This window comes from Bifidobacterium jacchi (genome assembly GCF_009078285.1).
In the GTDB taxonomy this organism is placed as follows: Bacteria; Actinomycetota; Actinomycetes; order Actinomycetales; family Bifidobacteriaceae; genus Bifidobacterium; species Bifidobacterium jacchi.
The window spans coordinates 1-42,920 of record NZ_RQSP01000023.1; the positions used below are offsets into that span (position 1 = coordinate 1).

The following is a 42,920-nucleotide window of genomic DNA, read 5'->3' on the forward strand; positions in this document are numbered from 1 at the left end:
ATGGTTCGAACCAGGCTGAAGCCGGTTCGCAGCTGGTTCGCGTGTCACGAGACGTGAAAACCGGGCAAAATCGCGTCGCGTGACAAATCAGTCTGTCACGCGACGACGAAACCACCGGAAATCGCGTCGCGTGACAGATTTTGGTGCTTGCGAAGCGGTGCTTGTCGAGATCAACGGAAGACCTTTCAGCGTTGTATTGTGCCCCGCGGAGACGTGATCGTGTGCGGCGGGATGAAGTGCCTTACACTTGTGTCCAGCTCGCCCGTTTGCCATTGTGCGCATGGATTGTATTTGGGAAATCGATCGTGTGCATGGAACGTATATGGGAAGACCACTACAGCCCTCTTCACGTACGTTCCATGCACACGATCGTGCTCGTATACGTTGTATACACACGAATTAGTCGTGCTTATGTCCGTCCTATGCACACGATCCTTGGTAAGTGGCTCATTCTGCTCGGGCGCTGCTGCGTGCGGGTTGCTATGGGCGGGTATTGCTCCTGTGACACTGTACTGGCGATGATTCTGATGAAGATGCTGATGACGGTGATGTCGGCTTATGACATTACTGATGGGGGTGTTCGCCGCTGATGGCCTGATATCCTTCCGGCTCCAGCTGGAAGGTGGTGTGTGGCACGGATACGGGGAAATGCTGCTGTAGGCATTCCTGTAGTTGTTCGAGAATCTGTGCGCCCTGTTCCATGGTGAGACCCTTGTCCACGACGACGTGGGCCATGAGCACGGGCATTCCCGTGGAGACGGTGCTCGCGTGCAGATCGTGTACGGCGATGACATGCGGCACATGCTCCATATGCTCCCGTACCGTATCGAGATCAAGCCCCTTCGGGGTTTCCTCCAACAGCACTCGTACTGCATTGCGCAGCAGAATGAGTGCTCTCGGGATCATCAGTAAGGCGATGATGCCGCCTGCAACGGCATCGAATCCGTCCCATCCTGTTGACATCATGACCAGAGCGGACACCACGACAGCCACTGATCCGAGAGCGTCATTCATCACCTCAAGGAATGCGGCTTTCATGTTCATGTTGTCAGCTCGGCGGGACGCGAGGATCGCAATGGAACCGACGTTTGCCGATAGGCCGAGAATTCCGAAAAAGAGCAGAAGCCCGAAATCCTGCACCACGTCCGAACGCCCCGCGAATAGGCGCATTCCCGCCTCGACCAGTGCGTAGATGCCGACGAACAGCAGGACGAGTGCTCCTGCGGCGGCGGTGATCACTTCAAGTCGCGCCCAGCCCCATGTTCGGTTCTTGTTCGGCTTGCGTCGCATGAGCATTGCAGTGACGGTGGAGGCCACGAGCACCGACATGTCGGTCAGCATGTGTCCTGCATCAACAAGGAGCGCCAGCGAGCCGGTGATGATGGCACCGACGACCTCGGCGATGAACACCGTCGAAGTCAGCGTCAGCGTCAGCATCAGCCGGCGCTGGTGCGATGCGTTTGCAGCTTGATCCATTGATGAGGCGGCTGTTCCGTGCGTTTCGACGGTCCCGTGCATGTGCGGCATTGCGCTCGGTTCCTTTCTCTGATGTGATGCATCATCCTGTCATGCATGATGCCCGATCGAATGAGATCGCTTCCTACAACCATTTTCAATAGCCTGAAAACAGCGAAAGCCCCGGTTCAATCCGGGGCTTTCCATGTGATTGCCACACTACCCGCAGGCTGGTCGATGCGCAAGTGCCATGCCGTGGAGGCGCGGCACGGAGGCTGTTTCACGGAGTGGTGCCGCAGGAGTCTGCAATAGAGCTTGCACCGTGCATATTCATGCCGGCAGATGCAGGCTGCTGCCAGTTTGACCTTGATTGCCCTGACGGAATGACGCGGCGCGGTTTTTACGTTGTTGACAATGCAAGGATGTCGACTGCCAAGCGGGAAGACGCTCAGATCTTGCGTAGCACCGTCACGATTTTGCCCATGATCTGCGCATGCGTTCCATCGATGGGGGAGTATGCCGGATTATGGGGAATGAGCCACACGTGACCGTGATCCTTGCGGAATGTCTTGACCGTGGCCTCGCCGTCAAGTAGTGCGGCGACGATGTCGCCATTGACGGCTGAATGCTGCTCTCTGACCACGACGAAGTCTCCATCGCAGATCGCCGCATCGACCATGGAATCACCGTGGACCTCAAGCATGAACAGATTGCCGGTGCCGGTGAGACGTTCCGGAAGACGCATGACATCGTCGACATGCTGTTCGGCGGTAATGGGCACGCCGGCGGCAATGCGCCCCACCAGCGGGATGTCATGCGACTGCTGGATGGGATCGATGTCTGTGAACGCGGGGAACCGGATGATCACCGCCTGATTGTTCGATTCGACGATTGGCCGTCGCTCTTCGCCGACAAGCTCAATGGCGCGCCCTTTATTCGCATTCATGCGTATAAAGCCTTTGCTGGCGAGCATCTGAAGCTGATGTTTGACGGAGGACGGGCTTTTCAGCCCGGCAGCTTCGCCGATTTCTCGAAATGACGGGGCGAATCCGCAATCGTTGATATGGGTGCGGATGGCGTCGAGGACCTGGCGTTGCCGCTCCGTGAGCGTCGATGGATCGGGCGTGACCGGTGTCTGTGCATCTACTGCGGCAGATGCGGACCGTTGCGTTGGCGTATTGGGGAGCTCGGCATTATTCGCCATTCGCCTAGTTGAAGTCGTACTCATGTTCTGCTCCTTCTGTGATAGTGGCAAGCATACAGGAACCGCGCACAAAAATCAAACATCTGTTCGACACGCCGTGTTGCCTCGATCGAACGCCTGTGCAACAATGGGAACAAGCGTGCGATAGTACGCATGTTCGAGAATGGTGGTTGCGATGAATGGTCAATACATGGATTCGATGTCTGCAAATGCAGTGGCCGTGATTTCCGGGCACAACTGTGCAAGTCGGAAGGGAACACGGTGGCGTGAAATGACACGGTATCAGCTGGTGACTGTGCCTCGTCATGCAATGCCGAGGGAGGGTCTTGATCGGCATCACATGAATGGGGCCCGCATCATGACTGTGCTATGTGCGCTGGCGTTGGCACTGGTTCTCGCCGGCATTGCGATGTGGAGTAACGGAAGTGTGGCTGTGAGCTCCACGGTGAACTCCAGTGCCGGCTCCGCAGGGGCAACTACGACCTATATCGTCAGACCCGGGGACACCCTATGGGGCTATGCCAGTCAGGTGACGCCGCGTGGAGGTGATATTCGGCAGACAGTGAGCGAACTGATCGAGCTCAATGATCTGGAGACGGCATCCCTGACCGCTGGCCAGAGCATCGTGGTACCTGTGCGCTGAGTGCGTGGGTACCATATGCCGCATGTCACGCGAGGCTACGCACATTCTGGATTTCCGCGAAAGGAGCCGGCTGATGTCGCTGCATTCTGTTTCGCCATCTCGGGTCGTTTCGTATGATGTGAGTCGAGGCGTCGGCACACGCCAATCATGGCGTGTTCGTCCCCGTACGGGTTATTCTAAGGACATGCATTGTCCTTTTTGCCAGTACCCGGATACCAAGGTCATCGATACGCGTATCAGCGATGACGGATACTCGATTCGACGCAGACGCGTGTGTGCGAAATGTTCACGTCGATTCACCACGGTCGAGTCGGCCATGCTGTTGGTGCTGAAACGTTCCGGCAACATCGAGCCATTCGACAGAGACAAGGTCATCAACGGCGTTCGCAAAGCCTGCCAAGGTCGTCCCATCAGGGAGGAGGATCTCAAGGCGCTCGGGCAGCGCGTAGAGGAGGATCTTCGTTCACGAGGGCTTGCCCAGGTTCGATCGGAGGATGTCGGCAAAGCGATTCTCGCACCGCTCAAGCAGCTTGATGAAGTCGCATACCTTCGCTTTGCCAGTGTGTACCAGAACTTCGAAGGTCTTGAGGACTTCCAAAGAGCCATCGACGAACTGCGCGTCGAAAAGCAGGAATGACCTTGTCGGTATGAGTATTGTGCAGTGTGGTGAACTCTGCATTGTGGGGCGCATCCATTGCATACGTCATCATTCATGACATGAATGTGGGCCCTCCGGATTTCTCCGAAGGGCCCACATTGTTACACGGTTATACCTGCAACCATCCGCATCGTGCTGTGCAAGCAAGCAACGTCAAATCACTTATGTCAAGCTCTTGCACGGCACAGCGATGGACACTCGCCTATCAGATGTGGTAGTACAGTTCGTACTCCAGCGGGGTCGGAGCCAGACGAGCCTGATCGATCTCGCCACGCTTGAGATCAATCCAGGTCTCGATGAGGTCCGTGGTGAACACATCGCCAGCGGTGAGGAAGTCATTGTCCTCCTCAAGGGCATCGAGAGCCTCGCCGAGCGAGCTCGGCACCTGCTTGATGTTGGCATGCTCTTCCGGAGGCAGCTCGTAGAGATCCTTGTCGACCGGTGCCGGAGGCTCGATGTGGTTCAGGATACCGTCGAGGCCGGCCATCATCTGGGCGGAGAAGGCGAGGAACGGGTTGCAGGACGGGTCCGGAGCGCGGAACTCGATGCGCTTGGAAGCCGGGGAGGTGCCAGCCAGCGGGATACGGATGGCTGCGGAACGGTTACGAGCGGAGTAGACCAGCGAAACCGGAGCCTCGAAGCCAGGAACCAGACGATGGAAGGAGTTCAGCGACGGGTTCGTGAACGCGACCACAGCCGAAGAGTGCTTGATCAGACCGCCGATGTACCAGCGGGCGATGTCGGACAGTCCGCCATAGCCCTGCTCGTCGTAGAACAGCGGCTTGCCGTCCTTCCACAGCGACTGGTGGCAGTGCATGCCGGTGCCGTTGTCGCCTGCGATCGGCTTCGGCATGAAGGTCACGGACTTGCCGGCAAGGGCTGCGGTCTCGTGAACGATGTACTTGTACTTCATCAGATCATCGCCGGCGTGCTGCAGCGTGTTGAATCGGTAGTTGATCTCCTGCTGGCCGGCACCCGCCACCTCATGGTGGGAGCGCTCAAGCTGCAGGCCGACCTTCTGCAGGTTGGCGACCATATCGTCGCGCAGATCCTGATTGTGATCGATCGGAGGAACCGGGAAGTAACCGCGCTTGATGCGGTTCTTGAAGCCGATGTTCGGCGTGCCGTCCTCTTCGGTGTCCACACCGGAGTTCCACGGAGCCTCGATCGAATCGACCTCATAGAAGGAACGCTGCATGGAGTTCTCGTAGCGAACCTTGTCGAAGATGAAGAACTCGGCTTCCGGAGCGAAGGATGCGGTGTCGGCGACACCGGTGGACTTCAGATACGCCTCAGCCTTGCCGGCGACCTGACGAGGGTCGCGCGAATACGGCTCATCCGTGAGCGGGTCGACGATGGAGAAGGCGACATCCAGCGTCTTGTGCTTGCGGAACGGGTCAATGAAGGCCGTGGTCACATCCGGGACCAGCTTCATGTCGGACTCGTTGATCGCCTGGAAGCCCTGAACGGAAGAACCATCAAACGGCATGCCCTCGGTGAACGCGTTGTCCAGGAACTCGCTGACCGGCACCGTGAAGTGTTGCTGCACGCCGATCAGGTCGGTGAAGCGCACGGAGACGTATTCGACGCCTTCCTTGTTGATGAGTGCCTCGGCCTCTTCCGGCGTATGGGCGAAGATCTTGTTGCCTGCCACGATTGCTCCTTTTCGAGTTTTGGCTAGAAAACTTACAAGCTCATAGTGTATGGATGCGGATTTCGCAACCTCGCCACTTCGGTTACGAATATGTTTCCAAATCGGCAATGGCATGTTTACCGGCGATGGAACGCCGATGCACATCGATACACGCTGAACGAGTGTCGCCTGCCATGTGCAGCGCCAGCCGGTCACATTCATCCCCCCCGACGTATCGGCGCCGCATGCATATGGCAGTCATGGCAATCACATGGCACACTGACATGTAAATGGCCGGTGTTCCATGTAAATGGCCGGTGTTCGCGGTCAAAAACACCGCGAACACCGGCCATTTACATGCCTACTATCGTGTGTGCCGCTCGCTGCTCAGCAGATGGACAAGACAACTGCATTGCCGGACAGATGAGCAGCGAGTCGGCAAGCGATCACCTGCCGCGCAGCGCGCGTCGACTCACACGCTGACGTCGCATCGGATCGATGCCCTTGGGAATACCGTATCCGGATTTGCTCTGCAGCGTGTTCAGACGCTCGTTGAGCGTCGCAAGTTCGGTCTTGGTCAGCACGAAACGGCTGCGGGAATGCAGCTTCTTCATGATCGGGTTCTTGTGCGAAGTGGGACGATACGCCTTCTTCTTCATCACCGTCTTGCGCAGATCACGAAGACGAACCTGCTCCGGACCGTTGCCGACGCAGATGCGATAGACGGGAATGGAGGAGCCGGCGGTCACCGACTTGATGCTGCGCTCCTGATTGTCCATCGCCTTGCTCACACGGGCGTAGTTGCCCTCGCCGAGCAGATAGATGCCGTTGTAACCGGTGCCTCGCCATACGGCATCCTTGGTCTTCGGATCCACCCAGATCGGCTGTTCGGGGAACTGGTATCCGGCCTTGCTGATACCGCGGATCACGGCGATGGCCGCGCCGCTGCGACCTTCCATCTTGCGATAGCCCACCGCATCGGCGCGGCGGGTGAGCACGACCACGGACAGGAGCAGGCCGACCATGATGGCGAGGATCATGAGCATGACCCAGCTGACCGGGGACCAGTGCAGCAGCAGACCGAGTACGACGAACAGCACCACCGGCCCGAGGAAGGTCGCAGCCATGATCGCAGGCAGCGCCTTGTCGTCGGCATGAGTGAACTTGTAGACCTCAATGACCTGCTTGATCGTGCTTTTCTTCTTCTTGGCCGCCTTCTTGGCCGCCTTTTCGGCCTTACGCGCGGCCTTGGCCTCCAGCTTATCGTCGTTCTGTGCCATCGACTCCTCGCTTCACTTGTAAACGGAAACACACTAGCCGACCAGTCTAGCAGTAGTCCCGCCCCAAAACATGAGTCAACGCGTCAGTCACACGGCGAACCACACGGCAAGTCGCGCAACAGGTCGCGCAATAAGGCGCATACGCAAGGTGCATGCGCCCAATCACGTATCCGCCATGCGCCTATCGCGTATGCAGCGGCCTGTCGTCGGCTTTGAGCAGCGCCTCGCCGAAGCACTCGGCGAACGTGGGATGAGGATGGATGAATCGAGCCGCATCATGCAGCGGCACCTGATTGCCGACGAGCTGCTCGGCTTCGGCGATGATGTCCGAGGCGACGGGGGAGACGATGTGAACGCCCAGAACGACAGGCGTTCCGGGATTCGAGGACATTTCGCCGCTGACGATCGACATCGACCCGCCCATGCCGCTCATCAGCATGCGCGCGTTCGACATCATGGGGAAGGCCGTCTCCTTCACTTCGGTCAGATCGTCGCGGCTTTGCGCCTGATCGAGCGTCAGCCCCACGCTGGCGGCCTCCGGACAGGAGAAGACGACCTGGGGCACGGTCGCGTCGTTCACGGCGGGCGGATTCATGCCGGCGATCGACTCCGCCACGCAGATGCCCTGCTCGAACGCCCGGTGCGCAAGGGCAGGGCCTTCGGTGATGTCCCCCACGGCCCACACATGAGGCACGCAGGTGCGCCCGTGATCGTCGGTGATGACGAAGCCGGATTCGTCCCTGCTCACACCGGCCTCATCGAACCATGGCGCGTTGGTCAGCGGATAGCGTCCGATGGCCGCCAGCACGATCTCCGCGGCGATCGTCTGCTCGCCGTCGTCGCCCTGATGCGAATAGTGCACAAGTGCACCAAGATTCGCGCCGGTCTCGACTCGATTGACATGCGTGCGTGTGCGAATGTCGATGCCGCGGCGTTTGAGCTCGCGTGTCAGCGTCACCGATGCGCGCCGGTCCCATCCGCTGAGCACGCGATCCTTGCGAATCAGCATCGTCACCGAACAGCCGGCGGCGCGCCACATCGACGCGAATTCCACCGCCACCGCACCGGCGCCGATGATGATCGCATTATGCGGAAACTCGTCGAGTTCCAGCGCGGCGGTCGAATCGATCAGGCCGCCGCGGAACGCCTCACCGGGCAGCTGGCGTGGAGCCGCCCCCGTGGCGAGCACGACATCGCGGGCGACAAGGAGGGCATGATCGCCGACCTCGGTCGGCTCGCCCGCATTGACGAATCGAAGCACTGCCGCCAGACCGGGGGAGGGCGTGACGGCCACGACATGTCGGCTCGCATCGCCGCCATCGGCGTTGCCTGTGGCGTCGGCCGCGGATGCGGCATTGGCGAGGGCAGCGCCGGTGGCTGCTCTGGTGGTTGCCTCGGCGGCGGCAGCGTCGGTGCCGGCGGCGGAATCATCCAGCGCGGCGGTTCCACGGAACACCGTGATGCCGCGATGCGCTACAAGGCCGGCCAGTCCCTTGGTCATCGTGTCGACGACACGCAGCCGGTAGTCGTGCAGCGCGCCGAAATCAATGCCGTCCAGATGCGCGTTGACGCCCACTTCGGCGCTGCGCCGCACCAGATCGATCGTATGCGTGGACGTGATGAGCGCCTTTGACGGGATGCATCCGCGATTGAGGCAGGTGCCTCCCAGCGTGGCATCCCGTTCGACCAGCGCAACGCTGCGCCCAAGCTGCGCCGCGCGCAACGCCGTCGAATAGCCGCCGGGACCGGCTCCGATCACGACGACGTCGAACTGCTCGACCGGCTCGCCGCCGCCCGCATTGCCAAGCCGGACTCCAGCCACGTTGTCGTGCCGCGTGTCGGCTGATCGCCCTACGTCACCCATGTCGTCTCCTTCAACGATGCCTGATAATCTGCAATAAGCAGTACTCAGTGATGCCGCACTGCACAACAGCAGTGCAAAAACAGCCATACACAATACAAATAATGGCTCCCAACAATGGGAGCCATGAACAACGTCACTTCGGCCAGTTGCCGCGCTTGGGGCTGCGAGGCTTGGGAAGCCGCCAGCGGCGAACCTGAATGGCGCGGCTCCACGCGTACGAGCCGGAGCGGGAGCCCTTCGCCACGGATGCCTCGCCGTACTTGGCGATGAGCTTCTTCTTCAGCCCACGCCACATGATCGCCACGTCAATGACCACGGCGATCAGGTAGACGTACATCAGCACGAGCATCGGCAGCGACAGCGCCGGCATGACGGTGGTCACCAGCACCGAGCCGATCAGAATGACCACGGCGACCGGGATGAAGAACTCTCCCAGATTGCGGCGAGCGTCGACATAGTCGCGAATATAGACGCGCCACGGCAGACGCTCGGCCTTCGGCATGCGGTTGATGTCGCCGGTGCGCATCGCCTCGTATTCCTCGTCCTCCTTCTTGCGAAGACGGGCCTTGGCCTCCTTCGAGCTTGCCTTGCGATCCGTGGGTACCAGAGGACGCAGATTGCGCGCCTGCGCCTCCTTCATCTTCGGTGTGGGACGATCCTTGCCGGTGCTCGACGGACGCGTCTTGGACGGCTCCTTCACCGGCTCGCTCGCCTTATCCTTCTTGAAAGGGTTCCATGTCATAGGCATTCACAGTACGATCATGCCTCGACGCGGGCACCCGGCCGCACGGCCGCTACAATGGGCCAGATAGGTGCATCGCACATAGAAACGACAAGGAGCATCATGGCCGAAACCTCACTCGAACAGATCCGATCCCGCGTCGACGCGGACTGGAATCGCATCGTCGAACTGCTCAAGAGCAAGATCGCGCTCAGATCGGTGTCCGCCGAAGGCATCACCGGAGACCATATGAAGAGATCAGCGCAGTTCGTCGCCGACGAGCTGCGCAAGGTCGGCGTCGACGCGAAGGTCGTGCAGTCCGCCAACCCCGACGGCACTCCCGGTGCATGGGAGGTCATCGGATCGCGCATCGTCGCTCCGGGCGCGCCCACCGTGCTGCTCTACGCCCATCACGACGTGCAGCCAGTGCCGGACCCGACCGCATGGAACACCGACCCGTTCGTCGGCACCGAAATCGACGGTCGCCTCTACGGACGCGGCTCGGCTGACGACGGCGGCGGCATCGCCATCCACTCGGGCGCGCTTGCCGCGCTCGGCGATGAGCTCAACGTCAATGTCAAGGTGTTCATCGAAGGCGAGGAGGAAATGGGCTCTCCCAGTTTCATCCCGTTCATCGAGGCGCACCGCGACGAATTCAAGTCCGATGTGATCATCGTCGCCGACTCCGGCAACTGGTCCGCCGACATCCCCTCGCTGACGACCAGTCTCAGAGGCAACACCTGCGTCGACGTCCACGTCAAGGTGCTGGATCATCCGGTGCACTCCGGCCAGTATGGCGGCCCGATCCTCGATGCGAACACCATCGCCGCGATGCTCATCTCCTCCCTGTACGACGCCAACGGCGATCTGGCGGTGCCCGGCATCGAATCCCAGGAGCCGGTCGGCGGTCTGCAGCGCGATCTCGACGAATCGACCGTCCGAGCCGATGCCGGCGTGATCGACTCGTATACGCTCGCCGGAACCGGTTCGCTCGCCGCACGCATGTGGACCAAGCCAAGTCTTACGGTCATCGGCTTCGATGCGCACCCGGTCGAGGGATCGTTCAACGTCATCTCGCCCGAGACCACGTTCAGGCTCTCCCTGCGCACCGCTCCCGGTCAGCGACCGGAACAGGCGCAGGAGGCGCTCGCAGGCTTCCTTGAATCGCACGCCCCGTTCGGCGCGCAGGTGCGCGTGGACCGTCTCGAGAACGGCATGGGCTGGGCGATGGACCCGAACGCGGTCGCCACGAAGGATGCTCTGGAGGCCATGCGCGAGGCGTTCGGCATCGAGCCGATCAACAAGGGCGAGGGCGGTTCGATTCCGTTCATCCCCGAGCTGCAGCGGCTGTTCCCCGACGCGCAGGTGCTCGTCACCGGTCCGGAGGATCCGAAGGCCAACGCCCACAGCCCCAATGAGTCGATCTCGCTGTCCGGTCTGCGGCACAACGTCGAGACCGAGGCGCTTCTGCTCGCCAAGCTCGGCCGCTGACGTCGCCTATATCGCTGACGTCGCTTATCGCTTATGTTGGTGATGTTGGTGATGTCGCTGGCGCGCTGCGGAGGGCGTTTGCATGCACCTCTTGCGCATGGCGTTGCCGTGCCCTACACTCGAGGCAATGACACGGGAGCTGCCGTAGGGCGGCTGAGAGGAGATCGTGCGATCTCGACCGATGGAACGTGCCCGGGCAATGCCGGGCACGGATTTGTCGCTCTTCCCGTGCTCGTCAAAGCGCTGTCCGTCGTGTGCTCGCGCGGCGAACGCGCGCAGCCACAGGAGAGATCGGAAGAGAAAGGCATTGTGACATGGCTGAGAACATGGATGACATCATCACTGAGAAGACCGCGGCGACCAAACACTCCAACCGCTGGCGAGTCGTCGACATCGTCGTGGCCGCCATCATCGCCGTCGCCTCCGGCGTGATTTTCTGGGGCTGGGACGTGGTCTGCGAGGTTCCGCTCAATGCGTTCCGTGCGCTCACCCCTGGCTTTGAAGGCCTGCTCAACGGATTCTGGCTGTTCGCCGCTCCGCTCGCCGCGATCATCGTGCGCAAGCCGGGAGCGGCGCTGTTCGCCGAGACGCTCGCCGCGTTCCTTGAACTGACGCTGGGCAACCAGTGGGGTGTCGGAGGCTCGCTGCTCATCGGCATCATGCAGGGTCTCGGCGCCGAAATCGCGTTCGCGATCTTCATGTATCGCAAGTGGAACATCCCGGTCACCATGCTTGCCGGATCGCTCGCCGGCGTTGCCTGCGCGATCTACTACTGGCTCACCAACCCGGCATGGGGTCCGCTTCAGGTGAGCATCTATTTCATCACGTCGATCATCTCCGGTGCCGTCTTCGCGGTCGTGTGCTGCCTGCTGCAGCGCGCACTCGCCGCGACCGGCGTTCTCGATCGCTTCGAGTCCGGTCGCGCCCGCGAGCTGGTCTGATTGTCCGGTCGCGTGCCCTCGTTCGGTCTCGTGCCCTGTTGAGCGAACCATAGGGCACGCGGTGCCGCTTCGGCATGTGATGCCGTTTCATAGGTGAGGTTTACTCTGAATATGCCCGATGTCTTTGATGCTGCCGCCAGTTCTGCCACAGCCGATGCCGAGTCGGCCGGAGCTAGGCCGGTGTCCGTGCGCGCCCGCGATTGGGGTTGGCGGCACAGCACGCGCCGCGACTTCGCGCTTCGGCACATCGATTTCGACATTCGCCCCGGCGAACGGGTGCTGTTGCTCGGTGCATCCGGTGCCGGCAAATCCACGCTGATGGCCGGTCTTGCCGGCGTGCTCGGCGGCGATGACGAGGGCGAGGAGGAGGGCGGCCTGACCTTGGACGGCGTGCCGGCGCGCGATGCGCGGGGCCGTGCCGGCCTGGTGCTGCAGGACCCGGATTCGCAGATCATCCTTGAGCGCGTCGGCGACGATACGGCGTTCGGCTGCGAGAATCTGGCCGTGCCGCGCGAGGAGACATGGCGGCGCGTGCGCGAATCGCTCGCTTTGGTCGGATTGGACGAGCTTGACCAGTCGCGTTCGACCTCGCATCTGTCGGGCGGGCAGCGGCAGCGTCTTGCGCTGGCCGGCGTGCTGGCGATGCGTCCCGGCCTGCTGCTGCTCGACGAGCCGACCGCCAACCTCGACCCGGAGGGCGTGCACGAGGTGCATGATGCGGTGGCCGATGTGCTCAGACGGACCGGCGAGACGATGATCGTCGTCGAACACCATATCGACGTGTGGCTGGATCTGATCGACCGGGTCATCGTGCTCGGTCGGCCGAAGCCCGGCGAACATACCGCGGGCGTGATCGCGGACGGTAGTCCCGATCGGGTGTTTCGCGAGATGTCGGATGTGCTGGCCGCGGGCGGCGCGTGGGTGCCGGGTCGCAGGATTCCGACCGAGTACCGCCGACTCGGCTCGACGCTCGATACCGCGTCGGCGGTTTCCGCTGAGTCGGCTGCCATCGCTGCGTCCACTGCCAACGCCGGGTCGGCTCCAACAGCTGGGTCTGCGATGTCCGACATGTCGGTTCACACGACTGCGCAGACGGATCGCAGTCGTGGGAAGGCTCAATCCAGTGAGCCGCTGTTGTTCACGCAGGATCTGTCGTTCGGACGCGGCACGCCTCTCGGCGAGCATGTCGATCTTGCATTCCACGGTGGTACCGTGTATGCGCTCATGGGCCCGAACGGCGCGGGAAAATCAACGTTGGCGCTGACGCTTGCCGGTCTGCTCAAACCATTGGACGGTCATGTGCGCGTGTGCGACGCGATCGCGCCGAAGAACCCGAAGTCAGGCGATGAGCCGTTTGGCTGGCGCAGTCGCGAGCTGCTGGGACGCGTGGGCATGGTGTTTCAGGAGCCGGAACACCAGTTCGCGGCCAACACCGTGCGCGACGAGGTGGCTCTGGGACCCAAGGGCATGGGTCGCGACGACGAGGAGGCGTATCGCATCGCCGATCGCATGCTGGAACGGCTCGGTCTGGCCCGCTTCGCCCGCGCCAACCCGTACACGCTGTCGGGAGGGGAGAAGCGGCGGCTTTCGGTCGCCTCGATGCTGGCCGCCGCCCCCAGGGTGCTCATCATGGACGAGCCGACCTTCGGTCAGGATTTCGCCACATGGACCGAGATGGTCCGTCTGATCGCCATCGCGCGTGACGAGGGTTCGGCAGTCGTCATGGTCACCCACGATGAGGCGCTGGTCGAGGCGCTGGATGCGACGCGCATCGAGTTTCGCGAGGATGGCATCGTCGGCGAATCAGTCGCATCCGTCGAGAAATCATTTGCATCCGCTGAGAAATCCGCGGAAATCGAAAAGCCAGCCGCCCAGTCCACTGCCGAATCCGCTGCCGAATCAGCCGTCGAACCGGCCGCATTCGGCGCCGCCGACGCCGCCCACGTCAACCAAAGGACCGCCGATCATTCGCATGCCAGCGGCGATCGCATCGTCCACGTCTCGCCGCCGTCGCAGCGCCACGAGCCGGCCAAGCCGGCCTCGCCGTCATGGTTCGTCGCCCGCATCAACCCGGTGAGCCGCTTCATCATGGGACTCGTGCTGTGCATCCCCATGTTCTTCAGTCTTGATGTGGTCAGCGCCTCCGTGGCGCTGGGCTTGGAGCTGGCGCTGCTGTGGATCGGCGGCATCGCGCCGTGGACCGTGTGCCGCCGCACCTGGCCGGTATGGATCGCCGCATGCGGCGGGTTCCTTTCGGTGGCGCTCTACGGCAAGGCGTTCGGAGCCGTGTATTTCGATTTCGGCGTGATTCACGTCACGCAGGGGTCGGTGTATTTCGCCACGGCGACGTTCCTGCGCGTGCTGGCGATCGCCACGCCGTCCGTGGTGCTGGCGTTCGGTCTCGATCCGACCGATCTGGCCGACGGGCTCGTGCAGATTCTCCGTCTGTCGCCGCGATTCGTCTACGGCGGCTTGGCCGGCGTGCGCATGTTCACGCTCCTGACCGAGGATTGGCGCGCGCTTGGCCTGTCGCGGCGATCACGCGGTCTTGGCGACGAGAACGCGGTCCGGCGCGCGTTCTCGCAGGCGTTCGGTCTGCTGGTGCTTTCGATTCGTCGCGCCACGCGCCTCGCCACGGCGATGGAGGCGCGCGGATTCGGCGGCGACGGGCCGCGCACGAACGCGAGAATCTCGCGTCTGCACGCGGCCGACTGGGTGTCGTATGCGATCGCCGTGATCATTCCGACCGCCGCGCTGACCGCCGCCGCGCTGACCGGCTACTGGAATCAGCCGCTGTTCGCTGCGTAAAAATGGCCGGCGATGCCAGCCGATGCCAGCCGATGCCAGCCAATGCAAGGCCGAGGCGCGGCCGGAACCATCACTTGGCGCGCCGTTCGGCGTGCCGGTGTGATTCAGCCGCGCATTACCGGCGATTGCGCCGCAGCGGCGCCAGTTCGAACACCTCGTCGGAGGCTGCCGCCACCTCGGGGCTGTGCGTCACGATGATCACGCAGCGGTTCTGCTCATGGGCGAGGGAGCGGAAGATCGACATGATGTCCTCCTGCGTGGCGATGTCGAGATTGCCGGTCGGCTCGTCGGCGACGATGATGCGCGGATCGTAGCCGAGCGCCCGCGCGATCGCCACACGCTGCTGCTCGCCGCCCGACAGATGCAGGATGCGCTCGTTCGCATAGTCGGCCGGCAGATGCACCTCGGCGAGCAGATCGCTGGCGATCTGCTTCTTCGGCTTGTCGAATCGCTTGCCTGAGGCGTCCATCGACAAGGTGATGTTCTCCGCGACCGTCAGCGCGGGCAGCAGATTGAAGCTTTGAAAGATCACGCCGATGTCGTGGCTGCGGTAGCGGTAGCGATCCTGCCTGGCGAGATCGTTGCCGTCGTAGAGCACTCGCCCCTCGGTGGGCTTCGCCAGCCCGCAGATCAGCGACAGCAGCGTGGTCTTGCCCGCGCCGGACGGTCCGGTGATCGAATACACCTTGCCCGTCTCGAACGTATGGCTGATGCCGTGCAGCACCTTCTTGCCGCCTTTCGCGTAGGCGTAGCTGACGTTGTCGAGCTCAAGTATCGGCGCCGTCGCGCTGTGGGCTGCGCTGTGGGGTGCGCTGTTGGCTGCGCTGTTGGTTGACGTGTCGTTTCCTGCCGACTGAGTGGTTGGCTGTTCGGTCGGACTCTCGGTCGGACGCACGGTGTCGTCCGCAGCCGTCGTATTCGCTGTTGCCTGTGTCATGATGATCCTTTGTTGTTGCTGTTGTTCTGATTCCCGGTTGCGATTGCGATTTGCGATTATTCGCGCATTGCTCGCGATGATGGGCTGCCGCTGGTTGCAATCGGTGCCGATTGATGGCTGTGTCGTCTGCTACGAGCGGTCGGCGAGGATCTGCAGCGGCTCGTATCGCATCACGAACACGACCGCGACGAGCGCCGCCACGAGCGTCAATCCCAATCCGATGAGCAGCAGCTGGCCGACGACCTTGAGATTGACCGTCGCGTTGACCGTGGAGACGTAGTCCACGGCGCGGGTCATCATGCCGCCAGGTCCACCCTGCTGCCGCCCGTTCGCCGGTGTCTGGGCGCCGCCGTTTGCGGCATTGCCGGTGTTGCCGTCGCTGTTGGAATCGGAATTCGACGTGTCCGCCGAATCGCTGGAGGAGTCGTTCGACGATGCGCCTCCCGGTGCGCCGGGCCCCTGCATGTCGCGGCCGAACTGCGCATTCTGGCTCGATGCCTGCGATTCCTGCTGGGCGACCTGCGCCGACAGCAGCTGGTTCGACACCGGCACCGATGCGGCCGCACCGCCGGCCACGCCGATCGCAAGGCCGATCATCGTCACGACGAGCAGCTCGAATGTGAACTGGGCCGCCACCTTGACCTTCTTCACGCCGATCGCGGTGAGCACGCCGACCTCGTATTTGCGTTCGCGCACGTTGAACAGCGTGATGACCACGATCACGACCGCGCCCACGCCCAGCACGATGAGCAGCAGCGTCAATGCGAACTGCGAGAGGTTGTCGAGCGGCACGAGGCTTGACTCGTACTGTTCGACGTCGGTGGACGAGACGGTGTAGTCGTCGCTCAGTCCCGCCTTGGCCACGTCCTTGACGAACGTCTCATAGTCGTCCTTGCCGGAGAACACGTAGGTGTAGCTCAGCTGCGCCGCGGCGCGCTCGGTGGTGTCGCCGTTGGAGTCGGTCGTCTCCAGGGTCGAGTCGGAGTCGAGGCCGAGCTTGGCGAGCGTGGAGACGGACGTGTAGATGGCATTCGCCGGGTCCGACGAGGTCGATCGCATCGGGCCGCCCATCTGACCGGTCGAATCCGACGTGTTCTCGTAGATGCCGACGATGGTGAGCGTGTAGGTGGTGTCCTCGTCGGAGACGTTCTCGACGGTGAATGTGTCGCCGACCTTGAGTCCGTTGAAGTCGGCGAGCTCCTTGGAGATGATCACGTCACCGTCCGAGTCGGAGTCGTATCCGAACACCTCGCCGCTGCTCATTGTGAACGTGCCGTTGGCCGCGTTGGCGACCGCCTCGTCGGAGGAGAATCCGATCAGCGAGAAGTCGCCGCTGGACTGCATCATGCCGCCCATGCCGCCGCGGCCGCCCGCCTGATCGCCGCCCATGTCGCCACCGGGCTGCTGGCCGCCGTCGTTCGGCTGGGCGGTGTTGGAGTTGGTGTCGGTGCTGCTGGAATCGCTGTCGCTTGACGACGTTGCAGCCGACGAGCTGGAGTCCTCGACCGGCTGGAAGTCGTCGGTTTCGTTGACCGACGAGGTCTGCGTGTAGTAGGTCGATTTCACGGCCGACGACGCCTTGGCGTACTTTTCGTAGTCGGCCAGCGTCAGCTGTTTGCCCTCCAATGACTCGCGCATGGCGTCGAAGTCGGGCCGCCCGCTCGAATCGGAGTCGGATGAGCTGGAGTCGGATGTCTGGCTGCTGATCTCGCTGATCGCCTTGCTGCGGTCGAAGCTGATCTGCGCGGTGATGGTCGAGTTCTCCAGGCCGGTTTCGCGGGCGTTGTCCGCCGCCTGGCGGATGGCGAGTCCGATGGTCGCCGCCGCCGCGATGATGGCGACGATGATGGCGACGAGAATATTGCGCCCTTTGTTGCGTATGACGTTGCGCCATGCGTTCTTCACTACGAACATTGATGGTCCTTTGATGATTCGTATCGTTGTCTGACCGCTGAGACCGGTCCGATACCGTTCATGGAACCGCGGGTTCGTGGCAGGGCGCTGGGGTGACGCTTGGATGCGTCTGGTTAGGTGATGCGATGATCGTGGATAAATGCTGAATGAAAGCTTGACGTCGCACTGTGGTGGGGCGTTGTGATGGAGGGTGCTGTGCTGGGGTGCGGCTACTGCGCGATGCCGAGGGCCTTCATCAGTGAGGCGACGTGTCCTTTGGCGCGCACGTTGTAGCGGGCCAGCACGATGCGTCCATCCGGATCGATCACCATGGTCGATCGGATCGCGCCGACGTGCGTCTTGCCGTACAGCTTGCGTTCGCCCCATGCCGCATAGGCGCGATGCACGGTGAAATCCGGATCGCTCAGCAGCGGGAAGGTCAGCTGGTCGCGCTCGGCGAACCTGCGCAGCTTGTCCAGCGGGTCCTTCGATACGCCGATCACCTGGTATCCGTAGGCGGTGAGTCGTGCAAGATTGTCGCGGAAGTCGCACGCCTCGGTCGTGCATCCCGGCGTCATCGCGGCCGGATAGAAGTACAGCACGATGCGCTTGCCCTGTGACAGCGCGGTGTCCAGATCGATCGTGATCTCGCCGCCGTCGGGTGCGATGCCCGGCAGTGAGAATCGCGGTGCCACGTCGCCGATCTCCAGTCGCTTCGGCATGGGCGCGTCGTTCTGCGGTGCGTTATTGTTCGGCGTGTCGTTCTGTGCCGCATTGCTTGATGCCGCATTGCTTGATGCCGCATTGCCTGATGGTTGAATCATGCCTCCATAGTAGAGGCTTGTGTCGCCCCGGCGCAGCCACGCTGCGCATTGTGACCGATAACACCGAATCGCGTGGCTGTACTCGGGCGTTCAACACAACGGCCAGAACAAGCCCGATCAGTCCACGTCCGGAAACGGGGCGAACGATGCGCATGATACCGGTGCCGATGCTGCGGCCGGTGACACGGCACGCAGACTCTCGTCCACGGGATCATCGTCCAGCGCAGTCGCATTGATGATGGCGCTCGCGCTGCTGGCCGCCGCCGGTGCGGTCGCGGCCGTGCGTCACACGGCGCGGGGTCGTGGTGTGTCGCAGCACTTCGACTGATACGGTGGATTGCAGGGTCGCGCGTGCGGCCATGCACCGGAGGCTCCGGTGCCGACTCGCTTGAGGTGCGCATGATGCGCGTATGCATGCATGGTGTGCGCCTCAAGCGGGTGAACCGACGGTGAAACGGGGGATTGGCATGGCACTCAAGCTTGACGGATTGGCGTTTCTGCGGGATTTGCGCGCATTCAAAGCCACGTTCCAGATGGCCGTTTCGGGGAACGCCCCCGATTGGAACGAGCTGACCGATGACGGGCACGGTCAGGCGGTCACCTTCGACATGGCTGCGTTCTCGCAATGCCGAAAGGTGTTCGGAGACGGAGGCTTCACCGATGCGCTGATGCAGGCGATGATCGGTGGCGACGAGGCTTTCGTCGAGCGTTGCGCCGACCTGCTCGAGGCGGTCCGTGAGGCGGTGCGCGAATCCGGTCTGCTCGGCTGGATCGTCGCCGCGCTCATGGACGCCGATCGTTCGCTGAACTCGGGCACGGCATCGGCGTTCATGATCGACAGCGACTTCACGCCCAACGACGACTATGATGCGCTTGACGATGACGAAGCCGACGCGATGCTGAACGACATGCTTGACTTCAGCGACCAGATTCGCAGATTGGCGGCGCATCTGGTGCTTGTCTATGGCACCGACGCGGAGGACGACATCGAAACGGCCCGATTGCTGCTTGCCGACGACGATGCCGCGGGCATCCGGCGTCTGGTCGATGCGCAGGCGCGTGTGGACCAGCTCACCGACGAGACCGTGGGCAAGATCTACGATCTGTTCGGCATCGATCCCAAGGCCTGCGACAGTCAGGCGGCGCTTACGCGTGACGGTGACCGACGTGCGAACTCGGAGCGTGAGCAGGATCCCGCATATCGCATGCCGCTTGACGAGCGGGTCGTCATTGCGGGCGGCCTCGGCGACGAGGATCTGCTGGACATGCTTCCCTCGCTCGCCTTGGATGCTGGCAAGCCGGTCGAATTCGAGGATGTCGATCGTCGCTACCTGTACGATGCGCAGAAGGCGGCAGCCTCGTTGCAGGCCATCTTCGATTCCGATGATCCTGATGAGGATTTCGAGAACGGCCTGATCGACGACGATGACATCGATCCCGATTCGATCTGGGCGAATCGCGCCTATGTGTGGCATCGCGTCGAGTCGATGTTCGGACCGATGATCGCAGTGTCGATGGACAACGCCGTGCTCGACGACGATGAGGACGCGTTCTCCCGCTATCTTGCCAACATGCAGTTCGCCGTCGATCTGGTGCAGCGCGTCGGTCTGCCGATGATGCCGGTCGTGCTGCTGTCGGCGGTGTCGGGCGCCGTGGACACCGAAGACATGGAGGGCGACGAGCTGCGCTCGCATATGCAGTATTGCCGCCGTCTGGGGGCGTCGCTCGCCGTGGTGGTGCTCGAATACGTCGAGGATCCTGCTCTGGCGGCGCCGCTCGCCTGCGCGCTGATCGATGCGAATCTGAATGAATGCTCGCGGCTGCTGGCGCCGTGGTATGGCGATGACGACGACTTCGACCTTGCCGATGCCGATGATGCCGGCATCGCCGAGGCCTTTGAGGGCGACGACATCGATGCCGAGTGACGACGCCGGCCGACGCCGACCGACGCCGGCCCGAGTAAGGGGGCCGACGTCGGCAGCGGCGGCCGGCGGCTCAGCAGTGCTCGCGCATCCATTCGAGGCATAGACGCGTCTGCTGCGCGTCGGACAGAGCCCGATGCTCCTCGACGTCGGCGATGTCGAATCGCACGATGAGGTCGGCGAGCCGGTGACGTCGCTCCCCGGGGAACAGCTGGCGGCTGAGCTTCAGCGTGTCAAGTACCGGATTCGGCACGTCGTGATGCAGCAGCAGCATCGATGACGAGCGGATGAACTGCATGTCGAACGCGGCGATGTTGTGTCCGACCAGCACATCGTCGCCGCACCAGTCCAGAAACTCGGGCAGCGCCCGATCGAGCGTCGGCTCATCCGCGAGCATCGCCGGCGTGATGCCGGTCAGGCGCGTGATGAACGCACTGACCGGACGGGCCGGGTCGACCAGTTGCTGGAACGTCGCCACCGGTTTGCGATTGCGCACGCGCACCGCTCCGAATTCGATGATCGTGTCGCGCTGCCAGCTGACGCCGGTGGTCTCCAGATCGAGCGTGACATAGTCATCCGGCAGGCTCAGGGTCATCGGTCAGCTCCGTTTCCGCTATGGTTTCCTATGGTTTCCTATGGTTTCCTATGGTTTTCCGCTATGGTAGGGTCGCGAGCGCGGCCCGCGCTCGTGCGCATGCCCACGTTTACGCCTGGTGGTGCGCCTGGAATCACGCATTGGCATCACGTATGACGGCGCGCTTGGATCAGCGGTATATCATCATAGCGGCATGCCATGATGGATGCGGGCGAAGGATGCCGGCGACTGGGTGCGGATGCCGGACGCGAAACGGAACGGAGGACCATGGGTCATATCGTCGCAGGACTTGTCGCACATGTCGATGCGGGCAAGACCACGCTGTCCGAGGCGCTGCTGTATGCCACCGGAACGATACGCAGACTCGGCCGCGTCGATCACGGCGACGCGTTCCTCGATACGGATGCGATGGAACGTGCGCGCGGCATCACCATCTTCAGCGAGCCGGCCATCATCCGTGTCGGCGATCTTGACGTGACGCTGCTGGACACGCCCGGACATGTCGATTTCGCCGCCGAGACCGAACGCACGCTGAGCGTGCTCGATTACGCGATCCTGGTCGTCTCCGCCGCGGATGGCGTGCAGGGTCACACGGCGACGCTATGGCGGCTGCTGGCGCGCTACCAGGTGCCCACGTTCCTGTTCGTCAACAAGATGGATGCCCCCGGCGCCGATCGCGCGTCGTTGCTCGCCCAGCTGAGGCGGCGCTTCGGCGACGGCGTGGTCGATTTCGAGAATGCCGACATGACGCCCGAACGCTGCGAGGACATCGCGATGCAGGATGAGGCCGCGATGGATGCGCTGCTTGCCGACGGCATGATGCCGGACGACATCATCCGGCGGCTGATCGCGCAGCGGCGCGTATTCCCCTGCTACTGGGGGTCCGCGCTCTCCATGGACGGCGTGGACGCGCTGCTTGCAGGGTTTGAACGATTCGCGCGCACGCCGCAATACGATGACGCCGGCGCATTCGGCGCGCGCGTGTACAAGATTTCGCATGACGCGCAGGGCAACCGGCTGACGTGGCTCAAGGTCACCTCGGGCAGGCTGCGCGCCAAGATGATGCTGACGAATCGCCGCGACGCCGCTGACGACGGTGACGACGGTGGCATCGGTGGCGACGGTGGTCGTGCGGAACGGCGCATGCTCGGCTTCGATCAGGAGCCGAATGCGCAGCCGTGGAGCGAGAAGGCCGATCAGGTGCGCCTGTATTCCGGCGCGCGATTCGCCGTGGCGGAGGAGGCCGCCGCCGGTACGATAGCGGCGGTGACGGGACTTACGCACACGTTCCCCGGTGAGGGGCTCGGCAGCGAGGCCGATGCCGGGCAGCCGAGCCTGCAGCCGGTGCTGTCGTATACCGTGCTGACGAACGGCAACGACGTGCATCGATGCCTGACCGCACTGCGTGAGCTGGATGACGAGGACCCGCTGCTGCATGTGGAATGGGTGTCGCGTCTCGGCGAGATCCGCGTTCAGCTGATGGGCGAGGTGCAGCTGGAGATCATCCGTCAGATCCTGCATGACCGGTTCTCGCTGGACATCGGGTTCGGGCCCGGCGGCATCCTCTACCGTGAAACGGTCACGCAGGCGGTCGAGGGCGTCGGACATTTCGAGCCGCTGCGGCACTATGCCGAGGCGCATGTGCTCATCGAGCCGGGGGAGCCGGGCAGTGGCGTGCACATCGCCAGCGCGTGCGGCGAGGATGTGCTCGCGCGCGCATGGCAGCATCTGGTGCTGACCCATTTGGGCGAGCGCGAGCATCTGGGCGTGCTGATCGGCGCTCCGCTGACCGATGTGCGGCTCACGCTCGTGACCGGGCGCGGCCACGAGAAGCACACCGAGGGCGGCGATTTTCGGCAGGCGACCTATCGCGCCGTCCGACAGGGGCTGATGATGGCGCGCGCGGCCGGCGACGTCTCGCGATTCGACTCCGATTCGGACGATAATGATGGCGCGCGTGCGACCGACGTATCCGCGGATGCGCAGGAAGCCGACGCGCGCGGCGGCGGCGCAAGTGGGTTTGGCGCGCGCGGCGGCGGTGATTCGGATGCGAACGCTGCCTCCGGTGAGGGCTTCGGCCTGTTCGCCGCAGCCGATCGGGGCTGGTGCGTGCTGCTTGAACCGTGGTATCGGTTCCGATTGGAGATTCCCAGCGGCATGGTCGGACGCGCCATGTCGGACGTGCAGCGGATGAGCGGCACCTTCGAGCCGGCGCTGATCGACGGCGATGATGCGGTGCTCGTCGGGGATTGCCCGGTGTCGAGCATGCGCGACTATGCGATGGACGTCAACGCCTATACGCATGGGCTCGGGCGGCTCTCATGCTCGTTCGGCGGCTACCGGCCATGTCATGACGCCGACGAGGTGATACGTCGTGAGGCGTACGATCCGCAATCCGATCTGGACAATACGCCCGATTCGGTCTTCTGCGCCCACGGAGCCGGCTACCCGGTCAAGTGGTACCGGGTGCCCGACTTCATGCACATGCCCTACGCCACCGACTGGAACGCGCGGTGATGATCGCGCCCGCGCGCGATCGCCACATCAGGAGAGCGCGATGCGATCGATGTCGGCGAGCTCCTCGTCGCTGAACTCGGTGTTGCGCAGCGCGCCGATGTTGTCGAGGATCTGCTGGGGCTTCGACGCGCCGGCGAGCACGCTGGTCACCGCATCGTCGTGCAGCAGCCAGGCAAGGCTCATCTCGGCGAGCGTCTGACCGCGGCGCCTGGCGATCTCGTTGAGCGCGACGATTTTGCCGTGCACGCGTTCGACATCCGACTCATGCAGGAACCGAGGGTCGTGGGCGACGCGCGAGTCCGCCGGAATGCCATCCAGATAGCGGTCGGTCAGCAGTCCCTGCGCCAGCGGGCAGAACGTGATGAGTCCCTTGCCGAGCCGCTTGGCGGTGTCCTTCAGCCCGTTGCGTTCCACCGTGCGGTCGAGGATGTTGTACTTGTTCTGGTTGATGACGAACGGCACGTGCAGTTCATCGAGAATGGCCGATGCCTGCTCCAGCCGTTCGCCGTCATAGTTGGAAAGACCCACATACAGCGCCTTGCCGCTGGTCACCGCCTGCGCAAGCGCTCCCATCGTCTCCTGAAGCGGGGTTTCGGGGTCGGGACGGTGATGGTAGAACACGTCCACGTAGTCGAGTCCGAGACGGCTCAGGCTCTGGTCGAGCGAGGCGAGCAGATACTTGCGGCTTCCATGATCGCCGTAGGGGCCCGCCCACATCTCGTATCCGGCCTTGGTCGAGATGACCAGCTCGTCGCGGTGCGCGGCGAAATAGCGGTGGATGAGACGACCGGCGTTGCGTTCCGCGGCACCCGGTTCGGGACCGTAGTTGTTGGCCAGATCGAAGTGGGTGATGCCGTGGTCGAACGCGGTGAAGGCGAGCGCCTTCATCTGCTCGAATGGTGTGATGTCGCCGAAGTTGTGCCAGAAGCCAAGCGAGATCGCCGGCAGCTTCAGTCCGCTTGTGCCGCATCGGTTGTACCGCATGCCGTCGTATCGGTCCGCTGCCGGCTCATAGTGGGATGTCGCCTCGAACATGGTCGCTCCAATCCTGTGTGCCTTGCGTATCCTGTGTCTGAATGCCCGGTGCGCCGCACGGACTGCCTGCGGTGCACGCTGCCTTCGTCGCGGTCGGTTCGTTCCGGCCGACGCCGATGGCCGCCACACGTTGCCGTGCCGCGCATGATTGCGTTGCCAATGCCATCCTACGCCATGTTGGCATCATCGCGCTGCGCCCCGGGAAGTCGCGTGATTCGTCTGGCGGATGCGGCGATCGCATCGAGCGCGCCGAGCAGCGTCATCAGCGCCAACGGATAGAGATAGCGATGCTGCATGCCGTCGGCCACGTCCATCCAATCCGGCGTGTACTGAAGCCACAACGCCAGATACATCGCGGCGATGGTGGCGGCCGCCGCCGCGAACGACGCCCACCAGAACACGGCGAGCCGTCCGGTGATCGCACGCGTGGTCGTGGCGAGCGCCAGCATGATCAGCGATGCGGCGAACACGATCAGGCACATGCCGATGAGTCGCGAATCGGATGCCCGATCGAGATTCGCCCGTGCCGTCACGATCGCGCGCGCCACGTATCCGATCACCCGCATGCCAAGCCCGGGATCGGTCAGCAATGCGTGCTTGCGCGCCGTCATATGCGCATAGGTCACATTGACCGGCATCGTCGTATACCAGTCGTTGAGCCGCATCCATACGGCGAGCAGCGTCAGCGGCGCCACGGTGCCGACCGCGGCGAGCGCCGCCAGCCGGCACCGGCGCTGCCGCAGCAGCCGCACACGTCGCCATGTCGGGTTTTCCTCGAGATGCAACGCGGATTGCCGCGCGCAATCCCGCGGCTGCGTCGGCTTGCGATCGGTCGCCGACGGGCGCGGCATCGCCATCCGCGACTGCGTCCAGACTGCCAGCGGCACCATAAGGATCAGCGGCGCGTAGATGAACTTGCAGCATGCCAGCAGCATGGCGACACCGCCAAGCCCGGCGACGAAACGCAGCCGCACCGGCCGAGTGGCGACCCGCAGCAGCATCGCGGTGAGCAGTGTCACCGTGCACTGGGTGAGCGAGTCGGCGGAGATCGCGAACGCGCTGTTCGACGCCGCCGTCACCGCGGTCAGCAGCAGTGTTGCGGGAATGCGCCACCGGGGCAGCGCCGCCACCGCAAGACCGGTCATCAGCGCATAGACCGCCAGCATCAGCGTCTGCGCGAGCCGATACGTGACGGCGGTCGGCAGACCAAGCGCACGACCGGCCGCGAATCCGGCCAGTTGGGGAAGATAGGCGACGGGCGTGTAGACGGCCGTGTTGTTGTACGGTAGATCGACGGTGCGCGCATCCGAACGCGTGATCGTGTCCGGCCACGCCACCGCCGGATCATGATGATCGTATTCGCGTATCGAATAGTCAAGCCATGAACGGTCCACCGCACCCCCCACATTGCCGTGGACCATCGGATGAAGCTCGCTGCGCGAGGAGACCGGTCGGGCGATCACATCGCCGTTGAGGATGCCGCTGATGCGATAGGTGTGCGCCCAGACGTCCGACGTGTGCCCGGGCGCGGTGGAGAGCATGACCATGCCGCCGGCGAGCAGCGCGCATAGGGCCGCGATGATCGGCATCAGGCGGAGTGCGGCCGCGATCAGGCGGCTGCGGCGAGTGGCTGAGAGGATCACGACACCATTGTAGGCATCGGCGTGTCGCCATGTTTCGCGGCTGTGCGCAGTCGGCTTGCGCATGTCGGCAAACCGTGGTTTTGCAACGGTTGAGAGCGGTCTATAAGAAACGGGTATGCCGCTCGGCTTGCATAGGCGCGGCAGCGGGCGATAGCGTCGTATCAGACGCGGACTCCACCGGGGAATCCGCCCGAAACGATCCCAGGGGGTGCTTATGACGAGGTTCAATACCCAGCTGGTCCACGGACTGCCGGTCGGCGACAACACGACCGGAGCCGTGAACCCGCCTATCTACAACTCATCCACGTATGCTTTCGAATCGGTCGAGTCCATGCCCCGCTGGGACTACGCTCGCAGCGGCAACCCCACGAGGGAGTTCCTCGAACGCCAGATCGCGCAGCTCGAACACGGCACGCGCGGCTTCGCCTTCGCGTCGGGGCTCGCCGCCATCCATGCGACGCTGTCGATCTTCCGTCCCGGCGACCGGATCGTCGTCGGCCGCAACATCTACGGCGGCACGTATTCGCTGTTCAACGAGTACTTCGCCGACCGCGGGCTTCTGTTCGACGCCGTGGACACCGCCGATCCCGAGGCGCTCGACGCGGCAGTGTCCGGAAGCGGGCGCGGCAGTGGCGGCGCGGACGTGCCGCCGGCGAAGGCGGTGTACTTCGAGACGCTCACCAATCCGCTCATCGAGGTCAACAACGTGCGGGCCATCAGCGCGATCGCGCACCGTTACGGGGCGCTCTCGATCGTCGACAACACGTTCGTCACGCCGTACCTTCAGCGTCCGCTCGATCTGGGTGCCGACGTGGTCATCCATTCCGCCACCAAGTATCTCGCCGGCCACTCCGAAGTGAACGCCGGGCTGGTGGTCGTGCTGTCCGAGGACGTGGGCCGCGGCATCTACTTCGCGCAGAACCGCTTCGGCGGCGTGCTTGCGCCGACGGAGTGCAATGACGTCCGCCGCGGCATCCAGACGCTGGCGCTGCGCATGGACCGTCAGCAGTCGAACGCGCAGTCGATCGCCGAATACCTGCTGGTTCATCCGCTGGTCAGAACGGTGCACTATCCGGGCATCCGAGCCGATCGCAACCGGCTGCTCGCCGAGAACGGGCTCAAGGGCTTCGGCGGCGTGCTCTCGTTCGAGGTGGTTCCGGGCGTCGATCCGGCGGTCGTGCTCGACAATCTGCATGTGTTCCGACTCGCGGTGAGTCTGGGCGCGGTGGAGAGTCTTGCCGAGCTGCCGTGTCGCATGACGCATTTCGAGCTTCCGCGCGCCGAACGGCTCAAGGTCGGCATCACCGATCAGCTCATCCGACTTGCCATCGGCATCGAGGATGTGGTGGATCTGATCGAGGATCTCGGTCAGGCCTTCGACAAGGCGTATGATGCGCTGGATGCGGATGCGTTGCAGGCGGATGCGGATGCGCGCGATATCCGCGAGATGGCGGCCGGTCTGGTCGCCTGAATCATCGTGCGTGCACCATCTCGTGCGCATCATGGTGAATCTGCATCATCGCAATCATGTGAATCATGTGAATCATGCAAATCATGTAAATCTGCGTTATCGCGCAATCATCGATAGGGAAGAGTGATATGGCGGGATTCGGCACACAGGCCATCCATGCGGGCTACGATGCGAAGGGCAATGACGACGCGGTGAGCGTGCCGATCTACGCCTCGGCGGCGTTCGACTTGGAGAACGCGGTGCGAGGCCGCGATCTGGCCGCCGGCATCGAGAACGGCTTCGAATACTCCCGTGTGGCCAATCCCACGGTGGACGCCTTGGAACGTCGCATCGCCGCTTTGGAGGGAGGCGTTGGCGCGGTGGCGGTGTCCAGCGGCATGGCGGCGGTGACGTATGCGCTGATGTGCGCGGGGGAGGGCGGCGGCCGCATCGTCGCCTCGCGTGATCTCTATGGCGCCTCGGTCGATGCGCTGGGCGATTTTCTGCCCCAGTTCGGCATCCATTGCGATTTTGTGGACGACATCAACGATCTTGATGAGGTCGGCGCGCTCATCGGCCCGGATACGCGGGCGATCTTCGCCGAAACCGTCGCCAATCCCAGCACCCGCATCACCGACATCGAGCCGTTGGCGGCGCTCGCCCATCGCCACGGCGTCGCCCTGATCGTCGACAACACGATTCCAACGCCCTATCTGCTGCGGCCGATCGAATTCGGCGCGGACATCGTCGTGCATTCCACGACGAAGGGCATCACCGGGCACGGCAATGCGATCGGCGGCGTCATCGTCGATGCGGGTCGCTTCGACTGGGCGAACGGTCGTTTCGCGCAGTTCACCACGCCGCAGCAGGTCATCGCCGACGAGACGGGCAGGTCGGTCAGCTTCGCCGCGCGATTCGCAGATCAGGCGTTTCTTCGCCGCATCCGCATCAAGTATCTGCGTACGTTCGGCGCGGTCGCCAGCCCGTTCAACGCCTATCTGACGCTGCTCGGCCTGGAGACGCTTCCCCAGCGCGTCGCACGTCAGGTCGAGACCGCCACGCGCGTGGCGCGTCATCTGACCCGCGTCGCGCATGTCGTCAAAGTCAACTATTCGGGACTCGGCAACACGCCGCAGTTCGCTCTGGCCGCCAAGTACTTTCCGCGCGGCGTCGGTCAGGTGCTCTCGTTCCTCGTCGATGGGGACGCGAGCAACGTGCGGCGCATCCTCGACGGCACGCGGCTGTTCTCGTATGTGCCCAACATCGGCGATGCGCGATCGCTCATCGTGGACCCGGCGAACATCACGCACCGCGAGGTTCCGGCCCAGACGCGTCTGGCGGCTGGAGTGTCCGACAACCTCATACGCCTCTCGATCGGACTTGAGGATGCGGACGATCTGATCGCCGACCTCGATCAGGCCATAGCCGGCGCCTACTGAGCCGCTTGCTCCGCGCCGCTCACTCCTTGATGAACGTGCCTCCGGTGGTCGAGGTGAGCTTCTGCCTGTTGATGTCGCTCGCCTTGTCGGAACCGGACGACGAGTCGATCTCGGATGTCGATTGCCCCGGCGGGATGTAGGCGAGCGTATCCTCGCCGTCATACCATGAGAACGAGGTGTTGCCCAGATCCTTGTACGAGTTCGCCTCATACGGATAGCTGCCGTACAGGTCGCCGTTCACAAACAGATCGTAGCTGCAGTCGGCGCGCAAGGTGATGCGCATCGTGCCGTTGAGCTGCACGTAGTCGCCGGTGAGCGCCGCGCAGCGGTTCTTGTCGGCCGCCTTCTTGGCATCCTCCTTGGCCTTCTTCTCGTCGTCGGTCTTCTTCTTGACCGACTTGTTGACGGCATCCATCGCGCTGTCGAGCTGATCGGACGCCTGTTGGATCGCCGTCTGGCTGTCGGCGGTCGAATCGTTGACCAGCGCGCTTGCCTGCACGATCGCCTCCTGCAGCGCGGTGCGCGTATCCTCGTCGGCGACCTTGCCGTTCGAGGAGTCGAACAGGCTCTGCGCCGCGTCGCGTTTGGCTGACAGGGTGGTCTGCTCGTCTTCGATCGTCTTGCGCTCCTGGGACTTGTCGACCGACGACACCGCGCTGGCGATGGCCTTGATGCGCGAGTTCTGATCGTTGGTCGCGCGGCGGATGCTCTGCGTGGCCTGGGAGATCGCCGCGGTGTCGGCGGAGCCGTCGCATTCGATCACGTTCTTGAGGGAGTCGGGTTCCTTGATGGCGTTGTTGAGCGTGTCGAGCGTCGCCGAATCGGCCACCGACGAGGAATCCAGGCCGGCGGAGTCCCGAGCAGCCGCCGCGGCGTCGTCCGCCTTGGCAGTGACGCTTGACAGCTCGTCGTAGGCGCTGCGGCAGTCCGACAGCGCGCGTGCATGATTCGATGCCATCCACCACCACAGCGTGCCTCCCAGCATGAGGATGATGGCCAGAATCGCGCCGATGATCGCTGCGAACACGCGCGGATTGAAACCGGCCGGTCCGTCGTCCGGATCGTCGACGTTCGCTCCGGCGCCTCCATTGCGATCGGCGAAGTCGGACATGGACGACAACGCGTCGAACTCGCCGGTGTCTTCCGCCGACGTCGGCTCTCCGGCGGCCGGAGGAATGCTGACGGGCATCGCCGCCGGTGCCGCCGGTGTGGCGGGCATGGTCGGCGCGATGGCCGGCGGCATCACCGACGTGGCGGATCCCGCGCCGGTGGCGGCCGCATGCATGGTGCCTGACGCGTCGAACGGCGGCAAAGGGGCGATGTTTCCGGTGACGCTCAGGTCATCGCCAAAGGCACCGGCTGGCTGCGTCTCCTCGGCGACTGGAGTCGGCGTCGTCGTTTGCATCGCCAACGGTTGCGGTGTCGGTTGCGGTTGCAGTTGCGGTGCCGGCAGCGGCACCGGTGGAATCGACGGCTGCGATGCCGCGGTCTGTTCAGGTGCCGTGGTGGCGACCGCTTCCGGTGACGGGTGCAGCAGGGGAATGAATCCGTCGAGCGGGGGAATGTCCAGCGCTGATTCATCCAACACTGATTCGTCCAGCGCCGTGTCGTCCGGCGCCGAATCGACATGAGCGTCACCGGGATGCACATCGCCGGATTGCACGGCGAAGGATGATGCATAAGCGGGCTGCGCCTCCGCTGACCGCGGCTGAGCCGCCGCCGAGGCGGTGTGATCACCCTGACCGGGCAGAGGAACGGTCAGCAGCGGCGCTCCGCAGGAGGGGCATGACGATGCATTCGACGGGCATGCGACGCCACAGGACGGACAACGTCGTTCATTCGGATGCGGTTGAGATGACATGGCACCCTCGCTTTCTCTTGACGGCCATTGTACGGCCGGGTGAGAGACAAACGTCTTCACGGCTCATCCACGCCGTGTTCATCTTGCATCCGTCGCGTCCCCGCCCGTCGTGAGTGCGAGTTGCTACGATTGAGATACGGGCTGTGACGAGAACGATCATGGCCTCATACTCATAGGAGGGGAACATGGACGTCCTTATTGCCGCCGCCGTCGTGGCGGTGCTCGTCATCATCGTGCTCATCGCCCTGCTGTTCATCGTGCCGCAGCAGCAGGCGTACATCATCGAACGATTCGGCAAGTTCCACGCGGTTCGCTTCGCCGGCATCCACGCGAAAATCCCGTTCGTCGATCGCATCGCGATGAAGACCAACATGCGCGTCTCCCAGCTCAACGTGCAGCTGGAGACCAAGACGCTCGACAACGTGTTCGTCACCGTCGTGGCGAGCACCCAGTTCCGCGTCAATCCGGAGAACGTGGCCACCGCATACTACGAGCTGCGCGACCCGGCCGGCCAGCTGCGCAGCTACATGGAGGACGCGCTGCGCTCCGCCATCCCCGCGCTGACCCTCGACGACGCCTTCGCCCGCAAGGACGACGTCGCCGCAGACGTGCAGAAGACCGTCGGCAACGAAATGGCACGCTTCGGCTTCACCGTGGTCAAGACCCTCATCACCGCAATCGATCCGAGCCCGCAGGTCAAGAACGCGATGGACTCCATCAACGCCGCCCAGCGCGAGAAGGAGGCCACCCGCCAGCGCGCCGAGGCCCAGCGCATCCAGATCGAAACCCAGGCCGCAGCCGAAGCCGAGAAGACACGCCTCCAGGGCGAAGGCCAGGCCAACTACCGTCGCGAGATCGCCAACGGCATCGTCGACCAGATCAAGAGCCTGCAGGCGGTCGGCATGAACATCAACGACGTCAACAACGTCGTGCTGTTCAACCAGTACCTCGACGTGATGCGCTCGCTGTCCGAATCCGACAACACGAAGACGGTCGTGCTGCCGGCCTCCACTCCGGGAGGATACGAGGATCTGTACAATCAGGTCACCAAGGCCATGCTCACGGCCTCGCAGACCAAGTAGCGTCGATCAGCGGCCCGAGTGCCGCCATGCGGCCTACAATGGCCGTATGAGCACACTGAGCACACTGATCGTCAACTGCCTGCCGCTGACCGACAAGGAGCGGCAGGCATTTCTTGAGGCAACCGAATCAACCGACGTGCGGCAGGAATTCGTCGGCCGACCCATCCAGCGCGGCATGATGGGATGGAAGGCCGAAGTACCGCAGGAGCTGCGCGCCGAAGCCACGGCCGTGATCGGCAACATACCGCCCAGCCAGTGCCCGCAGTATTCCCGGCTGCAATGGCTCCAGACGTGGAGCGCAGGCGTGGACGCCTACCTTAAGCCGGGAGTGCTGCCCGACTCGGTCACGCTGACCAATGCGACCGGAGCCTACGGGCAGTCCGTGGCCGAGCACATGTTCGCGGCCATGTGGGCGCTCATGCGCAATCTGCCGATGTACGCCCGTGCGCAAAGCGAGGCCCGCTGGCATGATCTGGGAGCGGCGCTCACACCGGCCGGCGCGACGGCGCTCATCATCGGCACCGGCGACATCGGCTCCCATTTCGCAACGCTATGCAAGGCGGCCGGCGCGCATACCGTGGGCATTCGCAGGGATCCGACCAGACCGGCGGACGGCATCGACGACATGCACGGATTCGCCGACCTCGACGCACTGCTGTCACAAGCCGACATCATCGCGCTCGCCGTCCCCGCGGCGGCCGATACGACCCATCTGATCGATCAGCGCCGCCTGTTCTCCCTCAAATCAACCGCCGTGCTCATCAACGCCGGCCGAGGAAGCGCAGTGGACTGCCGTGCGCTCGCCGAGGCGCTCGCCGCCGATCAGCTGCACGGCGCCGCGCTCGACGTGACCGAACCGGAACCGCTGCCCGCAGACCATCCGCTGTGGCGGGAACCGCACTGCCTGATCACCCCGCATGTGGCCGGCGGCAACCATCTCAAGGCGACCGAGGACCGTATCATCGCCATCGCGCTCGACAACGTGCGGCGCTACGCCCACGGCGAGCCGCTGCGCAACGTGAGGCGCTGAGTGTTTGAGTGTTGGTGACTGGGGTGACGATGACTGGGGTGACGGTGACGAAGACTGCAAAGGACACGGAAGCGGGGAAGGGCGCCGCTTCGGGGAGGGACGGCGCTTCGAGGAAGGGCGCCGCGACGGAGACGGCAGATGGCGGCGATGATGAGATTCGCATGCATGTGATCGTGACCGGCCTGGTGCAGGGCGTGGGATTCCGCTATTTCACGGTGATGCAGGCACGCGGCATCGGCGTCGGCGGATGGGTGCGCAACCTCAACGACGGGTCCGTCGAAGTCGAGGTGCAGGGCGGGCGTCTGGCGGTCGCCAAGCTGCTGTCATGGCTTAAGGTCGGGCCGAAATGGGCCCACGTGGAGAGCATCGACGCTCGGCCGCTGCCGCCGATCCCGTCCCGTCATGACCGATTCCGGGTCTTCAACGAACGCTAATCCGCCGGATTCCGGTGTTGCGGATTTCAGCCCTCGAGGAACGGCGCGATCGCCTCGGCCGCCGCATACCCCTTGCGGTACATGCGTTCAAGTCCTTCGAACGATTTGCTGAGCGTGGACAGGCCGCATAGATCGTCGGGCGCGAGAATCAGCACGAGTCCCTGCTCCTCGTAGCGCTTGGCCTGCGCCACCTCATCGTTGTAGGTCTGATAGCGGTTGAGCAGACGCTCCGCCGCCGCCGGCCACGAATGACGAAGGATGCGCGCCGGGGCGATGTCCTTGCGCTGCTCGCGGAGCACGTCCTTGAGTCTGGTAAGAATCAGCACGACGCGATCATAGCCGTCGTCCAGCGCCTTCTGCACGGGCACGGGATCGGCGATGCCGCCGTCGAAATACGGCACGCCGTCGATCATATACGGTTCGCATGCCACCGGGACCGCGCTCGATGCCTTCATGATGTCGAAGTCATCATAGTGCACGTCGGATTTGTCGAAGTATTTGGCGGAACCGTCGCGAGCGTCGCAGGCGACCACCGTGAATCCGGTCGGATTCGCCTCGAACGCGGCATAGTCCACCGGATATTCGCCGTCATGGTTGCTCAGCGTGCCGTACACGTAGTCGAGATTCGCGTAGTTGTGGTTGCGCACGAACGAGTCGAGGCTCGCGTACTCCTTGCGGAACGCGTATTCGGTGTAGAACTTGTGGTTGCGGCCGTGCTGCCCGGCGATGAACGAGACCATGTTCGCGCTGCCGGCCGAAACGCCGTAGCAATGGTCGAAGGTGATGCCGTCCTCCTGGCATCGGTCCATCACCCCCGCGCCGAAGATCGCGCGGAATCCGCCGCCGACGTCGATCAGCGCGGTTCTGTGTGCTCCCATGTCGTTGCCTCCTGTGGTGGTTGCTTCCGTAGTGGAGTGGCTGCTTTCCGTAGTGGCTATCGTAGCGATGATTGATGAACGGCGGCTGTCGGCCGATCGACCGATGAGCGGCTATGGCCGCAGCAGCAGGTCGCGCGACAGCTGTGCAATGCGCTCGCAGCGGTCGGAATTGTCGAGCGTCACCCCGCCGGCTGCGTTGTCTGGGGCAAGCGCGCCCAGCGATTCGAGCACGACGCCAAGATGGCGCACCGTGCCCTCGTTGCCGTCGATGATCGCCGTCGACGCGGGCAGCAGTTCCCGGAAATACCGGCGATAGAACACGAAATGCGTGCAGCCGAGCACCACCGAGTCGATCGCGGAAAGATCGTAGCGGTCGAAATACCCGTGCAGCGTGCGCATCACGGAATCGTGATCGTCCAGACGCCCCTCCTCAACGATGCTCACCAGACTCGGGCACGGCTGCGGATGCACATCGTTCGCTTCCTTGAATCGGTCCATCAGCGCGGCGAACTTGTGCTCTCGCAACGTCAGCGGCGTGGCGGCGACGATCACATGCTGCCGCTCATGCGTGCCGTCGGGTCGGTCGCCGCGATCGCAGGCCACTTTGAGCGCCGGCTCCATCCCGATGATCGGCATCGCATAGCGTTCGCGCAGCTCGTTGACCGCGGCCGAGGTCGCCGTGTTGCATGCGATCACCACCGCCTTGACGCCGCGGCGCACGAATCGCTCCATGATCGAAACGCTCAGCTCGCGCACCTGCTCCGGCGATTTCGTGCCGTACGGGGCGTTCGCCGAATCCCCGAAGTACAGCACCCGCTCATGCGGCATGTCGGCCACAATGCGCCGCACCACCGATATGCCGCCAAGCCCGGAATCGAATACGCCGATGGGAGCGCTTGAAGCCATGGTTCCTCCTTCATGATGCCGCCGCGAACGTGCGAATGGCCTGGCTCGGCAAGCGTGCGAGCGGATTGCCACGCGACGCTCGTGGACGATCTCCAGCCTACTCCGTTCGCCGCACGGTACAGTGGTGACATGAGCATTCCACAGGTTGTCTACAAAGCGCACGCCACCGGCAATGATTTCGTCGTCTACGACGACCCGGACGGCCGGTTCGAGCCGACCGAGGCCGAGGTGCGATGGCTGTGCGATCGTCATTTCGGCATCGGGGCGGATGGGCTGCTGCGCCTGACGCCGCCCCGGTTCGTCTCCGATCTCGACGAGGCCCGCGTGCGAGCCCTGACGCAGGGCGGAGCCGCATGGTTCATGGATTACCGCAACGCCGACGGCACCCTTGCCGAGATGTGCGGCAACGGCACCCGCGCCACCGCGCTGTTCGCGGAATTCCGCTCCATCGCCGATGGAGGCGAGCCGTGGCGGCTCGGCACGCGCGCCGGCGTCAAGACGCTGACCGCGCTGGGGGATGTCGAGCCATACGGGCGCAACGTGTTCCGCGTGGATATGGGAGCGTGGCATCTTGGGCCCCGCGACGCCTATGAGGTGCGCATTCCCGGCACAAGCGGCGCTGCACGCGGCACGTTCGTCGATATGGGCAATCCTCATGTCGTCGCCGTCGTTGAGGATGCGTTTTCGACGCTGCCGGGCGTCGACGAGCTGGATTTGGCCGTCAAGCCGGTCGTGTCGCCGGTGATCGACACCGATCAGAACGTCGAATTCGTGCGGGTGGACGACATCGACGAGACGACCGGCGTCGGCGAGGCGACGATGAGGGTCAATGAGCGCGGATGCGGGGAGACGCTGTCCTGCGGCACGGGACTGTGCGCCACCGCCGTCACGCTGCGGTCTCGCACGGGCATCGACCACTGGGACATCACGGTCCGTGGCGGCACGCTGCGCGTCGATGTCACCGATGGCGGCGTTTCGCTCACCGGCTCGGCGACGATCGTCGGCGAGGTGCGGCTGCTGGACCGGTGAGCGGCGGCGTTGCGCGGATTGCGGATTGTGCTATGTGGGTTGTGCTATGCGGATTGCGCTATGCGGATTGCGTTATCCGGGTTGTGGATTGCGCAATCCGCACAACGCTATGCGAAGATGGCGGCGCCGTCCTTGACGATGATGACCGCCGCTATGGCGAGAATCCACACGACGTCGACCATCAGATCGTAGTTGAGTCGATAGTAGGTGCGCAGCGCCTTGGCGTTGCGGGGAAGCCGCTGCACGGTGACGGTGGCGTGGCTCAGCGCGATGAACTGGATGGTCGTGGAGACCATGAGCAGCAGGCACCAGGGGCATAGGGCGTTGATGACGAACAGCGACTGGGTGGTGAGCCAGTAGGAGTAGAGGAGCGCGGCCAGTCCGCCGAACCAGGTGCAGACGGCGAACCATCGCGGCACTCGTATTCTCGCCAATCCGATGACGGCGATGGTGACGAATACGGATTCGGCGGCGATGCCGAAGAATGCGTTGGGATAGCTCAGTCCGCCGAATTTGATGATCTCCGCCTGCCACGATTCGGCGACGGTGCTGCACGAGAGCACGGCGTTGATATCGCAGTCGAGGACCGCCTTGGGGTTGCGCGCGAGATGGAGGGTCTCGGCCGACAGTACGAACGATACATAGAGCGCCACGGCGGAGGCGATGAGCATGAGCAGATACGTCCAGACGGCACCGTGCCTCCAGCTGGACCGTTCGTTCGGCTGATCGGTTTGGGGAAGCGGCGTCGCGTCCGTTGCCGTGTTTGCGGGGGTCATGCTCGTGGAGGCCGCGTTTGTGGATTTGTCTGCCGTTGTCGTGTCGTTGTGCTGTGCCATCGTTTTCGTCCAGTTCTGGCTCGGGGGATAGCTGGATCATGGCGATCGGTCCCGCCGTCGGCCGGGTGTGTAGTTTTCCGTTCCTCAGCTTACGATGGTCATATGACTCACACTTCGCGCATTCCATCATCCCCACCGTCGCATGGGTGGGATATCCACTGCCATACCGTGTTTTCGGATGGCACCGAAACACCTGAGACGCTGGTCGATCAGGCGCGGGCGTTGTCGCTCGATGGCGTGGGCATTTCCGATCATGACACGACCGCCGGCTGGCAGCATGCCGAGCAGGCTGCTCATGAGGCGGGCATGCCGTTGCTGCGCGGCACGGAGATCACCGCCGATGACGAGGGCATTTCGGTGCACATGCTGGCGTTCCAATACGATCCGCGCAGCAGGCATATCTGCGAATTGTTCGAGCGCACGCGCGCGTCGCGTCTGGAGCGCACCAAGCGCATGGTGGCGCTATTGGCGCAGGATTATCCGATTTCGTGGAACAGCGTGCTGGAGCAGGTGCGCGAGGGGGAGCAGACGACGATCGGCCGTCCGCATATCGCCGACGCGCTGGTTGCGGCCGGGGTGTATGAGAATCGTTCCGCGGCGTTCGCGGATGCGGTCAGCGCGACCAGCAAATACTATATTCCCACGCCGTCTCCGACCACGCATCAGGTGGTGAAGGCGGTGGGCGAGGCCGGCGGCGTGTCGATCGTCGCCCATGCCGGTGATCTGAGCCGCAACCGAAGCCTGATCTCCGACGCGCAGTTGGAGGCGCTGATCGACGAAGGCCTTGACGGTCTTGAGGTGTGGCATCGCGGCAATCCGCCCGAGCAGCGGGAGCGGCTGCTTGCCTTGGCCCGTGCGCACGGGCTTCTGGTGACGGGCGGCTCGGATTGGCATGGCAAGGGCAAGCCGAACCGGCTGGGGGAGAACCTGACCGACGACGACACGGTGGATGAGATCGTGCGCCGAGGTGCCATCCCGTTGTGGCGCTGAATCGGTGCGCTGCTGAACCGGTGTGCTGCGCCGGGGCGGCGTGTCGATAATGATGAAGCCTCCTGGGCGTTTGCCCGGGAGGCTTCGCTTATTTACAGAAGTCTGCGCCTCAGATCATCGGTATGCAGGATCTGTGATCTACAGTGCGCCAATGATCTACAATGCGCCGAAGATTTACAATGCGCCGAAGCCGACCGCATGCTTGGTTTCCGACCCGATGATCGCATAGCCGAGCGCGTCCGCCGGCACGACGATGCGCCGCCCCTTGTCGTCGGTGAGGTTGATGGTCTGATGCTCGGCAACGGCCTTGCCGATCAGCTCGTCGACCTCATCGGCGCTCTGGTCGGTGCTGAAGGTGACGGCGCGCGCCACGTTGCGGATGCCCAGTTCGATGTCCATTGTTCGCTCCTGTTCGTTGATCGGCCGTTGTGATCGGCGCGGTTGGTGCTGCCGGCGCTGTAGCGCCGCTGCTGTCTATTGTGCGTGTGCGATTGCCGATGACGGGCTTGGTTACGCCGTCGGCGTGTCGGTTGACGGTGCAGGGTCGTCGTCCGACGGGGATGTCTGCTGGTGCGTCTGCTGGTGCGCGGAAGGGTCGTCCAAGCCGCCGTGCGCGTCGCGCAATGCTCGTTCCTGACGCTCCTGCAACGGAATGACCATGGTCACCGAAGTGTTCGCCGCCGGCTCGTTGTCGTTGGTCTCATCCGCGAGTTCGTCGCCGATGCCGTCGGCAAGAGTGCTCGCATCCAGCCGGGGAACGATCATGGTCTCGGCGGTGCCTTGATGCAGGGTATGCGTCTGCGACGACGGGCCAGACGCGACATGGCCGGCATCATGGTGATTATAGTGACTGGGCGTGATGACGCCCTGCGCGTGAATATCAGCCGACCCGGTTCTGTCGGCATCGATCTGCTGCGCAGGGGATTGCGCCGCGGCGGTGCCGTGGCCGGTCGGAGCCTGTGTCTGCGTTTGCTCCCGTGCAGCGCGGCGGCGTTCGCTCTCGTCAAGCAGCGTGCCCACGGTGATGGTCGATGGCGGCTTGCGCGATGTCTGACCGGCATCCTGATGACGATCTCGGGTCTGTGCGCCGCGAGTGGTGGCCATGTCGAGCTGATGGGCGAGACGGTCGACCTGTGCCTTGAACTGCATGATGGCGACGCTGTCGGCACGATTCAGTGCCTGGATGAAATCGCCGACCTGCTCCATCTGCAGCCACAGGTTCGCGCGCAGCATGATCAGATCATCGAGACGCGAGCCCATCATCCGACCATATGCGGCGAGCACGGCGTTGCGATGGTCCTCGTCGAGCTTGGCGAAGATCCACGCAAGATCGCGGGCGGGATCGTTGACCTGCATGCCCTGCCAGTTCGTGATCGAGGTGATCGTCGAACCGGAGAACAGCAGATCACCCTCGCTGAATCCGCCATGCACCATCACGGTGTGGAACGACCATAGCCCCTCGGTGTCCAGAATGCGCGACCAGCTGTCGGTGATCTGCGTGGGAATATGACCCGCAGCGCGAAGTCGTGCGATCCAAGCGGTCAGCTGAGCGCGGATCTGCCCGGTGGTGAACGTGGGATAACCAGCCTGCGTAAGAAAATCGGAACGAAGCCGGTGAATGGCACCGATGGCCGTGCCGACGCTGGCACAGTCGTTGACGGTGAGCATATCGAGCGGTCGGGACTGGCCATCATGATGCGCGGTGACCATGACGGCGGTGTCGCCGGTTGCGGCATCGCTACTCGAGCCGTTCGCGAAAGCCAGCACCCGATCCATCGTGAAGCCCAGTCCTGCCGGCTCCCTTGCCTCGTCGAGCGTTTTCGCCGCCTTGACGCGTCGGGAAAGCCTCTCGCGGCCTTTGTCGGTATCGGACGCGTAGACGTCATAGAGGCGTCCGGCGGCGTCTTGGATCACGGCATGGTCGATGCCGACGGCGCGATCCGTGTCGTTGGCCAGACCGCTTGCGCGCACGCCGGCGACGGCGATGCCGGGCATGGCCGCGGATGCCAACGCGGCCAACGTGAAATAGCTTCGTTCAGTCACAGTTCAACACTAATACATGCGGTGGTTCGGCGTGTGCATGCACGTTCGTGTCGTGACGCGCCTGTGCATGGGGCGCACTCGCAGCCTGACTGCTCTTGTTGCCGACCCTCTCGTCGGAGGTTGCAGAAGGCTGTGATATCACTCGGGCAGTTGCGAGAGCCCACCAGCCCATGGTCGGCGATCATGATTCGGGAAACGAACGGCCATCTCCCGAATATCGTTCACTGGGATTGCGTCAGTGAACATTATTCGGGAATGCGACCCACTGCTCCCGAATGTTGTTCACTGAGCGGCTGTCAGCGATCGAAATTCGGGAGCAGTGGCCTCGATTCCCGAATTTCGATCACTGGAGAACGCCCCTCAACACCCTCACTGCATCTTTCGCGCCTATCGTGTGCATCACACGTATGCCATGCGGGCATCGTGTGCATGCAACGTATGCCGCGTGGACTGTTGCGTGTGCATCGTGTGCATCACACGTATGCCGTCGGATGCATCGTGTGCATGCAATGTATGTGTAGAGGCGCGAAACGCATGCCTCGTGTACGTCGCATGCACACGATCACGTAAACATACGTTCCATGCACACAATCAGCAGCGCCTTATGTACGTGCCATACACACGATCGACGACCCGACAAGGCCGGGAGTATCCTTCGCCCCCTCGATATGTACGCTCCATGCACACGATGATTGTTGTTCTCGTGTCGGTAGTGCTCGAAGTCTTGAACCTATTGTTCTTAACTCAGCCTGCGGATTCACGGGTGGCGCCGTGTGCGACACGCCCATGTGGCGTCGGATTTGCACTCTGGGAAATTACGGCTAGACTCTACTTCTTGTGCGCGGCGTTAAGCCGCACGCAAGCCATTCCTGCGTAGCTCAGTTGGCAGAGCATCCGACTGTTAATCGGACGGTCGCTGGTTCAAGCCCAGCCGCAGGAGCTCATCCGAGGCCGTCGGCGTGTCGCCGACGGCCTTTTTGCTGTCCCGGTCATCCGCAAGGCCACGCCGACGCCGGCCTGTCCCGCCGCGCCCGCGTGCGCGTCATGAGCAGCGCGAGATGCTACGTAACGTTGATGTCAATCGTGACCGTCAGCCGAACGTGACTTCCTATGCGCGACAACACATCCATGAACCCGTCCACGCCGCTCGCCACATCAGGCTCCATGACTATGAGGGAGATCGCATCGGCCGGCCCTGTCTCCACGCCCACCAGACAGACGCACGGGGGCGAGCCTAGCGTGAAGGGCAACATCACCGAGGCCGCCGCGCTCGTGAGCACGCCCGCAAGAAAGCCGCATGTTCGCTGGCGTGCCCGAGTGGCGTGCGAGGGGGTGTGCTGCTCATCGTTTCTATTCTCATCATTCATCCATGATGTTCCCTTCCTATAGGGGGTGAGGACGGTGCCGCTCCACATAGCGCGGCCCCGTGACGCATCAGACTTCGGGATGCGTCCGCAACCAGTGTCACACCGTTGCGCGCGGACCGCGGGCCGCACGGTCTCACTTTTTTGGCGCACCCCGAACACCACCCCCGTACGCCGTCCCGTACACCACGCCGAGGCCCGCGAGACCAGCGGAAGCATGCGACAATGGGACCAACAAGAAACCCCGCATGGCCATGCGGGCAAGAACGTCGGAGCGCACGGACGCGCACGGAACAATGAAGGAGCACCCCAGATGAACACCAGCAATAATCCGGTTCCCTTGCCGGACGGCACCCCGCTCGACCCCGACCACGATCCCGCAACGCCCGTCACGGCCGCACGGCGGCGGCCGCGCTGGATCGTGCCATTGGCCGCTGGGCTCGCGCTCCTGCTCACGGCGGGTGGCGGCGGGTACGCGTGGTGGCGGCACGACACCCGTGTCCGGCAGCTCGCCCAGGCGCAGACCGGCTGCGAGCAGCAATACGACAAGGCAAACAGCGCCAAGGCCGCGTACGAGCGGCTGGTCTCATCCACCGACATCCAACAGGCTCTCGCCGTCACCGGCAAACAGGTCGAGGACGCCACCGTCCTCGCCGCGTTGAAGACCAGCACCAGCACCGGCCTCGACCGGCCCGTCCCATGCAAGCAGGACGCGACCGCCGACGAACTGTCTGACACCGCGGCGGCGAACCGGAGGATCGCCGCCGCCTACGAGAACGCGGCCAGGGACGTGCGCGACCAGGCGGACGCGATCATCCAGGCGCGGGACGCGAAGACCCTCAAGGACGCGCAGACCCGACGAGACGAGAAGACCAAGACGGCGCAGAGGCTCCTCGACTCGTCCAAGGGCAAGGTAGCCGACGACAAGACGAGAACCGAACTCGCCAAGGCCATCCAAACCGCGCGGGACGCCGACACCGCCAGCAAGATCGACAAGACCCTCACCAGCCTCGACCAGGCCAGCAACAAGGTCAACAAATCCATCAACGAGAAAACCACGGCAGACAGGAAGAAAGCCGAACAGGAAGCCGCCGCCAAAGCCGCAGCAGCACAAGCACAAGCCCAAGCACAGGCACAGGCACAGCAGTCGTACACACCCACCTACACACCCACCTACACACCCACATACACGCCGCAGCAGACCACACCCCAACAAACCACGCCGCAGACCGGAGGCACCGTAGGAGTCTGGGGCGGCTCAAACTGCGAACGATGGGGAACCTGCACGAAGCCCGGAGACGAAGTGGAAATCTCCGACGCCATCGGCTGATGTCAACACACTGTTTAACTAGTTAACTATCTATATCAACAATACCTAACATACCAGTATTTACCAATATAGATAGTTAACCAGTTATAGACTCGCTGACCGATTGAGATCGATCGGATTCCAGAGGGGACCGGAGGGGGAATAACATGGCGACACTACACGATCACAATGAGGGCAAGCTGGC

The 42,920-nt window shown here is 63.4% G+C and carries 33 protein-coding genes, 1 tRNA gene and 1 pseudogene; 16 read left to right on the forward strand and 19 right to left on the reverse strand.

Translation table 11 applies throughout. The annotated features are described in order from the left end of the window. Positions 1-564: 564 nt before the first annotated feature. Both EHS19_RS06960 and lexA read right to left on the reverse strand, forming a co-directional pair. Positions 565-1,518, reverse strand: a complete 954-nt coding sequence (locus tag EHS19_RS06960; protein WP_175578360.1) for a cation diffusion facilitator family transporter — start codon at positions 1,516-1,518, stop codon at positions 565-567. A gap of 385 nt (positions 1,519-1,903) precedes the next feature. Beyond that, a pseudogene (gene lexA / locus EHS19_RS06965) lies at positions 1,904-2,563 on the reverse strand (transcriptional repressor LexA); the annotation flags it as partial. Between the two features lie 454 nt (positions 2,564-3,017). On the opposite strand from lexA, the gene EHS19_RS06970 reads away from it, so the two are divergent. Continuing rightward, positions 3,018-3,302, forward strand: a complete 285-nt coding sequence (locus EHS19_RS06970) for a LysM peptidoglycan-binding domain-containing protein (protein ID WP_241677137.1) — start codon at positions 3,018-3,020, stop codon at positions 3,300-3,302. Between the two features lie 184 nt (positions 3,303-3,486). Continuing rightward, positions 3,487-3,939, forward strand: a complete 453-nt coding sequence (gene nrdR, locus EHS19_RS06975; RefSeq protein WP_151917084.1) for a transcriptional regulator NrdR — start codon at positions 3,487-3,489, stop codon at positions 3,937-3,939. 226 nt (positions 3,940-4,165) lie between these two features. Here nrdR and glnA read toward each other — a convergent pair whose 3' ends face one another. The 4 genes from glnA to EHS19_RS06995 all read right to left on the reverse strand — a co-directional run bounded on the left by glnA (position 4,166) and on the right by EHS19_RS06995 (position 9,479). After that, a complete protein-coding gene (gene glnA, locus EHS19_RS06980; RefSeq protein WP_151917055.1) occupies positions 4,166-5,614 on the reverse strand; it encodes a type I glutamate--ammonia ligase in 1,449 nt (482 codons plus the stop codon). 425 nt (positions 5,615-6,039) lie between these two features. Beyond that, entirely contained in the window at positions 6,040-6,873 is an 834-nt protein-coding gene (locus tag EHS19_RS06985) for a DUF4191 family protein (RefSeq protein ID WP_151917056.1), read from the reverse strand. A gap of 181 nt (positions 6,874-7,054) precedes the next feature. After that, positions 7,055-8,737 carry a dihydrolipoyl dehydrogenase family protein gene (locus EHS19_RS06990; protein ID WP_151917057.1) on the reverse strand — a complete coding sequence of 561 codons (1,683 nt, stop codon included), beginning with the start codon at positions 8,735-8,737 and terminating at the stop codon, positions 7,055-7,057. A 133-nt stretch (positions 8,738-8,870) separates the two neighbouring features. Beyond that, on the reverse strand, positions 8,871-9,479 hold the full coding sequence (locus tag EHS19_RS06995; protein WP_151917058.1) for a DUF3043 domain-containing protein: 609 nt from the start codon (positions 9,477-9,479) through the stop codon (positions 8,871-8,873). 102 nt (positions 9,480-9,581) lie between these two features. Here EHS19_RS06995 and EHS19_RS07000 point away from each other — a divergent pair, with 102 nt between their 5' ends. The 3 genes from EHS19_RS07000 (at position 9,582) to EHS19_RS07010 (ending at position 14,698) form a co-directional block, all read left to right on the forward strand. Beyond that, positions 9,582-10,949 (forward strand): dipeptidase, encoded by a 1,368-nt coding sequence (locus EHS19_RS07000; protein ID WP_151917059.1) that lies wholly within the window; start codon positions 9,582-9,584, stop codon positions 10,947-10,949. Positions 10,950-11,263: 314 nt separating this feature from the next. Continuing rightward, on the forward strand, positions 11,264-11,890 hold the full coding sequence (locus tag EHS19_RS07005) for an ECF transporter S component (protein WP_151917060.1): 627 nt from the start codon (positions 11,264-11,266) through the stop codon (positions 11,888-11,890). 111 nt (positions 11,891-12,001) lie between these two features. Continuing rightward, positions 12,002-14,698: an ATP-binding cassette domain-containing protein gene (locus tag EHS19_RS07010; RefSeq protein WP_151917061.1), complete on the forward strand. Its 2,697-nt coding sequence runs from the start codon at positions 12,002-12,004 to the stop codon at positions 14,696-14,698. A gap of 115 nt (positions 14,699-14,813) precedes the next feature. Here EHS19_RS07010 and EHS19_RS07015 read toward each other — a convergent pair whose 3' ends face one another. The 3 genes from EHS19_RS07015 to EHS19_RS07025 form a co-directional block, all read right to left on the reverse strand. Next, a complete protein-coding gene (locus tag EHS19_RS07015; protein ID WP_151917062.1) occupies positions 14,814-15,635 on the reverse strand; it encodes an ABC transporter ATP-binding protein in 822 nt (273 codons plus the stop codon). Positions 15,636-15,764: 129 nt separating this feature from the next. Further along, positions 15,765-17,549, reverse strand: coding sequence for an ABC transporter permease (locus tag EHS19_RS07020; RefSeq protein WP_151917063.1), 1,785 nt, complete (start codon positions 17,547-17,549; stop codon positions 15,765-15,767). 209 nt (positions 17,550-17,758) lie between these two features. Beyond that, the gene (locus tag EHS19_RS07025; RefSeq protein ID WP_151917085.1) at positions 17,759-18,250 is read right to left on the reverse strand and encodes a peroxiredoxin; all 492 of its coding nucleotides are present in this window, start codon (positions 18,248-18,250) and stop codon (positions 17,759-17,761) included. Positions 18,251-18,819: 569 nt separating this feature from the next. Between EHS19_RS07025 and EHS19_RS07030 the strand changes: the two genes are divergently transcribed. Further along, positions 18,820-20,277, forward strand: coding sequence for a hypothetical protein (locus tag EHS19_RS07030; protein ID WP_151917064.1), 1,458 nt, complete (start codon positions 18,820-18,822; stop codon positions 20,275-20,277). A 70-nt stretch (positions 20,278-20,347) separates the two neighbouring features. Here EHS19_RS07030 and EHS19_RS07035 read toward each other — a convergent pair whose 3' ends face one another. Beyond that, positions 20,348-20,869: a 3'-5' exonuclease gene (locus EHS19_RS07035; protein WP_151917065.1), complete on the reverse strand. Its 522-nt coding sequence runs from the start codon at positions 20,867-20,869 to the stop codon at positions 20,348-20,350. 267 nt (positions 20,870-21,136) lie between these two features. Between EHS19_RS07035 and EHS19_RS07040 the strand changes: the two genes are divergently transcribed. After that, positions 21,137-23,386, forward strand: coding sequence for an elongation factor G (locus EHS19_RS07040; protein WP_151917066.1), 2,250 nt, complete (start codon positions 21,137-21,139; stop codon positions 23,384-23,386). Positions 23,387-23,413: 27 nt separating this feature from the next. Here the strand turns inward: EHS19_RS07040 and EHS19_RS07045 are convergent, their stop codons facing one another. Both EHS19_RS07045 and EHS19_RS07050 read right to left on the reverse strand, forming a co-directional pair. Then, positions 23,414-24,421 (reverse strand): aldo/keto reductase, encoded by a 1,008-nt coding sequence (locus EHS19_RS07045; protein ID WP_151917067.1) that lies wholly within the window; start codon positions 24,419-24,421, stop codon positions 23,414-23,416. A 167-nt stretch (positions 24,422-24,588) separates the two neighbouring features. Further along, complete coding sequence (locus EHS19_RS07050) at positions 24,589-26,064, reverse strand: DUF2142 domain-containing protein (RefSeq protein WP_175578359.1); 1,476 nt, start codon at positions 26,062-26,064, stop codon at positions 24,589-24,591. Positions 26,065-26,278: 214 nt separating this feature from the next. Between EHS19_RS07050 and EHS19_RS07055 the strand changes: the two genes are divergently transcribed. Together EHS19_RS07055 and EHS19_RS07060 are read left to right on the forward strand one after the other, a co-directional pair. Beyond that, a complete protein-coding gene (locus EHS19_RS07055) occupies positions 26,279-27,535 on the forward strand; it encodes a trans-sulfuration enzyme family protein (protein WP_151917069.1) in 1,257 nt (418 codons plus the stop codon). Positions 27,536-27,663: 128 nt separating this feature from the next. Continuing rightward, complete coding sequence (locus EHS19_RS07060; RefSeq protein WP_151917070.1) at positions 27,664-28,953, forward strand: O-acetylhomoserine aminocarboxypropyltransferase/cysteine synthase family protein; 1,290 nt, start codon at positions 27,664-27,666, stop codon at positions 28,951-28,953. Positions 28,954-28,972: 19 nt separating this feature from the next. On the opposite strand, the gene EHS19_RS07065 is transcribed toward EHS19_RS07060, so the two are convergent. Beyond that, entirely contained in the window at positions 28,973-30,814 is a 1,842-nt protein-coding gene (locus EHS19_RS07065) for a zinc ribbon domain-containing protein (protein ID WP_151917071.1), read from the reverse strand. A gap of 185 nt (positions 30,815-30,999) precedes the next feature. Between EHS19_RS07065 and EHS19_RS07070 the strand changes: the two genes are divergently transcribed. The 3 genes from EHS19_RS07070 to EHS19_RS07080 all read left to right on the forward strand — a co-directional run bounded on the left by EHS19_RS07070 (position 31,000) and on the right by EHS19_RS07080 (position 33,360). After that, on the forward strand, positions 31,000-31,896 hold the full coding sequence (locus EHS19_RS07070; protein WP_151917072.1) for an SPFH domain-containing protein: 897 nt from the start codon (positions 31,000-31,002) through the stop codon (positions 31,894-31,896). 46 nt (positions 31,897-31,942) lie between these two features. Next, positions 31,943-32,926 (forward strand): D-2-hydroxyacid dehydrogenase, encoded by a 984-nt coding sequence (locus tag EHS19_RS07075; protein ID WP_151917073.1) that lies wholly within the window; start codon positions 31,943-31,945, stop codon positions 32,924-32,926. Positions 32,927-33,087: 161 nt separating this feature from the next. After that, a complete protein-coding gene (locus tag EHS19_RS07080) occupies positions 33,088-33,360 on the forward strand; it encodes an acylphosphatase (RefSeq protein ID WP_241677140.1) in 273 nt (90 codons plus the stop codon). 26 nt (positions 33,361-33,386) lie between these two features. Here the strand turns inward: EHS19_RS07080 and EHS19_RS07085 are convergent, their stop codons facing one another. Both EHS19_RS07085 and murI read right to left on the reverse strand, forming a co-directional pair. Next, positions 33,387-34,238, reverse strand: a complete 852-nt coding sequence (locus EHS19_RS07085) for a patatin-like phospholipase family protein (protein ID WP_151917075.1) — start codon at positions 34,236-34,238, stop codon at positions 33,387-33,389. A gap of 111 nt (positions 34,239-34,349) precedes the next feature. Continuing rightward, complete coding sequence (gene murI, locus EHS19_RS07090; RefSeq protein ID WP_151917076.1) at positions 34,350-35,144, reverse strand: glutamate racemase; 795 nt, start codon at positions 35,142-35,144, stop codon at positions 34,350-34,352. A gap of 129 nt (positions 35,145-35,273) precedes the next feature. Between murI and dapF the strand changes: the two genes are divergently transcribed. Next, on the forward strand, positions 35,274-36,173 hold the full coding sequence (dapF, locus tag EHS19_RS07095; protein ID WP_151917077.1) for a diaminopimelate epimerase: 900 nt from the start codon (positions 35,274-35,276) through the stop codon (positions 36,171-36,173). Positions 36,174-36,280: 107 nt separating this feature from the next. Here dapF and EHS19_RS07100 read toward each other — a convergent pair whose 3' ends face one another. Next, on the reverse strand, positions 36,281-36,949 hold the full coding sequence (locus EHS19_RS07100) for a vitamin K epoxide reductase family protein (RefSeq protein WP_151917086.1): 669 nt from the start codon (positions 36,947-36,949) through the stop codon (positions 36,281-36,283). Between the two features lie 162 nt (positions 36,950-37,111). On the opposite strand from EHS19_RS07100, the gene EHS19_RS07105 reads away from it, so the two are divergent. Continuing rightward, a complete protein-coding gene (locus EHS19_RS07105) occupies positions 37,112-37,999 on the forward strand; it encodes a PHP domain-containing protein (protein WP_151917078.1) in 888 nt (295 codons plus the stop codon). Positions 38,000-38,173: 174 nt separating this feature from the next. Here EHS19_RS07105 and EHS19_RS07110 read toward each other — a convergent pair whose 3' ends face one another. Beyond that, positions 38,174-38,398 (reverse strand): DUF3107 domain-containing protein, encoded by a 225-nt coding sequence (locus EHS19_RS07110; RefSeq protein WP_151917079.1) that lies wholly within the window; start codon positions 38,396-38,398, stop codon positions 38,174-38,176. 111 nt (positions 38,399-38,509) lie between these two features. Further along, a complete protein-coding gene (locus tag EHS19_RS07115; RefSeq protein WP_241677141.1) occupies positions 38,510-39,994 on the reverse strand; it encodes a phosphotransferase in 1,485 nt (494 codons plus the stop codon). A gap of 915 nt (positions 39,995-40,909) precedes the next feature. On the opposite strand from EHS19_RS07115, the gene EHS19_RS07120 reads away from it, so the two are divergent. After that, positions 40,910-40,982: transfer RNA gene (locus EHS19_RS07120), tRNA-Asn, on the forward strand. Positions 40,983-41,103: 121 nt separating this feature from the next. On the opposite strand, the gene EHS19_RS07125 is transcribed toward EHS19_RS07120, so the two are convergent. Then, the gene (locus EHS19_RS07125; protein ID WP_151917080.1) at positions 41,104-41,409 is read right to left on the reverse strand and encodes a hypothetical protein; all 306 of its coding nucleotides are present in this window, start codon (positions 41,407-41,409) and stop codon (positions 41,104-41,106) included. Between the two features lie 310 nt (positions 41,410-41,719). On the opposite strand from EHS19_RS07125, the gene EHS19_RS07130 reads away from it, so the two are divergent. Further along, positions 41,720-42,736 (forward strand): hypothetical protein, encoded by a 1,017-nt coding sequence (locus EHS19_RS07130; RefSeq protein WP_151917081.1) that lies wholly within the window; start codon positions 41,720-41,722, stop codon positions 42,734-42,736. Positions 42,737-42,920: the final 184 nt, after the last annotated feature.

Coding starts and splice junctions, on each gene's coding strand:
- EHS19_RS07115 (WP_241677141.1), bottom strand. CDS start 39,994: ATGCCCGGCATCGCCGTCGCCGGCGTGCGCGCAAGCGGTCTGGCCAAC.
- murI (WP_151917076.1), bottom strand. CDS start 35,144: ATGGCTTCAAGCGCTCCCATCGGCGTATTCGATTCCGGGCTTGGCGGC.
- EHS19_RS07075 (WP_151917073.1), top strand. CDS start 31,943: ATGAGCACACTGAGCACACTGATCGTCAACTGCCTGCCGCTGACCGAC.
- EHS19_RS07065 (WP_151917071.1), bottom strand. CDS start 30,814: ATGTCATCTCAACCGCATCCGAATGAACGACGTTGTCCGTCCTGTGGC.
- EHS19_RS07010 (WP_151917061.1), top strand. CDS start 12,002: ATGCCCGATGTCTTTGATGCTGCCGCCAGTTCTGCCACAGCCGATGCC.
- EHS19_RS07055 (WP_151917069.1), top strand. CDS start 26,279: ATGACGAGGTTCAATACCCAGCTGGTCCACGGACTGCCGGTCGGCGAC.
- dapF (WP_151917077.1), top strand. CDS start 35,274: ATGAGCATTCCACAGGTTGTCTACAAAGCGCACGCCACCGGCAATGAT.
- EHS19_RS07130 (WP_151917081.1), top strand. CDS start 41,720: ATGAACACCAGCAATAATCCGGTTCCCTTGCCGGACGGCACCCCGCTC.
- EHS19_RS07030 (WP_151917064.1), top strand. CDS start 18,820: ATGGCACTCAAGCTTGACGGATTGGCGTTTCTGCGGGATTTGCGCGCA.
- EHS19_RS06990 (WP_151917057.1), bottom strand. CDS start 8,737: ATGGGTGACGTAGGGCGATCAGCCGACACGCGGCACGACAACGTGGCT.
- EHS19_RS06960 (WP_175578360.1), bottom strand. CDS start 1,518: ATGCACGGGACCGTCGAAACGCACGGAACAGCCGCCTCATCAATGGAT.
- EHS19_RS07105 (WP_151917078.1), top strand. CDS start 37,112: ATGACTCACACTTCGCGCATTCCATCATCCCCACCGTCGCATGGGTGG.
- EHS19_RS07085 (WP_151917075.1), bottom strand. CDS start 34,238: ATGGGAGCACACAGAACCGCGCTGATCGACGTCGGCGGCGGATTCCGC.
- EHS19_RS06970 (WP_241677137.1), top strand. CDS start 3,018: ATGACTGTGCTATGTGCGCTGGCGTTGGCACTGGTTCTCGCCGGCATT.
- EHS19_RS07080 (WP_241677140.1), top strand. CDS start 33,088: ATGCATGTGATCGTGACCGGCCTGGTGCAGGGCGTGGGATTCCGCTAT.
- EHS19_RS07060 (WP_151917070.1), top strand. CDS start 27,664: ATGGCGGGATTCGGCACACAGGCCATCCATGCGGGCTACGATGCGAAG.
- EHS19_RS07110 (WP_151917079.1), bottom strand. CDS start 38,398: ATGGACATCGAACTGGGCATCCGCAACGTGGCGCGCGCCGTCACCTTC.
- EHS19_RS07045 (WP_151917067.1), bottom strand. CDS start 24,421: ATGTTCGAGGCGACATCCCACTATGAGCCGGCAGCGGACCGATACGAC.
- nrdR (WP_151917084.1), top strand. CDS start 3,487: ATGCATTGTCCTTTTTGCCAGTACCCGGATACCAAGGTCATCGATACG.
- EHS19_RS07020 (WP_151917063.1), bottom strand. CDS start 17,549: ATGTTCGTAGTGAAGAACGCATGGCGCAACGTCATACGCAACAAAGGG.
- EHS19_RS07025 (WP_151917085.1), bottom strand. CDS start 18,250: ATGCCGAAGCGACTGGAGATCGGCGACGTGGCACCGCGATTCTCACTG.
- EHS19_RS07035 (WP_151917065.1), bottom strand. CDS start 20,869: ATGACCCTGAGCCTGCCGGATGACTATGTCACGCTCGATCTGGAGACC.
- EHS19_RS07000 (WP_151917059.1), top strand. CDS start 9,582: ATGGCCGAAACCTCACTCGAACAGATCCGATCCCGCGTCGACGCGGAC.
- EHS19_RS07040 (WP_151917066.1), top strand. CDS start 21,137: ATGGGTCATATCGTCGCAGGACTTGTCGCACATGTCGATGCGGGCAAG.
- EHS19_RS07100 (WP_151917086.1), bottom strand. CDS start 36,949: ATGACCCCCGCAAACACGGCAACGGACGCGACGCCGCTTCCCCAAACC.
- EHS19_RS07070 (WP_151917072.1), top strand. CDS start 31,000: ATGGACGTCCTTATTGCCGCCGCCGTCGTGGCGGTGCTCGTCATCATC.
- EHS19_RS07125 (WP_151917080.1), bottom strand. CDS start 41,409: ATGAATGATGAGAATAGAAACGATGAGCAGCACACCCCCTCGCACGCC.
- EHS19_RS06995 (WP_151917058.1), bottom strand. CDS start 9,479: ATGACATGGAACCCTTTCAAGAAGGATAAGGCGAGCGAGCCGGTGAAG.
- EHS19_RS07005 (WP_151917060.1), top strand. CDS start 11,264: ATGGCTGAGAACATGGATGACATCATCACTGAGAAGACCGCGGCGACC.
- EHS19_RS07015 (WP_151917062.1), bottom strand. CDS start 15,635: ATGACACAGGCAACAGCGAATACGACGGCTGCGGACGACACCGTGCGT.
- EHS19_RS06985 (WP_151917056.1), bottom strand. CDS start 6,873: ATGGCACAGAACGACGATAAGCTGGAGGCCAAGGCCGCGCGTAAGGCC.